Origin of the sequence: Arthrobacter sulfonylureivorans, from assembly GCF_047607445.1 — a bacterium.
Classification (GTDB): domain Bacteria; phylum Actinomycetota; class Actinomycetes; order Actinomycetales; family Micrococcaceae; genus Crystallibacter; species Crystallibacter sulfonylureivorans_A.
On sequence record NZ_JBLKRT010000003.1, the window covers coordinates 114,689 to 164,390 of the forward strand.

Sequence of the window (49,702 nt, forward strand, 5' to 3'; positions counted from 1 at the left end):
ACCGGCGACGTCTCCAACGCCACCGGCCACATGCGCCAGATCCGGTCCGAGATCAAGCGCCTGTCCGCGATGCCCGAAGACGAGCTGTACGTGGCGGCCAAGGAACTGCAGGCCCCGTACGAACTGGTCAAGGAAATTGCCCAGACCGGCAAGCTGCCGGTGGTGCTGTTCACCGCGGGCGGCATCGCGACTCCGGCCGACGCCGCCATGATGATGCAGCTGGGTGCCGACGGCGTCTTCGTTGGCTCCGGCATCTTCAAGTCCGGCAACCCGGCCGAGCGTGCCGCCGCGATCGTGAAGGCGACCACCTTCCACGACGATCCGGACGTCATCGCCAAGGTCTCGCGCGGCCTGGGCGAAGCAATGGTCGGCATCAACGTGGACGAAATCCCGCAGCCGCACCGCCTCGCCGAGCGCGGCTGGTAAGAACTAACGACGGCGAACGCCCGGTCCCGCACGAAGGTGCGGCGCCGGGCGTTTTGCTTTGTGCGGCTTCACGATTTCATCCTTGCCAGATGATGAACACGCAGGCATCCCGGCGGGAGACTGAAGTCAACGGATGAATCCTGTGGCAACAGTGCCCGCCGGAACGACAGTGCGCCTGAACGGAGCCAGCGATGACGGATCCAGGAATGACCGATGCCGCGGAGCTGCAACGGCTGCGGGCGCGGGTCGCCGAACTCGAAGCTGAACGTGCCGCTGCGCTGGAGGGCGGGCACAGACCGGTCGCCGAAAGGCATCGTTGGCGTTCGGTCGGCTCAGCGGTGCTGCTGACGCTGGCGTGCGTGCTCGCGCCGATCTCGGTGGTGGGCGTGTGGGCAGGCAGCGTGGTGTCTGACACCGACCGCTATGTAGAAACGGTCAGCCCGTTGATCAACGACCCTTCCGTCCAGGCGGACCTGACCGACGCCGTCACTAACGCCATCTTCACCCATGTGGATCTGAAGGCGGTCACCGACGAAGCGTTCAACGCCATTTCCAACCTCGGGTTGCCGCCACGTGCAGAAGCCGCGCTGACTGCCTTGCAACAGCCGATGATTTCGGGCGTCGAAAACTTCGTTCACAGCCGGGTGCAGCAAACGATCAGCAGCCCACAGTTCGACACCGTGTGGGACCGCTCAAACGAGATCGCCCACCAGCAGCTGGTGAATCTGCTGGAGGGCAACCAGGGCGGAGCCATCAGCGCCCAGAACGACACGATCTCGGTCAACCTCGGGCCGATCGTCGCGCAGGTGAAGGAGCGCCTCATAGCCGAAGGGTTCAGCCTGGCGCAGAACATCCCGAACGTTGATGTCTCCTACGACCTGGTGCAGTCGGACGCCGTCACGCAAGCCCAGAGCGCCTACCGGATACTGAACGCGTTCAGCATCTGGCTGCCGATCATCACCGGCATCCTGTTCGTCGCCGGCGTGCTGACTGCGCGTCACCGTGCTCGTGCCGTGATGCTGGGGGCCCTCGGCATCGTGGCGGCGATGCTGGCGCTGGGGATTGCCCTCGCAGTGGGTCGCATTGCCTACCTCCAAGCGCTGCCTGGAGTGGTGCTCTCGCGCGATTCGGCGGGAATGGTGTTCGACACCCTGGTGCGCTTCCTTCGTGACTCGCTGCGCCTGACCGCCGTGATCGCGCTGGTGGTGGCGATAGCCGCGTACTTCACCGGCACCTCTGCATCGGCCGTGAAGGCGCGTGCCTCCGCCTCGAGGGGAATCGCTCGGTTGCGCGGGTCGGCGGAGCATGCCGGCATGCACACTGGTGGGGTCGGGAACTGGATTTATCGGTACAAGCGACTGCTCTGGGTGGCCACGGTGATCGTCGGCGGCCTGGTGCTCGTGTTCTGGTCCGAGCCGACCATTGGCGTCGTCGTCACCATCACCATCATCGTGGTGGTCATCGTTGCTCTCATCGAGTTCATCGGAACTCCGCCCGCGCAGCAGTTGGCCGACGCCGAGCCCTCCAGCGGTGCCCCCGTCGAGCCCTCGGGCGGGGTAGCTGTTCCGCCGAACCCCTGACGGGCGCCGATGGTGCGTCGGGGCGCAGATGGGCCGCGGTGCCGCTTCCGTGCCCCCAGACGGACGACGTGGTGCTGCCTACGGTGCCCCAGACGGACGACGTGCCGCTCTACTCCTAACGGCCGCGCCGGCGTCGTGCCCTGACGGCCGTGGTGACCGCCCCTGGCCGTGTTGCTGCCGTGACCCTGACAGCGGTGTGCCTGGCTGTCGCTGGGCCCCTGACAGCCGTGTGCACGGGCGCCGTCGTCGTGTCGCAACCGCAGATGGACGCCGTCGTGCCCTGCAAACCGGAGTTTGCAGGGCACGATGTGGGTGGTGGCCGGGTCAGCCGGCTAGATTCAGCCGGCCAGGATCTTCGCCTTTTGTGCCTCGAATTCTGCCTCGGACAGAAGTCCCTGCGCTTTGAGATCGCCCAAAGTCTTGAGCCGTTCCAGTGGATCACCGGCCGGCGCCGCCGCTTGGGCGGACGCTGTCTCATACTGCGGCTGCACGTACGCCTGCTGAGGCTGGGCGTACTGCTGCTGCTGTTGGGCGTACTGCTGCTGTTGCTCATACTGTTGGTGCTCATACTGCTGCTGCTCTTGGGCATCCCAACGCGCCTGTTGGCGGCGCTGCACACGTCCGCTCACAGCCGTCGCTGTCCCGGCAACGACTGCCGTGCGAGCTACTCCTCGTAACAGTCCCATGTCTGCGTCCTCCTCAGACCGTCGAATCCGACTCAAGCATGTCCAGCGCGGCCATGACGTCCTCAGCGGGAATACGCGCACTCGCGATGACGTCTCCGCCGGCCTCGCGGGCTGCTGAAATGAAGGGAATCGCCCACAAATTCTCATAAACGATGAGCGCAGCGGCGGTATTCGGTTCCATGGCAGAGGCTGCTTCGGCGATTTCCTCGTCGCCCAGTAGCCCCGAACGAACCGACGCGAGCGATGCGAAGCCGTCCAGGCCTTCGGTTGAGTCTTCGGTCAACTCGACGCTGCCGGTGGAACCGTCGGCGTCTTTCTTAATGATGATGAGGTCATAGACCCAAACCACCTTCCGCTGAATCAGGTCCATCAAGGCTGCAACGGTGGCGCCGCTGCCAGTCTTCTCCAATGGAAACTCGATCAACACAAAGTCGATTGGGCCGTGTACATCTCTTGTTGCCACGAACATCACCCTTGCAATCTGATTGGCTGTCCAGAACCCGCCCAGAGTAGTTTTCCGTGTACGCCCGGGGCATCACCCCGGCCGAATGATCTTGGTCTCCCGTCAGTTGAGTAGGTCACCCGTCTGTCCTGCTTGAGCGGCACAGGACGCGGTCGGCGTTGAGGAACCAGAGGTGTCAGGCCTGCGTGGCGTATCGGAGGTCGCGGGCGTGGGCCAGCACGGCCCAAATGATGAGCACGTCGAGGACGATGATGATGATGCCCCAAAGGGGGTAATACGGCAGCCACATAAAGTTCAAAATCGCACTCAAGGACGCCAGTACAACCGCCAGGATGCGGGCCCACATTGCTCCCCGAAACAGGAAAATCCCGCCGAGCACCAAGATGATGCCTCCGAGCAGATGGATCCAGCCCCACGAGGTCAGATCGAAGTGGAAGATGTACTCCTCACCAGCCACATAGAACTGATCATTGAACAGTGCCACAAGTGCCTGGATGATGTGGAAGGCGCCGGCCACGATCATGATGATCCCGCCGAAGAGGATTGTCCCTGCGGCCGCAACGTTGTAGTCCGGATCGATGGGCCGGCCCGGATCGGCGGTCCGCCCAGCTGAAGCGTTTGCCATGGTGGTCCTCCCTCGTGCGGTGCGCCGGTGGTGACTGGTGTCACCGAAGACGCGGCCCACCCTCAGCAAAGTCTTCTCCGCGCCCGATGGACTTTCCTCATCCTTTCCGGGTGATCCTGATGGCTCTCGTGCGCCGTATTTTGGGCCGTGGTGACCGTATTTCTGTGAGCGAGGACGGGACAGGGACATGACTGAGCCGGAAGCCCGGATCCAGACGAGGGGGGTGCTGCTCCCACTCGCACTCGCACAATTCATCTGCAGCTTCGCTGGTTCGAACATGAACGTGATGATCAACGACATGAGCGAGGACCTCGACACCACCGTGCAGGGGATCCAGGTCGCGATCACCATCTTCCTGCTGGTGATGGCCGCGTTGATGATTCCGGGTGGCAAGCTCACCGACCGCTACGGCCGCAAGCGCCTGTTCCTCCTCGGCCTCATTGTCTATGGCATCGGCGCACTGATCAGTGCAGTCTCACCTGGTCTCCTCGTACTGATCCTGGGTAACTCGATCCTTGAGGGGATCGGCACTGCGTTGCTCATCCCGCCGGTCTACATCCTCACGACCATGATCTTCCGCGACCTTGGCTCCCGCGCGAAGGCGTTCGGTGCGATCAGCGCGATGGGCGGCATCGGATCTGCGGCCGGTCCTCTGATCGGCGGCCTGATCACATCGGCGATCAGTTGGCGTGCAGCGTTCGTCTTCCAGGCCTTGATTATTGCGGTCATCGCGCTGCTCAGCCGCAGCCTGAAAGACCCTGTTCCGCCGGATCCGACCCGTGAATTCGATGTGCGGGGAGCGGTCCTCTCAGCCGGAGGTCTCATTCTGATCGTGATGGGCATCCTGGCCGCCGACAACAGCCTCTGGCTGATGCTGATCCTGCTCGCCTCCGGGGCGCTGGTGCTGGTGGGCTTCTTTGTGTCGGTGCGGGCGAAGGAGCGCTCAGGGCATGAACCCCTGCTCTCGCTCAGCCTGTTCCGCAACCGCACGTCCAACCTCGGCCTGATCACGCAAAATGCGCAGTGGCTGATGCTGCTGGGATTCTCCTTCGTGGTCGCCAGCTTCCTGCAGGTGGTGCGCGGCTATAACGCCATCGAAACCGGCATAATCTTCACAGCAGCAACGGTCGGTTTGCTGGTGTCGTCGCTGGCCGCCGGGCCGCTGTCGAAGAAGTTCGCGCAGCGCGATCTCATTATCACCGGCTTTGCGCTCACTGTTGCCGGCATGTTGCTGGGGCTGTGGATTGTGCAGGGCACGCAGGTCGCCTGGGCCTTCGCACCCGGGTTGCTGCTCACCGGCCTGGGCGTTGGCTTGATGCTCACGCCCTCGGTGAACGTGGTGCAGTCCAGTTTTCCGGAGTCCAAGCAGGGCGAGATCTCGGGGCTGTCCCGAAGCGTTTCCAACTTGGGTTCCTCTTTCGGCACGGCGATCGCCGGCACCATCCTTGTCGCCGGTATCGCATCCACACCTGGCAACAACTACGCGATTTCGACCATAGTGCTGGCAGCTGTGGGCATCATCGGCATTGCCGCAGCGGTGTTCATCCCGCGAAAGATTCCGACGCCGGTCGAAGAAACGGCGATCTGACGTCCTTTGGCGCCGCAACGCGGCTGGGACCTGGGTGTTCTAGCGTGGCCGGGCGGCCGCGTCGGTCCGGGCTGGACCTGGGCGTTCTAGCGCGGCCGGGCGGCGGCGTCGGTTCGGGCTTCCGCTTCGTGGGGGATGTCCAGCGCCACATCGTTGAAGCTGCCGTAGCGCCGTTCTGCTGCATGCCGGATCAAATAGTCCGCCACGGCCGGGTTCTTGGGCAGCAGGGACCCATGCAGGTAGGTCGCAATGACGTTGCGGTAGCGGGCGCCTTCGGTGCCGTCCGTGCCGTTGTTGCCGTCGCCCTTGGTGACCCATCCGAAGGGTTGGACCTCGGCGCCCAGCGTGGTCAGGCCGCTATGGTTCTCATATCCGATGACGGTACCGAACTCGTCGCTGTCCAGCACGGTATTGCCGATCAGGCGGGTGGGTCCGCCGACGGTTTCGGCATCCAGCAGCCCGATGCCGGTGATTACTTCGCCGGTGTGGGTGGTGAACCGGTGGCCGAACAGTTGATAGAGGCCGCACACGGCGAGCATGGGCAGGCCGTCGTCTGCCAGTTCGCGGAGCCGGCCGCCCTGGGCCAGCAGGTCTGCCTGGATCTTGTTCTGGCCGGAGTCTTGGCCGCCGCCGCCCACCACCAGATCCACCTGTTCGGGGAACGTGTCTCCGGGGTTGTACTCATGCAGCCGGACGTCATAACCGCGCAGGGCCAGCCGCTTGCGCAGGACCAGGACGTTGCCCCAGTCGCCGTAAATATTCATGTCCCGCGGGTACAGCTGGAGCAGGTCGATAACGGGTGCGTCCATCAGGAGACCACTTCCACTTCGGTCAGTTTGCCCAGCTCGCGGCGCAGCGCCAGCATGGCGGTGTAGGTGCAGTAGATGCGCTTGGGCGAATCAGGATCGTCGGCGATGAACCGGTGCAGTGAAGCATTGAGGTCCGTGTCGACGCGGCCTACGGGGACATCCTCGTAGAACAGTCGCAGCCCCATGTCTTGCGCCCGGACACCGCTGACCTCGGCAACTCCGGTCTCGCGCAGTGAATCGAAGTCCACGTCCCAGAGCCAGGACATGTCCCGGCCATCGGCGTAATTGTCATTGATCGCAATCATGGTACGGGAACCCGCGGCAGGGAATGACTTCAGCGCCAGCCGGAAGCCGGCCGGGTTCTTCACCAGCACCAGATCCAGCGGTTGGCCGTTGACGGTGAGCGATTCACCGCGCCCGAAGGCCGGGGTGACATTCTGCAGCGACGCCAGCAGCGCGGGTTCGTCGACGGCGGGCCCCAGCACGGTGCGTGCCAGCACCAGCGCAGCCGCGGCGTTGAACACGTTGTAGACGCCGGTCAGCTTCAGTTCCACCTCGATCGGGTGTCCGTCGGCTTGGAAGGTGGCGGCGGAACCTTCGCACGCGGTCAGTACGACGTCGGCGCGCGGCCCCTCGGGTTGGCCTCCCTCGGGTCCGGGCGTGGCGCCGGGGACCTCCGCGGCAACGGCGTTCCGCATCTCGTCGTCGTGCGGGAACATGTGGCGAAGCTGCGGGGCCAGGCCGAAGTATTCGATCCGGGGCGCCGTCACGGCGTTGGCCAAGGCCAGGATGCGCGGGTCCTCACGGTTGAGCACCACAGCGTCGGTGGTGGCTGCGGCGATCTGCCGGAGGAATCCCGCCGTCGTCTCAATCTCGCCAAAGCGGTCCAACTGGTCACGCATGACGTTGAGCAGCAGGCTGTAGCGCGGGCGTACCAGTTTGACGAAGTGCACGGCGTGGGCTTCATCCAGTTCCAGCACGGCGATGTCTGCATCCAGCCGTCCGCGGACGTCCGAATCTCCCAACACGGCAGCCACCACGCCGCGGGTGAAGTTGCTGCCGGTGCGGTTGGTGAACACCTTCAGGCCCTGGCCCTGCAGCAGTTCCACCACCATCTTGGTGGTGGTGGTCTTGCCGTTCGTCCCGCTGATCACGACGACGCCGCGCGGCAGTTTCCCGAGGGTGCGGGGCAGGAACTGCGGGTCGATTCTCTCGGCCACGAGGCCCGGCAGCGCGGAGCCGCCGCCGCGGAGCCTGGCCACCGCCTTCACGGCCTTTCCGGCAACGGTCGCAAGGAGGTGTCGCATGACTAGAGACTATACAAGCCGCCGGCACCGGCGCGCGGCCGGACCCCGCTGGTCGGTGGCGAGCCCTGGGCTGGCGGCAGGCGTGGTTTAACGCCGCAGGGCCGGTTGGTATTACTGTTTTTCGGTACGGCCGCCACGCGCGCGGCCCGATTCTGAATCCGAGGAAACGTCACCGTGGTCACGATTGGTGTGCTCGCCCTGCAGGGCGATGTCCGCGAACACATATCCGCCCTGGAACACAGCGGCGCCGCAGCCATGCCGGTGCGGAGGCCGGGTGAACTGGACGCCGTCGACGGACTGGTCATCCCCGGCGGCGAATCGACAACGATCGACAAGCTGACACGGATCTTCGAACTGGCTGATCCGCTTAAGAAGCGGATCGCGGCCGGGATGCCGGTGTACGGTTCCTGTGCGGGCATGATCATGCTGGCAGAGGAGATCGCGGATCCGGCCACCGACCTGAAGGGCGAACCCCAGCAAACACTGGGCGGCCTGGATATCACCGTGCGGCGCAACGCCTTTGGCCGACAGCGTGAGTCCTTTGAGACCGATCTGGACTTCCGCGGACTGGAGTTCAGTGCGCCGTCCCCGGAGCAGGGCCCGGCGCCCGTGCACGCCGTCTTCATCCGGGCTCCCTGGGTGGAACGGGTAGGTGAGGGCGTGGAGGTCCTCGCCACGGTGGAACCCTCGGAGGCGTCCCACACGGAGACTTTGCACGGGACAGCTAGAATTGTGGCAGTGCGTTCGCGGCATTTGCTGGCGACCTCTTTCCACCCGGAAGTGACGGGGGAGCGCCGGATCCACGAACTATTCATCCGCATCGTCAGAGGAGAGGCCTAAGCATGTCCGGACACTCTAAGTGGGCGACCACCAAGCACAAGAAGGCCGTGATCGACGCCCGGCGGGCCAAGTCGTTCGCGAAACTGATCAAGAACATCGAAGTGGCGGCCCGCGCCGGCGGCGCTGACCTCTCCGGCAACCCCGGGCTGGAACTGGCCGTCCAGAAGGCCAAGAAGACGTCGGTGCCCAACGACAACATCGACCGCGCCATCAAGCGCGGCGCCGGCCTGACCGGTGAAACCATCGACTACACCGAAATCATCTACGAAGCCCGCGGACCGCAGGGCTCCGCCGTGCTGATTGAGTGCCTGACCGACAACAAAAACCGCGCCGCCTCCGAGGTGCGCCTGGCCATCACCCGCAACGGCGGCACCGTGGCCGACCCCGGCTCGGTCTCCTACATGTTCGCTCGCAAGGGCGTGGTGTCCCTGCCCAAGAACGAGCTCACCGAAGACGATCTGCTGATGGCCGTGCTGGATGCCGGCGCAGAAGAGGTCAAGGACCAGGGCGAAAACTTCGAGGTCCACTCCGACCCCACCGATCTGCGCGCCGTGGTGGCAGGTCTGGAAGAAGCCGGCATCGAGTACGAAACCGATGAAATCGAGTTCGTTTCCTCGATGGCCGTGGAGCTCGACTCCGACGCCGCGCGGAAGTTCCTGAAGCTGGTCGACGCCCTGGAGGACCTGGACGACGTGCAGAACGTTTACTCCAACGCCGATATCAGCCCGGACGTCCTCGCCGAACTCGAGAACGACTGACGCCCGACAGCCGGCAGGCAACAGCCTTGCGTGTCCTGGGTGTGGATCCCGGCCTGACCCGGTGCGGGCTGGGCGTGGTCGACGTCGAGCCGAACCGCCGCTCCACGCTGGTGCAAGTGGGCGTCGTCGGGACCACCCCCGACATGCCGCTGGAACTGCGTCTGCTGAAGATCGCCGAGACCATCGACGAATGGCTTGATGCCCACGCACCGGACGTGCTCGCCGTCGAACGCGTCTTCAGCCAGACCAATGTCAGCACCGTGATGGGCACGGCGCAGGCCTCCGGTGTGGTGATGACCGCTGCAGCGCGGCGGGGGATTGTCGTCGCGCTGCATACTCCTACCGAGGTGAAGGCGGCGGTGACTGGCAACGGCCAGGCGGACAAAGCGGCGGTGACCAAGATGGTGACGCGGATCCTGCGTCTGGACACACCGCCGCGTCCGGCCGATGCCGCCGATGCTTTGGCGTTGGCGATCACCCACGCATGGCGCGGCGGGGCCACCAAGCCGACGGCGGGCGGCGGCATGACCGCCGCCCAGAAGCTCTGGGCGGAAGCCGAGGCAAAGACCAAGCGCACCTACCGTTGAAACCTCCGCTTCGACTGGACCGGCCCGGAACGCGCCCGAACGGGCCTGGACCGGCCCGGCCGGAGGGCGTCACGGGTGTGGCGGTTGCCGGTAATGTCGGCGGCGGCCCGTAAGCTATTCGTAAGTATGTTCGGACAATCCCTCGCGTGCTCCGCTCCGGGGATGGGGTCCGGGCCACCGCCAGTGCCGGATTTGGGAGTTGGATCATGATTAGCTCGTTGCGCGGCGTCGTCGCTCATGTGGGGTTGAATTCGGCAGTGATCGACGTCAACGGTTTCGGCATGCTCGTTCAGGCAACGCCACAGACCCTTGGCACGCTGTTCGTCGGGCGGGAAGCCCAGCTGGCCACCACCATGATTGTGCGCGAAGACTCCATGACCCTTTACGGGTTTGAGGACGCGGCACAGCGGGAAGTCTTCGAGACCCTCATCTCGGTCAGCGGTGTGGGTCCGAGGCTGGGCTTGGCGGCGCTGTCGGTGCACTCGCCCGAAGCGCTGCGGATTGCCGCCGCGGACGGCGACAACAAGGCGTTCAGCAAGGTTCCCGGCATCGGCCCCAAGCTCGCCGGCAGGATTGTGCTGGAGCTCGCTGGCAAGCTGGTCCCCACCGGCGAGGTGGCCCCGCAGCAGGCGGCTGGTTGGAAGGGCCAGGTTCAGCAGGCCCTCTCCGGTCTGGGCTGGTCGGACAAGGACGCCGCGGCGGCCGTGGACACCACCGCCGAGGAGAATCCGGAGGCGGCTGCTGCCGGCCATGTGGGCGACCTGCTGAGGCTGACCCTGCGGCGACTGGGCCAGGACGGCGCCCGGACCGGTTCGGCCCGACGCACCGCGGGAGTGAAGTAGCGTGGCGGAGGACGCCGGGGAGGGCCGGCTGGTCTCCACCGCGTCGGAGGCCGAGGAACGGGCCATCGAATCTGCGCTGCGGCCTAAGAACCTGGACGATTTCGTGGGCCAGGCCAGAGTCCGGCAGCAGCTGTCGCTGGTGCTGGAAGCGTCCCGGATCCGCGAGCGGACCGCCGACCACGTTCTGCTGTCCGGTCCGCCCGGGCTGGGCAAGACCACGCTGGCGATGATCATCGCGGCGGAAATGAACGCGCCGCTGCGGATCAGTTCCGGTCCGGCGATCCAGCATGCGGGCGATTTGGCGGCGATTCTGTCCTCGTTGACCGAAGGGGAGATCCTCTTCCTCGATGAGATCCACCGGATGTCGCGTCCGGCAGAGGAAATGCTGTACATGGCCATGGAAGACTTCCGGGTGGACATCGTGGTGGGCAAGGGAGCCGGCGCCACAGCGATTCCGCTTGATCTGCCGCCCTTCACGCTGGTGGGAGCCACCACCCGGGCCGGCCTGCTCCCGGGCCCGCTGCGCGACCGGTTCGGCTTCACCGGGCACCTGGAGTTCTACGCCGTCGAAGAACTGGAACTGGTGCTTCGCCGCTCGGCGATGCTGCTGGATTTGAAGGTGAGTTCCGCAGGGTTTGCCGAGATCGCCGGCCGCTCCCGCGGCACACCCCGGATCGCCAACCGTCTGCTCCGCCGGGTCCGGGACTGGGCGTTGGTGCACAAGATCGACGAAATCGATTCCCGCGCCGCAGCCGCTGCACTGGACATGTACGAAGTTGACGAGCGCGGTCTGGACCGGCTGGACCGGTCGGTGCTGACCGCGCTGATTACCAAGTTCGGCGGCGGGCCGGTCGGGCTGTCCACGCTGGCCATTGCCGTCGGCGAGGAAACGGAAACGGTGGAGACCGTGGCCGAGCCGTATTTGGTCCGGGAAGGCCTGCTGGGGCGGACGCCGCGCGGGCGGATCGCCACAGCCGCCGCGTGGCAACATCTGGGGCTGGCGGTGCCCGATCATCTGGCCGCGGGCCAGACCGGCGACCTGCTTGCCGAGCTTTTGGAGCCGGACACGGATTTCGCCGACAACTGAAGTGGCCGTGTAAGCGCGGTCACCGCGTAGAATGGTAGGAACGTGCGGAGTGCGCCGTTCCGTCAGGAACCCGGCAGGCTGCGTACACGGTCCGGCATTTCCTGCCGGTCCGCCCCAGACATCTAGGACGGAATTTCCTGTGTTCGTAAATCTCTTCGCTGCTACCAATACCCAGCAGCAGTCCGGTGGCATCGACGTGATGACCATCGGGTTGTTCGCGGTTTTCGCGCTGCTGATCTTCTTCATGTTCCGCAAGCAGAAGAAGGTCCAGGCCCAGATGCGCGAAAAGACCGAGCGCCTTAAGGAACAGATGGTTCCCGGCACCGAGGTCATGACGCAGTTCGGTCTCTTCGGCACCGTCGTTTCCGTTGACGCCGACAACAACAAGGTGGTCCTCGAACTGTCTCCGGGCAACACCGCCACGGTGCACACGCAGGCAGTCAACGAAGTGGTGACGCCGGAGACCCCCGAGGTTCCGGACGATGCGTCTTCGCTGACCGCCGAGACGGCCGACCGCCCGGAGGAAACCGCCGAGGAGACCTTGAAGCGCCTCAACGAAGAGCAGAACAAAGACACCAAGTAGGCCAGCGACGGCTTAGCCGCATCGGCGTGCAGTGGCGGGGCATGCCCCCGCCACTTCGCCGTGTACCGGCCGTTTTGGCCGGCCGCCTGAGTCAATGAGAGAAAGATCTTCCATGGCACGATCCGGTTCCACCAGCATTGCTCGGCGGACACTTATATGGCTCGGTGTGCTGCTTGCCGCCGGTACCGTCATTCTCGGCAGCGGTGTTTTCACCAACCAAGCGAGCTGGGCTCCGAAGCTGGCGCTCGACCTTGAGGGTGGCACGCAGATGATCCTGGCGCCGAAGGTGCAGGGCGCCGGAGGCCAGATCACCGGTGAGCAACTGAACCAGGCCGTGGAGATCATCCGCCAGCGCGTTGATGGCTCCGGCGTGGCAGAAGCGGAGATCACCACGCAGTCCGGCCGCAATGTGGTGGTCAGCCTGCCCGGCATTCCGGACCAGCGCACCCGCGAACTGATCCAGGCGTCAGCCGACATGGAATTCCGCCCGGTCCTGACCTCTTCGACGGGCGCGGCTGTCCCTGAAGCGGAGCGGACACCGGTGAAGGATATTCCGAAGCCGACGGCCAAGCCGGAGAACTTCAGCGACCCGAACTGGATCACACCCGAACTCTTCCAGGAATTCGAAGCGCTCGACTGCCTTGACCCCGCCGCTGCGGCGAACGAGGCCGAGGCTGCCGACCCGGCGAAGCCGATGGTTGCCTGCGAACCGGACACCGGAATGAAGTACATCCTGGGCCCGGTGGAAGTACCTGGCACCGACATCGCCGACTCCAGCTTCGGGCAGACCCGCGGCCAGCAGGGACAGACCCTGAACCAGTGGGCCGTCAACATTGAGTTCAACGGCGAAGGTACCCGGACCTTCAAGGCGGTCACGGAACGTCTGTTCGGGCTTTCCGGAGCACGGAACCAGTTCGCGATTGTGCTGGACGGCCAGGTGATCTCCGCACCGACCACGAACGCCGTCATTCCGGACGGCAAGCCGCAGATCACCGGCAACTTCACCGAAGAGTCCGCGCGCGGCCTTTCCGAACAGCTGAAGTACGGCGCCCTGCCGATCAGCTTCGAGATCCAAAGCGAGCAGCAGATTTCCGCAACGCTCGGCGCCGACCAGTTGCGGATGGGCCTGATCGCCGGGCTCATCGGCCTGGTGCTGGTCGCCGGCTACTCACTCTTCCAGTACCGGGCGCTCGGCTTCGTCACGATTGCGTCGCTGGTGGTGGCGGGCCTGATCACGTATCTGGCCATTGCGATTTTGGGCTGGACCGAGAACTACCGGCTTTCGCTGGCTGGCGTCGCCGGCCTGATTGTGGCCATCGGCCAGACTGCCGACTCGTTCATCGTCTACTTCGAACGCATCCGCGATGAACTGCGCGAGGGCCGGGGTCTGGTCTCCGCGGTGGATAACGGTTGGAAGCGTGCACGGCAGACCGTGTTGGCCTCCAAGGCAGTCAACCTGCTGGCCGCCGTCGTGCTGTACTTCGTGGCCGTGGGCAACGTGCGAGGGTTCGCCTTCACGCTGGGCTTGACCGCGGTGGCCGACCTTCTGGTGGTCTTCCTGTTCACCCACCCGACCATGGTGCTGCTGGCCAAGACCAAATTCTTCGGCGAGGGCCACCGGTTCTCCGGCCTTGACCCGCGGTTGCTGGGCGCGGTGCCGCTCTACCGAGGTGCGGGGCGCGTCCGCCAGCCGGGCGAACGCACGACCCCGGTCCGGGCCAAGAACACCGCGGCTGCCGCCGAAGCGGGCCGCCGCCAGACCATTGCCGAACGCCGAGCGGCCGAGAAGCAGCAGGCGACCAGCGGCGCAGGCCGCGGCGCCAACAAGGAGAGCAACTAATGGCCAACTTTGCTAAGTGGGGCAACGATCTCTACACCGGCAAGCGCTCCTATGACTTTGTCGGCAAGTACAAGGTCTGGTTCGCCATCGCCATCGTCGGCATCCTGCTCTCCATCGTGGTGCCGTTCGTCAAGGGCGGCTTTAACCTAGGCATCGATTTCCGCGGTGGTTCCGAGTTCACGGTGTCCAACGTTCAGAACACCGACGCCGGACCGGGCGAAGCCGCCGTGGCCAAGGTCGCTTCGGAGTCCGATCCTCGGGTGACCAACATCGCGCCCGGCACCATGCGGATCCAGACCGAACGGCTGGACGATGATCAGACCCTGCAACTGCGCGATGAGTTGGTTGGTGCCTACGGTGTTCAGGCCAACGAAGTGACCTCCTCGTACGTCGGTCCCACCTGGGGCGCAGACGTGACCCGGCAGGCGCTCTGGGGCCTGGTGGTGTTCGTTGTGCTGGCGGCGTTCATGATGGCGCTGTACTTCCGGACGTGGAAGATGTCCATCTCCGCGCTCAGCGGGCTGGTGGTGGTGCTGGTCCTGACCGCTGGCATCTACTCGCTCAGCGACTTCGAGGTCACGCCCTCGGCGATCATCGGCTTCCTGACCATTCTGGGCTATTCGCTGTATGACACCGTGGTGGTCTTCGACAAGATCCGTGAGAACACCAAGGACTTGGACAAGTCCACCAGGAGGACGTTCGCGGAAGAGGTCAACCTGGCTGTGAATCAGACGCTGGTCAGGTCGATCAACACCTCCGTTGTCGCCGTCCTGCCGGTGGCCGCCATTCTATTCATCGGCGCGTTCGTCTTGGGTGCTGGCACGCTGAAGGACCTGTCGCTGGCCCTCTTCATCGGCATCATCATTGGCGCGGCGACCACCATCTTCATTGCGGCACCGATGTACGCACGGATCCGTGTGAAGGAACCGGCGCTGGTCAAGCAGGCCCAGCGTGTGGAAGAACGACGCCGGAACGAGGCTGTCACCGTCTGACGCCGCTCCGCGTTCTGGCGAAGTGTGACGGTCAATGGCGCTGTCCCGGGCCCCGGCTTGTGTGCTGTTGGGGCCCCGGGGCTGTGAGGCGTCCCTGCCGGGCCGGGGGAGTGTGACGCGGCTCCGGGTGCCGGGGCAGCAGGGGCGGGCATAGACTGGACGTTGCGGAGCAACATTCAGGTGGTGCTTCGGCTGGCGGGTGGACTACCAAAGCCAGCGTCAGCTTCAGGACAAGTCGGAAAGGCGGGCAGGATTGGCCGAGAACCTCAGGTCGACCGAGCAGGCCAGTGATAGCGGCGTGAAGCCGGATCCTGGTTCTTCTGTAGTGCCTGCGGTCAAGGACACTCCGGCTACCGCACCGGTCCGCCACGCCTTCCCGGGCCGCCGGGAACGCACTATGTCCCGGCTGGCCCGGTTGGCAGGCAGGGGTGGTTCCGGCTATTCGCCCATCCTCGAGCCACTGCTCCGCACCGTGCGGGCGAACAATCCGCGCGAGGACTTCGACCTGATCCAGCGCGCCTTTGTTGTGGCCGAACGCAGCCACCGCGGACAAAAGCGCAAGAGCGGCGATCCCTACATCACGCACCCGGTGGCGGTCGCCACCATCCTGGCTGAACTGGGCATGACCGGGACCACCCTGGCTGCCGCGCTGCTTCACGACACCGTCGAGGACACGGAGTACACCCTCGACAACCTCAAGAAAGAGTTCGGTCCGGAAGTCGCCATGCTGGTCGACGGCGTCACCAAGCTGGACAAAGTGCAGTTCGGCGACGCGGCGCAGTCGGAGACCGTGCGCAAGATGGTTGTGGCGATGGCCAAGGACATCCGTGTCCTGGTGATCAAACTCGCCGACCGGCTGCACAACGCCCGCACCTGGCGCTTCGTGTCCCCGGAGTCTTCCGCAAAAAAGGCCCGCGAGACCCTGGAGATCTTCGCTCCGCTGGCCCACCGGCTGGGCATGAACACCATCAAGTGGGAGCTGGAAGACCTCTCGTTCGCGGCCCTGCATCCCAAGGTCTACGAGGAGATCGTGCGGATGGTGGGGGAGCGCACCCCCGAGCGCGAGAAGTACCTGACCACGCTGCGCACCAAGATCGGCGATGATCTGCGTGCAGTGAAGATCAAGGCCACGATCACCGGCAGGCCGAAGCACTACTACTCCATCTACCAGAAGATGATTGTGCGAGGTAAGGACTTCGACGACATCCACGACCTGATGGGCATCCGGGTGCTGGTGGACACGGTCCGCGACTGCTATGCCGCGCTGGGAGCCCTGCATTCGCGCTGGAACCCGCTGCCCGGCCGGTTCAAAGACTACATCGCCATGCCCAAGTTCAATATGTACCAGTCGCTGCACACCACAGTGATCGGGCCGGGCGGCAAGCCGGTGGAGATCCAGATTCGCACCCACGAGATGCACCGTCGCGCCGAGTACGGCGTTGCGGCGCATTGGAAGTACAAGGACATCGCGCGCGGCGGAACTGCCGACGGCGGAGACATGGGATGGCTCCGGAGCCTGGTCGACTGGCAGCAGGAAACCAGCGATCCGGCCGAGTTCCTCGACTCCCTGCGGTTTGAAATCAACGCCAAGGAAGTCTTCGTCTTCACGCCCAAGGGCGAAGTCATGGCGCTGCCGGCCGGTTCCACGCCGGTGGACTTCGCCTACGCAGTGCATACCGAAGTGGGTCACCGCACCATCGGTGCCCGGGTCAACGGCAAACTGGTCCCGCTCAACAGCGAGCTCAACCACGGCGACTGGGTGGAAATTTTCACCTCCAAGGCGGAGGGTGCGGGCCCGAGCCAGGACTGGCAGGGCTTCGTCAAGAGCCCGCGGGCACGGAACAAGATCCGGCAATGGTTCACCAAGGAACGCCGCGAAGAGGCGATCGAAAAGGGCAAGGAACACCTCACCCGCGCCATGCGGAAGCAGAACCTGCCGCTGCAGAAGATGATGACGCACGATGCGTTAATGTCGGTGGCGCAGGAACTGCACCACGCCGACGTGTCCGCGCTGTATGCCGCGGTGGGCGACGGCCATACCTCCGCGCAAAACGTCATCGAGCACTTGGTCGGCCTGCTCGGCGGGCAGGAAGCCGTCGAGGAAACCGAGCCGTCCATTTCGACCGTGGTCAGGCGGCCCAAGCATCCGGACTCCGGTGTCACGGTGGTCGGCGTGGGCGACGTCTGGGTCAAGCTGGCCCGGTGCTGCACCCCGGTTCCGCCGGATCCGATCGTCGGGTTCGTCACGCGGGGGTCGGGCGTCTCCGTTCACCGGTCCGACTGCCGGAACGTGGCGGAGCTGCGGGAAAGTCCCGACCGGATCGTCAACGTCGCGTGGGCACCCACCCAGTCCAGCGTCTTCTTGGTGGAGATCCAGGTAGAGGCCCTGGACCGCAAGAGCTTGCTCTCCGACGTCACCCGTGTGCTGGCCGAGAACCACGTCAACATCCTTTCCGCGACCGTGCATACCTCCAGCGACCGGCTAGCCATCTCGCGGTTCTCCTTCGAGATGGGCGATCCAAAGTACCTGAGCCACGTCCTCAGTGCTGTCCGGCGCATCGATGGCGTGTACGACGTCTACCGCACCTCGGGCTCGCAGCGCCGCTGATCCAATCCCGGGCCGTCAGCGCGCCGGAGCAGGGCAGCGTCCGCTGGCGTGAGCTTGGGCTATGGCTTCGCGTCCATCGCCGCGTCGATGCGCTGCAGCGCGCGCGCCTTGCCAGGCAACCTGGGCTTGGCCTCGATCGCCTGCCGAATCACGTCCAACCGGCAGCCGAGTGTCTTGGCTTGCGCCAGCGCGCACAAGACGCGGACCGCGTCGGGTTCCGGTGCATGCAGCGCCACGTCCAGCGCCGTCCGCAGCGGTGTGCTGACCGGGACGCCGCCGATGGTCACCGTATCCAATGGTCCCAGCGTCACCTCATGGATGAGGGCCAGGCGATAGCGGCCCTGCGAGGTTGCCCTGTGCCGGTGATCCAGCAGGACCGAGAGTTTTTGGGGCTCCGGGGCGCAGCCGTAAACCCACGCCGCCGTCAACCGCCCCAGCACCACCTTCCGGCGGACCTGCTCCGGCAGGCTAAAGAAGGCGGCAGCAGCGCGGTGTCGGGGCGTCACCTGGTCCCAGGGCAACGCAAATCCCGGGCCGTACACGTTGACCAGGAGGCCGTCCAACCTCATGCACTCGAGCTCACTGCGACTGAATGGGTGGCCGGGCCGCAGAACCATCGGCGGCACCTGCGCCGTGGAGACAGCAGCCGGCGAGGCAGGGGAAGGGTGAAGGGCCATGCCAGCCAGCATGCCAAACGGCATCCAGCAGCCGAAGGGCCGGGACTGCTTTGTGGAAAGCGGTCCCGGCCCCTCCGGTTGTGTAGGTCTTGGCTGCTAGGAGAAGTCCTCTGCGGAGCGCTGGAGAGTGTCCAGCCACTGGCGGCGCGCCTCCAAGGCCTCGCGTGCCGCGGTGATCCGCCGCTGGTCTCCGGCCTGTTCGGCCTGAGCCAAATCATCCTCAAGCCCGGCAATGGCGGACTCGAGCTGGGAGAGCGCGCTGTTGGTGCGGGCCTTGGTCTCCGGGTTGGTCCGGCGCCAGTGATCGTCCTCGGCAGTCTTGACGGCATCCTCGACCTTGCGCAGGCCGGCGTCGATCCGCTGCATGTCGCCGCGGGGAACCTTGCCTGCTTCCTCCCAACGATCGCGGATCGACTGCAGGGCCTTCTTGGCCGCGGCCAGATCGGTCACCGGCAGCAGCGCCTGCGCCTCGGCTACCAGCGCCTCCTTGACCGCCAAGTTGGCGGAGAATTCCTGATCGATCGCCTCATTGGCTGACTGCCGAGCAGCGAAGAACTTGTCCTGGGCCGCACGGAACCGCGTCCACAGGGCGTCATCGTCCTTGCGGCTGGCGCGCTTCGAGGCCTTCCACTCGTCCATCAGCTTCCGGTACTCGGCGGCGGTGTGTCCCCAGTCGGTCGAGCTGGAAAGCTCTTCGGCACGCGCAATCAAGGCTTCCTTGGCGGCCTTGGCCGCGGCGTTGTCGCTGTCGAGCTGGCTGAAGAAGGCCCGGCGGTGCCGGTCGAAGACCGTGCGCGCGGAGCGGAACCGCTTCCACAGCGCGTCCTCGGTGCTGCGGCCCAGCCGGACGCCGCTCTTCTGAGCGGACTTCCAGGCATCGAAAAGCTCGTTCATCCGTGCGCTGCTGGTCTTCCACTGAACCGTCGACGGTTCCTTGCCCGCGATCTCCTCGGCCTCGGCGACGATGGCCTCCCGGGCAGCCAGTTCAGCGGCCCGCTGGGCCTCCTGCCCGGCCTTCTCGGCCTTCTGCAGATCGCTGATAGCAGTGCCCAGTGATTCCAGCCTCGCCTCAAGCGCGGGGATGTCGCCCACCATGTGGCGTTCTGCCGTCTGGGCCTTCAGGTGTTCCAGTGTCTTGTGCATGTCGGTGGACGGCGCCTTGGCTTCCACACGCTGCTCCAGCAGTGCTGCCTGGGCTGCGACGTCGTCGTACTTACGCACAAAGTAGGCCAGCGCTTCGTCCTTGCTGGTATCCGGGTACTGCCCAACCGGGTGTTCTTGACCGTCGATCAGCAGGAACACATGCCCGTCGTCGGTCACCCGGGCCCACTTGGACGCCTCGGACAACGGCGTGGAAGTGACCGTCGGGGCCGGGATGACTTGCTGTGCCGAAGCGGCAGTGGCGCTCTTCCCGAACATGGCGGCGGGCGTGGGCTTCGGGCCGGGCATGGGCTTCGGCGTCGGCTTGGCAGCCTGGCTCGGGGCCGAGGGGGCAGCCGCCGCAGCATCAGGTGCCTGCTCAGTCTTGGCTTGCTCAGCCGGTGCCTGATCAGCTTGGGCCTCCGCGGCCGGCTCAGTCTGGGCCTGCGCGGCCGGTTCAGACTGCTCAGTCTGGGTCTGTTCGGCCTGCTCCGCCGCGGCCGGCTCGGCCGTAGCCTGCTCGGCGTGCTCCTCGGGCGACTGCCCGGTCTGCTCGGCTTGTGCCGGATCAACCGTTGCCGGAGCGGCCGGGGCCTGCTCGGTCTCGGTGGTCTGAGCTGTTTCGTCGGATTGTTGACTAGGTGTCACCGCTAGAACTCTTTCGCTTGTGTCCGGGACCGTCTTTTGAGACGGCACCGTCGTGGTGTTGGGCTCACTGGATGGTGAACGACTTTATTGTTACCGGTATTTTAGGCGGTCCGTCCTGGCTGGCAGCATCCTCGACACCGCCGGCCGCAATCTGCTCGATGACGTCCAGCCCTTCGGTTACCTTACCCATAATCGTGTAGCCGCCGGTATCCTGCGGGATCGTCGAATCTTTCCACGCAATGAAGAACTGCGTCCCGTTGCTGTAGGTGCTCGCGCCGCGGGCCACGGCGATCGTGCCGGCGGGGTAGACGCCGTCCTCGGGGGTGTTCTCTACCGGCCCCCACTGGTACTCCGGGTCGCCGCTGCCCGCGCCGTCCACCGAGCCGCACTGGAGCACTCCCATGCTGGTGGCAGTGGTGAGCCGGTGGCAGGTCTTACCCTCAAAGAATCCGTCCTTCGCCAACGTGGTGAAGACCGCGGCTGCCTGGGGAGCGGCCTTGCCGTCCAATTCCACGCCGATATCGCCTTCATTGGTCGCGATGGTGCCGTTGAAGACTTTGCCGGCGGCAAGCTCAGGAGACGGGATGTGTGCCGCATTGCCGGAGGACGACGGCGAGGGGACGGCTGCCGGGTCCTCGAGGCCTTGGCGGACCTGATCCATTTGGGACGGGGTGGGGTTCGAGGCGAAGACAGTGAGCTGCACGGTTACGGCACCGGCCACCAAGACTGCGATTGCCGCACCGGCCGCAATATTGTCCCTTTTGCGCCGCGCCGATTGCTGCCGGCGCAGGTCGCGCTTGGCTTCCATTAGGGCAATCCGCCGCCGGGCTTCGCGGTCCGGACTTTTCCGTGCCAAAGCTCCTCCTGGTCTCCGCTGACGTCTACGCTGACTCGGTCCGCCGCGCCGGCGGCGGCCGCACCGGCAGCGCGGTTTGGTTCCGCTGCCGTGGCAGGCCTTAAAATGGTCCAGCAGCCAGTTTAGCGATTCAGTGCCGCTGCGCGGTCGCCGGCTTCAGAACGATCAGCCCTTCTTCACCCTCATGTACTAGGAGATACGTCCGTATGGCACGCAAGGCCTCGCTGTCAGGCTTCCCGGAATGGCTTCCGCAGGAGAGGCTTGTGGAACTTCACGTGCTGGATTCGCTGCGCCGGACTTTTGAGCTGCACGGCTTCTCTTCCATTGAGACCCGCGCCGTCGAGACCGTAGCCCAGCTGCTGCGCAAGGGCGAGATCGATAAAGAGGTCTACGGCCTGCACCGGCTGCAGGCCGATGAAGCCGAAGGCAAGGGCGACGACAAACTGGCCCTGCACTTCGACCTCACCGTGCCGTTCGCGCGCTATGTAGTAGAGAACGCCGGCCACCTGGCCTTCCCGTTCCGCCGCTACCAAATCCAGAAAGTCTGGCGCGGGGAGCGCCCGCAGGAGGGCCGCGCCCGGGAGTTCACCCAGGCGGACATCGACGTGGTGGGCGACGGCGAGCTGCCGTTCCGCTACGACGTGGAACTGGCACTGGTGATCGTCGAGGCCCTCGGCGCCCTGCCCATCCCGGATTTCAAGCTGCGGGTGAACAACCGCAAGCTCGCCGAGGGCTTCTACCGCGGCATCGGCCTGACCGATACGGCCGGCGTGCTGCGCAGCATCGACAAGCTGGAGAAGATCGGCCCGGAAAAGGTTGCCGCGCTGCTGCAGGAAGAACTCGGGGCCACCGACGAACAGGCGCAGGCCGCGCTCAAGCTGGCCTCCATCCGCACTGAGGACACATCCTTCGTGGACCAGGTCCGCGCCCTGGGCGTCCAGCACGAACTGCTGGAAACCGGCTTGGCCGAACTGGAGGAAGTCATCGGCGAGGCGCACCGGCGCGCACCGGGCAAGGTCATGGCCGACCTCAGCATCGCCCGCGGCCTGGACTACTACACCGGCACCGTCTACGAAACCGTGCTGGTGGGCCACGAGCAGCTCGGATCCATCTGCTCGGGCGGCCGGTATGACGCGCTGGCAACCAAGGGTAACCGGACCTTCCCCGGCGTCGGGCTGTCCATCGGCGTCACCCGACTGGTCATGCGGATATTGGGCCAGGAGTTCGCCACCGCATCACGGCATGTCCCGACGGCGGTGCTGGTCACCTTGGCGAACGAGGACAGCTGGTCGCAGGCCCAGGACGTGGCGGGTCAGCTGCGCGAACGCGGCATCAGCGTCGAAGTGGCAGCGAAGGCTGACAAGTTCGGCAAACAGATCAAGTACGCCGACCGCCGCGGCATCCCCTTCGTCTGGTTCACCTCGGTGGCCGAAGACGGCAGCCTGAGCCACGAGGTGAAGGACATCCGTTCCGGCGACCAGACCGCCGCCGATCCGGCCAGTTGGACGCCGCCGGCCGAGGACTTGGTTCCGCAGGTCACCGCCGCCGCCCACTAGCCCTGGCGGTTTAGACCGATCCGCACTCGCCCAGCGGGTTCTCCGGTGGGCGAGTGCGGTTGAGCTGCCGGGCCGCCGCTTAGGCTTCGGGCCGGCGCCGCACCGGGGCCAGAACGGCCCGGCCGATGACGCCGACGGCGAGGACCGCGACCATCAGCACCACCGAGGTAATCGGCAGCGTGAACGCCAGCAGCAGGCAGCCGACCAGCCCGGCCACATTCAGCAGCTTCGGCGCGTGCCAGGGCCGTTCGTCCAGAGTCAGGGCAGCGGCATTGGCAACGCTGTAATAAATCAGCACGCCGAAGCTGGAGAAGCCGACTACGGCCAGCACGTCCTGGGTCAGGAGCAGGAAGATCACGACGACGGCGACCACCAGTTCCGCTGCCCACGGGACCTTGAAGCGCGTGCCCACCCTGGTGAAAATCCGGGGCAGGTCCCCTTCCCGGGCCATGGCGAAGGTGGTTCGGCCCACGCCGGCGATCAACGCCAGCAGCGCGCCCAGGCTCGCCAGGGCAGCGGCCAGGGCAATGGCCGTGGTGCCCACTCCGCCGCCGACCTCCTCCATCACCGCGTGCAGCGGGGCTTCGGTCATGGCCAGCAATTCGGGTCCCAGATAGCGCAGCAGGCCCAGGCCGATCAGCACGTAGAGCACGAACGTGATCAACAGTGCGGAGAAGATGGCCAGCGGGATTAGCTTCTTTGGTTCGCGGATCTCTTCGCCCATGGTCGCAATCCGTGCGTAGCCGGCGAACGCGAAGAAGAACAGCCCGGCGGCTTGCAGGACTCCGTAGGCGGATACCTCGGTCTGGGTTGCCGGTCCGCCGATGGGGTCGGCGTCGAACGCCACCACCACCACGAACACCAGAACGGCGGCCACAAAAGCTACGATCCAGCGGGTCACCCAAGCGGTCCTGGTGATGCCCAGCAGGTTGACCGTGGTCAGTACCACCACGGCGGCCACAGCGGCGGCGGTGGCATAGTCGGGGAAGACGTAAATGCCGAAGGTCAGCGCCATCGCCGCGCAGGACGCAATCTTGCCGGTGACGAAGCTCCAGCCGGCTAGGAAACCGGGCCATTCGCCCAGCCGCTTCCGGCCGTAGATGTAGGCCCCGCCGCTGGTGGGGTAGAGGGTGGCCAATTGTGCCGTGGCGCTGGCGTTGCAGTACGCCACGATGCCGGCGATGGCCAGTGCCAGCGGCAGCCAGGGCCCGGCCGCGGCGGCAGCCGGCGTGAAGACGACGAAAACGCCCGCACCGATCATGGAGCCGACGCCCACCGTGGTGGCGTCCACCCCGCCCAACCGGCGTTCCAGCGATGATTCACTACTCACAGATGCCACAGCTCCTAGCTGCGGGCCCGCAGGGTCTTCGGCCTCTCGGGCCGCTGGTGCCGCATGGTGCGGAGACAAGGGTCCGGGGCGCCGCGTGATCAACGGTAAACTCGTGTACGTCTCCACTAACCATAGCCGTACGCCGCAGCCGCACAGGTAAACAACAGCGGACGGACAGCTGAGCAATTCGTTCTACCGGAAGGACTGTTGTGCTGCGCACACACGACCTCGGCACCCTCAGGGCCGAGCACATCGGACAAACCGTTACCCTCGCCGGCTGGGTGGCCCGCCGCCGCGACCACGGTGGTGTGGCCTTCCTGGATCTGCGCGATGCCTCCGGCGTGGCCCAGGTGGTGGTCCGCGAAGAGGACGTCTTCCATGCGCTGCGCAACGAGTATGTGCTGCAGATTAAAGGCACGGTGGAGAAGCGGCCCGAGGGCAACGAAAACCCGGGCCTTGCCAGCGGCGAGGTAGAGGTCATCGCGGAGGACGTCGTCGTTCTCAATACTGCCGAACCGCTGCCGTTCCAGGTGGATGAGCACGTGGAGGTGGGCGAGGAAGCCCGCCTCAAGCACCGTTACCTGGACCTGCGCCGGCCCGGTCCGTCGAAGGCGCTGCGGCTGCGTTCGGAGGTCAACCGGGTGGCGCGTGAACTGCTGCACGCCGACGGATTCGTGGAGATCGAAACCCCGACGTTGACCCGCTCGACGCCGGAAGGCGCCCGCGACTTCCTGGTGCCGGCACGCCTGGCCCCCGGATCCTGGTACGCGCTGCCGCAGTCCCCGCAGCTGTTCAAGCAGCTGCTGCAGGTGGGCGGCTTCGAGAAGTACTACCAGATTGCCCGCTGCTACCGCGATGAGGACTTCCGCGCCGATCGGCAGCCGGAATTCACCCAGCTGGACATCGAAGCCAGCTTCGTGGACCAGGACGACATCATCGCGCTGGGTGAGCGGATTGTGCAGGCACTGTGGCGGCTGATCGGCGTCGAGATCAGCACCCCGATCGCCCGGATGACCTACGCCGAGGCGATGGACAAGTACGGTTCGGACAAGCCCGACCTGCGGTTCGGCCAGGAACTGACCGAGCTCACCGAGTTCTTCAAGGACACCACCTTCCGCGTCTTCCAGGCCCCCTATGTGGGCGCCGTGGTGATGCCCGGCGGTGCCTCTCAGGCCCGTCGCACGCTGGACGCCTGGCAGGAATGGGCCAAGCAGCGCGGCGCCAAGGGCCTGGCCTACGTGCTGGTCCAGGAGGACGGCGAGCTCACCGGCCCGGTGGCCAAGAACCTCACCGACTTCGAACGCGAGAACCTCGCCGGCACCGTCGGCGCCAAGCCCGGTGACTGCATCTTCTTCGCCGCCGGCGACCGGTCCTCGTCTCGGGCGCTGCTCGGCGCGGCCCGGGTGGAAATCGGCCACCGCACCGGATTGATCAACGACGGCGACTGGGCGTTCGTCTGGATCGTGGACGCGCCGATGTTCGAACCGGCCGAAGCCGCCGTGGCCTCCGGCGACGTGGCCGTCGGATCCGGTAAATGGACGGCCGTGCACCACGCCTTCACCTCGCCCAAGCCGGAGTTCATGGACACCTTCGACACCGACCCGGAGTCGGCGCTGTCCTACGCCTACGACATTGTCTGCAACGGCAACGAGATCGGCGGCGGTTCCATCCGTATTCACCAGCGCGACATGCAGGAGCGTGTGTTCAAGGTGATGGGCCTGGACAAGGAATCGGCACAGACCAAGTTCGGCTTCCTGCTGGAAGGCTTCAAGTACGGCGCCCCGCCGCACGGCGGCATCGCGTTCGGCTGGGACCGCGTGGTGGCGCTGCTGGCCGGCGAGGATTCGATCCGCGAAGTCATCGCCTTCCCGAAGACCGGCGGCGGTTACGACCCGCTGACCGCCGCGCCCGCCGCGATCACGCCGCAGCAGCGCAAGGAGGCTGGCGTGGACGCCAAGCCGCAGCCCAAGGAACCGGCAGCCAAGGAACCGGCAGCTAAGGAAGCCGGGGCCAAGTAAGCCGGCACAGCCGGCATCCCTTTCGGCATTGACGGACGACGGCGGGCGCGTACCTCTTGTGGTGCGCGCCCGCCGTGTTGTCTGCTGGGGGCATGACTACGGAGACCGGCGCCGACGTGGCGATTGTGCCCGCGAACGAGGCGTCCTGGGACGAACTGCAGTTAGTGCTGGGCGTCCGCGGCGAGGCTGCCAGCTGCCAGTGCCAGTGGTTCCAGTCGGCTCCGGCCCAATGGCGCGAGGAGCACGTCGAGGAACGGGCCCTCCGGCTCCGGGCCGGGACCTCCTGTGGCGACCCGGCGGCCGGGGCCACCAGCGGCCTGGTCGCCTACCTGGACGGTGAGCCGGCCGGTTGGTGCGCGGTGGAGCCGCGGACGGCCTACCGTCGCTTGCGGACCAGCCGGGTGGTGTGGGCCGGCCGTGATGAGGATCCGGACGACGGCAGTGTCTGGGCAGCCGTCTGCTTTGTGACCCGGAAGGGTTTTCGGCGCCGGGGCATCAGTCGTGCGTTGGCCGCTGCCGTGCCGGACTGGGCGGAGGAGAACGGGGCCCGCGCCGTCGAAGGGTACCCGCTGGTCTTGAAGCCGGGGCAGGAGATGACGTGGGGCGAACTCTATGTGGGCAGCCACAGCATCTTCGCTGCGGCCGGTTTCCGCGAAGTCAGCCGCCCCACCGCCCGCCGGGCCGTGATGCGGATCGACTTCGAGCCTTAGCCGGTCCGTGGTGCGGATCGACTTCGAACCCCAGTCCGGGTAGCTGCGCTGTCTGCAGGGTGCCCCGTCTTGCCCGGGGACCGGAACAGGGCGCGGCAGGGCAGAGCGCGGGTGATGCCCGAACTTCCGCGCGGGCGATGCCGCCAGCACAGCGCCGCGAACGGATAGCCTTGACGGTGTGAGTGATTTGTTCAGTGCAGCCGCGGGCGACGACGAAGACTACGACGCCGAGGCCGGCAGCCACGATGCAGTATCCGGCGGCTCCTCGCGGCCGCGCAGCCCGCTGGCGGTCCGGATGCGGCCGCGCACGCTCGATGACGTGGTGGGCCAGCAGCACCTGCTGGAGCCCGGGTCTCCGCTGCGGCTGCTGGCGGCCGGCGGGGCCGCCACCGGGCCTGCCGGGCCGTCGTCGGTGATCCTCTGGGGCCCGCCCGGTACCGGCAAGACCACGCTGGCGCATGTGATCGCCCGCGGTCCCGGCCGCAAGTTCGTGGAGCTCTCCGCGATCACCGCCGGCGTCAAGGACGTGCGCCGCGTAATGGACGAGGCACTGACCGCCCGCGACCTGCACCGCACCACCACGGTGCTGTTCCTGGACGAGATCCACCGGTTCAACAAGGCGCAGCAGGACGCGCTGCTGCCCGGCGTCGAAAACCGCTGGGTAGTGCTGGTTGCCGCCACCACGGAAAACCCGTCGTTCTCGGTTGTCTCGCCGCTGCTGTCCCGTTCGCTGCTGCTGACCCTGAAACCGCTGACCGCCGATGACATTGAGCAACTGCTGGTGCGCGCGGTCCAGGACGAGCGCGGGCTGGCCGGCCGCGTGGAACTGAGCGACGAGGCGCTGGAACACCTGGTCCGGCTGGCCGCCGGCGACGCGCGCCGCGGCCTGACCGCGCTGGAAGCCGCGGCGGGTGTGGCCTGGGGGGAGTCCGGCGGAGAAGGCGCCGACGGCAGCCCGGTCCGGGTGGAGCTCAGCCACGCCGAGCGCGCGATGGACCGTGCCGCCTTGCGCTATGACAAGGCCGGGGACCAGCACTACGACATCACCAGTGCCTTCATCAAGTCCATGCGCGGTTCCGACGTGGACGCCGCGCTGCACTACATGGCACGGATGCTGGAGGCGGGGGAGGACCCGCGCTTCGTGGCCCGCCGGATCATGGTGCACGCCTCCGAAGACGTCGGGATGGCCGATCCCACCGCGTTGCAGACCGCGGTCGCCGCCGCGCAGGCGGTCCAGTTGATCGGCATGCCGGAGGCCCGGCTGGTCCTGGCCCAGGCCGTGGTCCACATTGCCACCGCGCCGAAGTCGCCGGCCTGCCACGACGCGATCAACGCCGCGGTGGCCGATGTCCGGGCAGGGCGCGGCCAAGGGGTTCCCCTCCACCTGCGCGACTCCCACTATGCGGGGGCGAAGGGGATGGGCCACGGCAAGGGCTATGTCTACTCGCACAACGCGCCGCACGGGATCGCCACCCAGCAGTACGCGCCGGACGACCTGGTGGGCCGGAACTACTACGAACCCACCACGAACGGCGCCGAGCGGGAGATCTCGGCGCGGGTGGACCGGCTGCGCAAGATCATCCGCGGATCATAACGACGGCGGGGTCCGGCGGCAGCGGCCAGCTTTCCAACAGCAGGCGGCCCGGGCTATTCCGACGGCGGGGCCTGGCTGCAGCGGCCCGTTCCAACGGCGGGCGTCCGGTCATCCGACGGCGGGGCCTGGCTTTTCCAACGTCAGCACGCGTCAGCTGCGGCGCGGCTTGGTGAAGTCCTCGGTGTCCAGGCTGATGGTGAACGGGCCGGAATTGACCAGTTCCACCTCCATCATGGCGCCGAAGACGCCGGTTTCCACCTGGGCGCCCAGCCCGCGCAGGGCCGAGACAAAGTGATCCAGCAGCGGTTCACTGACCTCACCGGGGGCGGCCGCGGACCAGGACGGCCGTCGGCCACGCCGGGTGTCGGCGTACAGGGTGAACTGGCTGACCACCAGCAGCGGGGCTCCGGCATCGGCGCAGGAGAGTTCGCCGTCCAGGATGCGCAGCCGCCAGATCTTCTCCGCCAGCGCCGCGGCGTCCTCGGTGCTGTCGGAATGCGTGGCGCCGACCAGGACCACCAATCCGGGGCCGGGCAGGGCGCCCACCACCGTGCCGTCGACGCTGACGCTGGCGCGGCTCGCGCGCTGGAGAATGGCTCGCATCCAGCCAGCCTAGACGTGGCGAGGCACCCGACCGGCTGATGCTAGAATGGTTGGCTGACTGGCAAGCCGTTCTTGCGCCGTCGATCCCACGAGTAGTCCAGCCGACTGAGGCAGTTCAGCGAAGGGGAGAGTCGTGTGCTCGGAACGGACTGTAGCTGAAGGTAGCGGTTGACCAACGCTCTCCGGGACTTGGAGGCCAGCAAACCATTACACCGCACATAACTGGAAGGACATCGTGGCTAACAACACACGAGCCCGCCGCAAGGTCCGCATTTCGCGTGCCCTTGGCATTGCCCTGACGCCCAAGGCTGAGAAGTACATGGAGCGTCGTCCGTACGGCCCCGGCCAGCACGGACGCGCCCGCCGCAAGCAGGACAGTGACTACGCCGTTCGTCTGCGCGAGAAGCAGCGTCTGCGCGCCCAGTACGGCATCCGCGAAGCACAGATGACCCGTGTCTTCGAGGAAGCCCGCAACACCGCCGGTCTGACCGGTGAAAACCTGATCGAGCTGCTGGAAATGCGTCTTGACGCCCTGGTGCTGCGTGCCGGCTTCGCCCGCACCATCGCCCAGGCCCGCCAGCTCGTGGTGCACCGCCACATCATGGTCAACGGCAAGCGCGTGGACCGTCCGTCCTTCCGCGTTTCCGAAGGCCAGCTGATCCACGTGCACGAGCGCTCCGAGAAGATGCCCCCGTTCCAGGTGGCAGCTGCCGGCGCTCACCGCGACGTGCTCCCCAACGTTCCGGCGTACCTCGACGTTGCTTTGGAGAAGCTGCAGGCCCGCCTGGTCCGCCGCCCCAAGCGCTCCGAGGTTCCCGTGACCTGCGAAGAGCAGCTGGTGGTCGAATACTACGCTCGCTAATAAGTAGTTCCGGGGCCTGAACATCCCGGAAGTACCTTGGCGAGATGCTGCCTCCGGCATGGAGGCGGCGCTGAACAGCCCGCGGCATCGGCCGCGGGCTGTTCAGTAGGTAAGGTGTTGTTCAGTGGCGGGAAGGTTCCTGCAGAAGGTGCGCCCCGCCGTCGTTAGCCGGACCCCCGCAGCACACGGCATGCTTGCGCTGTGCGCGGACCGGAGGTACGCCGTCAACCAAACAAGAGGAGCGTTTGAACCTATGTCAGGTGGAGATATCGCCGGTCTGATCGCCGCGGGCGTGTTCGCGGTGCTGGTGGCCTTGCTGGCCATCCCGGTGTGGAAGCTCGGCAAAGTGTTTGATGAACTGCGCCAGGCCATCCGCGAGCTCAGCGACGGCACCACCCCGTTGATTGGCGAAGTCACGACCACCGTCAGCACCACCAACGAACAGTTGAAGAAGGTCGACGGCATCTCCAACAACGTCTCCGACGCTTCGGCCAACGTTTCCGCCCTGACCTCGCTGCTCTCCGCGACCCTGGGCTCGCCGCTGATCAAGGTGGCAGCCTTCTCCTACGGCGTGCGCAGCGCCTTCAACTCCGCCGGCAAGGGCGCGCCCGAGGGCAAGCGCCGCCGCGGCCGCTAATCCGCGAGAGGAACCGACATGAAGCGAATAATCTGGATGGCCGCCGGAGTGGCGATCGGCGTGCTGGCGGTCCGCAAGGTCTCCCAAACGCGCGAAGCGCTGGGACCGGTTGGACTGAACCGCGCACTGGCACAGGTGGCCGATTCGGTAGCCAACTTTGCCGACGCGGTCCGGGACGGCATGCAGGAACGCGAAAGCGACCTCCGCCTGGCCCTGGGCATCGATTCCGCAGACGACGTCCGCACGCGCTAAGTTTTTTCTCGGCATCCACGCCAAGCCCCGGCCTGCACGGGCCGTTTGTACCCTGGAAGGTAAGACACAGGCACCATGAAATCCCACGAGATTGTCCGCCGCTGGCTCGACTTCTTCGAGAAAAAGGGCCATGCCGTGGTCCCCTCGGCGTCCCTGGTGTCGCCGGATCCTTCGCTGCTGTTCACCGTGGCCGGCATGGTGCCGTTCATCCCGTACCTGACCGCCCGCGAGACGCCACCGTACCCGCGTGCCACCAGCGTGCAGAAGTGCATCCGCACCGCGGACATCGAAGAGGTCGGCAAGACGGTCCGGCACGGCACGTTCTTCCAGATGTGCGGCAACTTCTCGTTTGGCGACTACTTCAAGGAACAGGCCATCGCGATGGCCTGGGAACTGCTGACCAGCCCGGTGGAGCAGGGCGGCTACGGGCTGCCGCCGGAGAAGCTCTGGATCACCGTCTACGAAGAGGACGAGGAAGCCCTCGCCATCTGGCGTGACCAGGTCGGCGTGCCGGCCGACCGGATCCAGAAGTCCGGCAAGAAGGACAACTACTGGTCCACCGGCCAGCCCGGCCCCGCCGGTCCGTGCTCGGAAATCTTCTACGACCGCGGCCCCGAGTACGGGATCGAAGGCGGCCCGATCGCCGACGAGACCCGGTACATCGAAATCTGGAACCTGGTCTTCATGCAGTACCAGCGTGGCGCCGGCATCGGCAAGGAAGACTTCGAAATCCTGGGCGAGCTGCCGCAGAAGAACATCGACACCGGCCTGGGCATGGAACGCCTCGCGATGATCCTGCAGGGCGTGGAGAACATGTACGAGACCGACCAGGTCCGTCCCGTGCTGGACAAGGCCGCGGAGATCTCCGGCAAGGAATACACCAGCGCCGAGTCCGACGACGACCCGCACCACGCGGACGACGTGCGGCTGCGGGTGGTCGCCGACCACATCCGTTCCGCGCTGATGCTGATTTCCGACGGCGTGACCCCCTCCAACGAGGGCCGCGGCTACGTGCTGCGCCGCCTGATCCGCCGTGCCGTGCGCGCCATGCGCCTGCTTGGTGTGGAAAACGCCTGCCTGCCCGAGCTGCTGCCGGTCTCCCGCGACGCCATGAAGGGCACGTACCCGGTGGTGGCTGACGACTTCGAGCGGATCAGCCGGATTGCCTACGCCGAAGAAAAGGCCTTCCTGCGCACCATCGCCTCCGGCACCGCCCGGTTGGAAGAGGCCGTGAAGGAATCGAAGGCTGCTTCGAAGCCGATTTCCGGCGAGGACGCCTTCACGCTGCACGACACCTACGGCTTCCCGATCGATCTGACGCTTGAAATGGCCGAAGAAGCGGGTCTGAAAGTGGACGAGGCCGGCTTCCGCACGCTGATGGCCGAACAGCGCCAGCGTGCGCAGGCGGATGCCCGCGGCAAGAAGATGGGCCACGCCGACGTGACCGTCTTCCGGGAGATGCTGTCCGAGGGCGAAACCGTTTTCACCGGCTATGACGAGCTGAACACCGAGTCCACCGTGCGCGGCATCGTCCGCGGCGGCGAAGTGCGCGGTTTCGCCGGCCAGGGCGAGGAAATCGAGCTGGTGCTTGACGCCACCCCGTTCTACGCCGAGGCCGGCGGCCAGGCGGCCGACGTCGGACTGATCACCGGCGACGGGTTCGTGGTCGAGGTGCTGGACGTGCAGAAGCCGGTCAAGGGCCTGAGCGTGCACAAGGCCGTGGTCCGCGAAGGCGAACTGCCCGCCGGCGCCACCGTCCAGGCCGCCGTGGACGCGCAGCGCCGGCACGCCGGCGAGCAGGCACACTCCGGAACGCACATCATCCACGCCGCCCTGCACCAGATCCTCGGTCCGGAGGCGCTGCAGCGCGGTTCGTTCAACAAGGCCGGCTACCTCCGCTTCGACTTCTCCTGGGGCGAAGGCCTTTCCGACGCCGCCAAGTCGGAGGTCGAAGAGGTCTCCAACCTGGCCATCCGCAACAACTTCGAGGTTCAGACCCGCGTGATGCCGCTGGCCCAGGCCCGCGAGCTGGGCGCCATGGCGCTCTTCGGCGAGGCCTACGGGGACACCGTTCGCGTGGTGGAGATCGACGGCGCCTGGTCCCGCGAGCTCTGCGGCGGCACCCACGTGGAGGCCACCTCGCAGATCGGTTCGCTGACCCTGCTGGGCGAGGCCTCAGTGGGCTCGGGCAATCGCCGCGTGGAAGCCTTCGTGGGCATGGAAGCCTTCCGCCACATGGCCGCTGAGCGCGCGCTGGTGACCGAGCTGTCGGAGATGCTCAAGGTCCCCGGCGCCCAGCTGCCCGAGCGGATTGCCGCCACCCTGGCCAAGCTGAAGTCCGTGGAAAAGGAGCTGGACAAGCTGCGCAAGGAACAGCTGGCAGCCTCCGCCGGCTCGCTGGTCGCCCAGGCGCAGGACGTGGCCGGCATCCGCTTGCTGGCGCACAACGTCGGTGACCTCAACGGTGCCGACGACCTGCGCAACCTGGCCCTGGACCTGCGCACCCGGCTGGGCTCCGAGCCGGTCACCGTGGCGATGACCGGCGTAGCCAACGGCCGCCCGCTGATCCTGGTGGCAACCAACGAGGCCGCCCGCGCCGCCGGAGTGAAGGCCGGCGCGCTGGTCAAGACCGCTGCCGGCGTGCTCGGTGGTGGCGGCGGCGGCAAGGACGACGTGGCCCAGGGCGGCGGATCCGACCCGGCCAAGATCGACGAAGCACTGGCCGCCGTGACTGCCGCGGTCGCGAACCGCTAGGGGCCCGGCAGCGTGTCTTCTACCGGTTATCCGCGCGGCACCAAACTCGGTGTCGACGTCGGAGCGGTGCGCGTCGGCGTGGCCAGCTGCGACCCGGACGGGATCCTGGCCACGCCGGTCCGCACCCTGAAGCGAGACGCCAAGAAGGACAGCGACATCAGGGTGCTGGTGCGCGAGGCCGCCGAACGGGGCACCGTGCAGGTTTTCGTCGGGCTGCCGCGCACGCTGTCCGGCGGCGACTCAGCGTCCACCGAGATGGCCCGCAGCTACGCCCGCAAGCTTGCCGCAGCGCTGGCCGCTGCGGGTTCCGAGGCCAGCGTCAGCCTGATCGATGAACGGTTGACCACCGTGGCGGCGCACCGGGGATTGCGCGATGCTGGCATGGATACGCGTCAACATCGTAAAGTGGTTGATCAGGTAGCTGCCGTAGGTATCCTGCAGCAGGCTATCGACATGCAACGGGCCCAAGGACAGGACGTGGGGACACCTGTCGCACCACCCGCCGGCCGACCAGTGCCGGACGCCAGCCATGAGGAGCCGACGATTACGCACGGACATGACCGAAGCGGGGACCCGGGAACGTGAGCAAGCACCCCGACGACTGGACCAATCTCCCTTCCCGGCGGGCCGCACGCGGACGCCAGGCCGCTGATCCGCGCTTTGACGACACCGTTCCGCCGTACTGGGACGACGACGCGGTGCCCGAGTGGGAGGAACCGGCGGAGGAGGCCTGGCCCGATCCGGCCAGCCAGCCGGCCGCCCCGCAATCAGCAGACGCAGCCGCAGCTCACGCAGCTGCAGCGGACGAACCGGCCACCGGCTGGAACGACCCGGAGCCAGCCACCGTCGTCCAGCACCACGTACCCGCCGCCGGTGAGCACCGCCGTCGTCCTCAGCCGGAAGCAGGACCCGAGGCGGAGCCGCAGGCCGACTACGCCGCCGGTGCTGCGGCAGAGGACACACACTACGCCGCCGGCGCCACTGACCGCGGCTGGGAAGCGGCCGACGACGCCCACAGCTATGCCGACAACCGGGGCTACGCCGCGGTGGATCACGGCTACGCGGCCAACCAGGGCTACGCGGACGCGAACCAGGGCTACGCCGACGACGGCCAGATCTACCATGATGGCCGGCTGGACTTTTTCGAGGACGAGCCTGCGGCTGGCCGGAAGCGTCCGGTCCGCACGAAGAAACGCGCCCGCCGCCGGCGCAATACCATCATGCTGGTGGTTTTCGCGGTCTTCGCCGCAGGCCTGGTCGGCGTGGTGCTGTTCCTGCAGAACCTGCTGGGCATGGGCGGCGGCCCCGAAGACTACGCCGGCCCCGGCGAAGGACAGGTGACCTTCACCGTTGAAGAGGGCGCCGGCCCGCTGGTGATTGCCGGTGCGTTGGTGGAGCAGGACATCATCTCCAACAGCGAAATTTTCCTGGGCGAACTGGCCAGCCAGGCGGACGGCCGCGAGGTGCAGCCTGGCGAGTACCAGATGCAGTACAAGCTGCCGGCCGCGGACGCCGCCGCCATCCTGCTGGAAGATGTGGGGGAGAAGGTCTCCTACGCCGCGATCAACCGCACCTGGCGCGAAGAAGAGGTCTTCGCGGCCCTGAGCGAAGGCACCAACATTCCGGCGTCCGAGTTCGCTGAACTCGCCAAGGACCCGCAGCAGTTCGGGTTGCCGAAGCAAGCCCGCAACCTGGAAGGCTACCTCTTCCCGGGCGAATACCGCTGGCCGCTGGAGACCAGCGCCAAGGACATCCTCTCCGAACTGGTGGGCAACACCGTTGACCGGCTGACCAAGGACGGTATCTCTGACCCGCAAGAGCAGTTCCGGGTGCTGACCATCGCCAGCATCATTGAAGCCGAGGCGGGCGAAGCCGACTACGCCACGGTGGCCGGCGCGATCCAGAACCGGCTGAAGCCGGACAACACCGAGACCAATGGCCTGATCCAGTCGGACGCCACGGTGACTTACGGGTTGGGCCGCAAGGGCTACGACATCACGCCCGAGGAAAAAGCGGACAAGTCGAACCCGTACAACACCTACGCGCACACCGGGCTGCCTGCGGGACCGATTAATTCACCCGGCGGACCGGCCATCGACGCGGCCGCCAGCCCGGCCGACGTGCCCTACTACTACTGGGTGACCGTCAACCTGGACACCGGCGAGACCAAGTTCGCGGAGACGCTGGAACAGCACAACGCGTACACCAAGGAATACCAGCAGTGGTGCAGCACGCAGAAAGAAGGCCGGTGCAGTTGATCGCCGGTCCTGCCGACGGCGTGGCTGACGGCACGCTGCCGGCTGCCCAGCAGTACCAGGCCGCAGTGCTCGGGCACCCGATCGGCCATTCCCGGTCGCCCGCGCTGCACCGTGCCGCGTATCAGCTGATCGGCTTCGACTGCCGCTACCGGGCCATCGACGTCACCGTGGACCAGCTGCCGCAGTTCGTCCGGACCCTGCGCAGCGAGCGGGGCTGGGCGGGGCTGTCGGTGACCATGCCGCTGAAGTCCGCGATGGTCGCCGAGATGGACCGCACCAGCCCGCTGGTGGATCTGCTCGGCGTACTCAACACCGTGGTTCCCGAGTACGACGACGAGGGACGGGTAACGCTGACCGGCCACAACACGGACGTGGCGGGGATCGTCGGCGCGCTGCGCCACGGCGGAGCGCAGGAGGGCCAGCCGGCAGTCATCCTGGGTGGCGGCGGAACGGCCGCCGCTGCTGCTGCCGCGCTGGCGGAGCTGAAACCCTCCGGCGTCACCCTGTGCCTGCGGGATCCGGCGAAGTCGGGCAACGTGCAGGAGATCGCCCGGCAGCTTGGGGTTCCACTGCAGGTAGCCGGCTGGGATCAGGCGTCGGCCGCAGTGCGAACGGCCGGAACGGTGGTCTGCACCCTGCCGCCGAACGCCGCAGACTCCCTGGCTGCCGAACTGGCGGCGCAGGCAGGACCGGACCGCGCCGGCGGCGTGCTGCTGGACGTGGCCTATGATCCTTGGCCCAGCCAACTGGCCGCCGCCTGGCAGGCCCAGGGCGGTTCGGTGGTGCATGGCTTGGAAATGCTCATCTACCAGGCGGTCGAGCAGGTGCGGCTGTTCGCCGGCGGCCGCTTCACCAACAGCGCCGATGTCACAAATGTGATGTGTGACGCGGTGGGTGCACCGCGGCGCTAATCCGCTCACAGATGCATGGCAGTATTGAATCCATGTTGCGTTGGTTAACCGCCGGTGAATCCCATGGTCCGGCCCTGGTAGGAATTATCGAAGGCGTCCCCGCCGGCGTCGAGCTGACCGCAGCCGAGGTGCAGGATGCGCTGGCGCGGCGGCGTCTGGGCTACGGCCGCGGTGCCCGAATGAAATTCGAACAGGACAAGGTCACCCTGGTGGGCGGTGTCCGCCACGGCCTGACCCAGGGCGGCCCGGTTGCCATCGAAGTGGCCAACACCGAATGGCCCAAGTGGGAAACCGTCATGTCCGCGGATCCGGTCGACCCTGCAGAGCTGGAGGACCTGGCCCGCAACGCCCCGCTGACCAGGCCGCGGCCGGGCCACGCAGACTTCACCGGCATGCAGAAGTACGGCTTCGACGAAGCCCGTCCGGTGCTGGAACGCGCCAGCGCCCGCGAGACAGCTGCGCGCGTAGCCCTGGGAACAGTGGCCGCGAAGTTCCTCTCCGCGCTGGGCATCCGGCTGGTCAGCCACACCACCGCCGTCGGCCGCGTCTCGGTTCCCGAAGGCAGCCGGCTTCCAATGCCGGACGACGTTCTGGCCCTGGACGAGGATCCGCTGCGCTGCTTCGACGCCGAGACCTCGTTGGCCATGGTGCAGGAAGTGGACCAGGCGCACAAGGAAGGCGAAACCCTGGGCGGCGTGGTTGAGGTGCTGGCCTACGGACTGCCGCCGGGCCTGGGCAGCTACGTGCACTGGGACCGCCGGCTGGACGCTCGCCTGGCCGCCGCCCTGATGGGCATCCAGGCGATCAAGGGCGTGGAGGTCGGGGACGGCTTCCTCACCGCCGCCCGCCGCGGATCCGCCGCCCATGACGAAATCGTCCGCGATGAGCACGGCACCATTGTGCGCGCCACCAATCGCGCCGGCGGCATCGAAGGCGGCATGAGCATCGGCGAGACCTTGCGCGTCCGCGCGGCCATGAAGCCGATTGCCACGGTGCCTCGCGCGCTGGCCACCATCGATGTGAGCACCGGCGAGCCGGCCAAAGCCCACCATCAGCGGTCCGATGTCTGCGCCGTGCCGGCGTCCGGCGTCGTCGCCGAGGCCATGGTGGCCTTGGTACTGGCCCAGGCCGTCACCGAGAAGTTCGGCGGCGACTCCGTGGCCGAGACGGCACGCAACCTGCGGTCCTATCTGGCGGCCATTCCGGAGTCGCTGGATTCGATCGGCCAGTAGTGGCATCCGCTGAACCGATGCGGCTGAAGCGCCACCTGGTGCTGATTGGACCGATGGCGTCCGGCAAATCGACGCTGGGCAGCCAGTTTGCCAATCGGCACGGCCTCGCCTTCGCCGACAGCGACAAGCGGCTGGTCGAACGGCACGGTCCGATTCCCGCGATCTTTACCTCATTGGGCGAACACGCCTTCCGCGAACTCGAAGCCCGCGAAGTGGCGGCGCTGCTCGCCGAAGGCAAACCGCCTGCCGTGGTCTCGCTGGGCGGCGGCGCCATCTTGGATACCGGCACGCAACAGTTGCTGGCCAACTGCACCGTGGTCTTCCTGGACATTGACGTGAACACGGTGCGTCCGCGCATCATCAAGGACACCGGGCGGCCGCTGCTCGCCGGCGACCCCGTGGGCCGCTGGACCGAAACTTTCCGGCAGCGCCGGCCGGTGTACGAGCGACTGGCCGATCTGGTGCTGGACACCCGCGGCAAAAGCCAGCAGCAGCTGCTGGCCGAACTGAGACAACTGCTTGAGGAAAGGCACGAACCGTGAGCAACACCCCCGAGGCCACCGTCATCCCCGTCACGGGGAACACCCCCCAGGAGGCGTACGACGTCGTTGTTGGCCATGCGCTGCTGGGCCGGCTGCCGCAGGTGCTGGGGGAGCGGGTCCGCAAGGTGCTGGTGATCCACCCGCGGGCGCTGCGGGCCACCGGCGATGCCGTGCGCGAGGACCTCGCCGCGAACGGAATGGAGGCGCTGACTGCCGAGATCCCGGATGCCGAGGAGGGCAAGCACATCCAGGTGGCCTCGTTCTGCTGGGAAGTGCTGGGCAAGAACGACTTCACCCGCTCCGACGCCATCGTAGCGGTGGGCGGCGGGGCGGTCACCGACGTGGCCGGCTTCGTGGCCGCAACCTGGCTGCGCGGCGTGAAGGTGGTGCACATCCCTACCAGCCTGCTGGGCATGGTGGACGCTGCCGTCGGCGGCAAGACCGGCATCAACACCGCAGAGGGCAAGAACCTGGTGGGCGCGTTCCATCCGCCGGCCGCCGTGCTGGCCGACCTGGATGCGCTGCAGACGCTGCCGCCGAACGAACTGATCACCGGCATGGCCGAAGCGGTCAAGTGCGGCTTCATCGCCGATCCGGTCATCCTGGATGTGATCGAGGCCGATCCCACAGCTGCCACCACCGCCGGATCTGACCAGCTGCGGGAGATCATCGAGCGCGCCATCCGGGTCAAGGCGGAGGTGGTGTCCGCAGACCTGCGCGAGTCCGGACGCCGCGAGTTCCTCAATTACGGCCACACCCTGGGCCACGCGATCGAACTGGCCGAGCGCTACCAGATGCGCCACGGCGCCGCTGTGTCGATCGGCCTGGCCTTCGCCGCCGAGCTGTCCCGGATGGTCGGCCGGCTGGACGACGCCACCGCGGACCGGCACCAGGCCATCCTGAAGTCCCTGGGCCTTCCCGTGAGCTACCGGCGCGACCGCTGGGCCGCACTGCTGGACGGAATGAAGCGGGACAAGAAGGCCCGCGGCGACCTGCTGCGCTTCGTGGTGCTGGACGGACTGGCCAAGCCCGGCATCCTCGACGTCCCGGACACCTCGCTGCTGTTCGCCGCGTACCAGGAAATCGCCGAATAGGACGGCGGCTGCAGTACTGCCCTCAAGGACATTCTGCTGCTGGCACCCGCACCCACCGTTCCCGGGGGCTCCATCAGGCCTCGCGAACCCACCGGTTCCGCCGGCATCGATCCGGGGGACGCCGAGCGCTTGGGGCGGGCAGGCCGTCAGCAGGTAGAATGTCTGCTGGACTTCGCTCCGGGCCGGGCGGACCTACCGCTGGCGGCCCGCCATCATCGACGAAAGTGAAACTGTGGCCACAACCAACGACATCAAGAACGGCACCGTGCTGAAACTGGACGGCCAGCTGTGGAACGTCATTGAGTTCCAGCATGTGAAGCCGGGCAAGGGCGGCGCGTTCGTGCGCACCAAAATCAAGAATGTCGTCAGCGGCAAGATTCAGGACAAGACCTTCAACGCCGGCCTGAAGATCGAAACCGCCACGGTGGACCGCCGCGATTACACCTACCTGTACAAGGACGGCGACGACTTCGTCTTCATGGACGTGCAGGACTACGACCAGGTCACCGTTCCCGGCGCCGTGGTCGGCGACGACGAGAACTTCCTGCTGGAAAACATCAAGGTCAACATCGCCATGCACGACGGCACCCCGCTCTACATCGAGCTGCCGGCCTCCGTGGTCATGGAGATCACCTACACCGAGCCCGGCCTGCAGGGCGACCGCTCCACCGGCGGCACCAAGCCCGCCACCGTGGAGACCGGCTACCAGATCCAGGTCCCGCTCTTCCTGGAGACCGGCACCAAGGTCAAGGTCGACACCCGCTCCGGCGACTACCTGGGACGAGTCAACGACTAGTGAGTGCCCCTACTTCAGCCCGCGGCAAGGCCCGCCGCAGGGCCGTCGACGTCCTTTTTGAAGCCGAGCAGCGCGGCGTGAGTGCCGCCGAGGCGCTGGCCGGACGGGACAAGACGGACCAGGTGATCAATCCCTACACGGCACAGATCGTGGAGGGGGTCGCCGCCCTGCAGCCCACCATCGACGAGTTCCTGGCCACCTACGCCCAGGGTTGGACCCTGGACCGGATGCCCGCCGTGGACCGCATTATCCTGCGCGTCGGCTCGTGGGAGCTGCTCTACAACGACGACGTGCCCGACGGCGTTGCGGTGAGCGAAGCCGTGGAGCTGGCCAAGACTCTGTCGACGGACGAGTCGCCGTCCTTCGTCAACGGCCTGCTGGGCCGGTTGCAGCAGCTCAAGCCCACGCTGCTGGCCTGAGGTACTTGTTCAGCCACCATCCCCACGTACGACGGCGGGTGCCCACTTTGCGGGGCACCCGCCGTCGTCGCGTTCCGGGCTTGAGCGAAGGGCTTCCGGCGTCGTTGCGATCCGGCGCAGGCAGGGCCATCGGCCGATCCGGGGCGCCGGCTCACGCAAGATCATCCGCCGATCCGGAGCTCCGGCTCACGCAAGATCAACCGCCGACCCTGAGTCCCAGTCCCGCAGATCGATGCGCTGGGGGCGGATGCAGCATCCGGCGCCCGGTGAGCTTGCCCACATCGGCCCCGGATCGCCGTCGTGCTGCCGTCATGAAGCGGGCGGGCCACGCCGACCGTGGTAATTTTGAGGGCGCAAGCAACCTTTAAATTCCGTCCAGTGAGGCGGGGAAGGAGGCGGCAAAAGATGAACACCGACTCACCGGCGCAACAGCCGGCATCGTCGCGAGTTGTACTTGCCGAAGCGGACATTAACCGCGCATTGACCCGCATCGCCCACGAGATCCTCGAGGCGAACAAGGGGTCCCAAGATTTGGTCCTGCTGGGCATTCCGCGCCGCGGTTACCCGCTGGCCCGCCGGCTGGCCGACAAGATCGCCGCCGCCGATCCTTCCGTCGCTGCCGAAGACATCATCGGCCAGCTGGACGTGACCATGTTCCGCGACGACCTCCGCCGCCACCCCACGCGTACGCCGCTGCCCACCCAGCTGCCGGCAGCCGGCATCGATGACAAGGTCGTGGTGCTGGTGGACGACGTGCTCTACTCCGGCCGCACCATCCGCGCGGCCCTGGACGCCCTGGTGGACCTGGGCCGGCCGCGGATTGTCCGGCTGGCCGTCCTGGTGGACCGCGGGCACCGCGAGCTGCCGATCCGGGCGGACCACGTGGGCAAGAACCTGCCCACCTCCTCGGTGGAGAAGGTCCGGGTTCGGCTCGCCGAAATCGATACCAACAACGGCAGTCCGGCCGCCGACGAGGTAGTCATCGAGGATTTCAGCGCATGAAACATCTGCTGTCCACTGCCGACCTGGCCAAGCCGGACGCGGTGCAGATCCTGGATACTGCCGAGGAAATGTCCGCCGTGTCGCTGCGCGAGGTCAAGAAGCTCCCGGTGCTGCGCGGCCGCACCGTGGTCAACCTCTTCTTCGAGGACTCCACCCGCACCCGGATCTCCTTCGAGGCTGCCGCCAAGCGGCTCTCGGCCGACGTGATCAACTTCGCCGCCAAAGGATCCTCGGTGTCCAAGGGCGAATCGCTCAAGGACACCGCCCAGACCCTGGAGGCGATGGGCGCCGACGCCGTCGTGATCAGGCACTGGGCCTCCGGGGCGCCGGCGCGGCTGGCCGGCTCCGGCTGGATCGACGCCGCCGTGGTCAATGCCGGCGATGGAACGCACGAACACCCCACCCAGGCGCTGCTGGACGCGTTCACGCTGCGGCGCACCTGGGCCAAGCTCAACGGCACCGCCTCCACCGGGACAGACCTGACCGGCATGAAGGTGGCCATTGTCGGGGACATCCTGCACTCCCGGGTGGCCCGCTCCAACCTGTGGCTGCTGCGTACGCTGGGCGCCGACGTGACCATGGTGGCGCCGCCGACGCTGCTTCCGGTGGGCAGCCGCGACTGGCCGTGCACCATCAGCTACGACCTGGATGCCACGCTGGCCGCGGGCACGGACGCGGTGATGATGCTGCGGGTGCAGGGCGAGCGGATGAACGCCGCTTACTTCCCGTCCACGCAGGAGTACTCCAGCCGCTGGGGCTTCAACGACCTGCGGCTGGCAGCGTTGGACGCTTCCGGCCGCGACGGCACCATCATCATGCACCCCGGCCCGATGAACCGCGGGCTGGAGATCTCCTCGGCGGCAGCCGACTCGCCGCGCTCCACCGTGCTGGACCAGGTCCGGAACGGCGTGGCCGTCCGGATGGCCGCCCTCTACCTTCTGCTTTCCGGCGGCACCGCGTCCGCCGCTCCCGCACCGACCGCCGCCCAGGAGGCCAAGTGACCGAGTCCAGCACCCAGACCAGCTACCTGATCCGGGGAGCCTCGCTGACCGGCGGGGAACGTGCCGATCTGCTGGTCCGTGACGGCAAGATCGCCGAGGTCGGCAGCGCGCTCAGCGCGGCAGGCGCCGGCGTGGTGGACGCCGACGGGCTGATTGCGCTGCCCGGCATGGTGGACCTGCACACCCATCTGCGCGAGCCGGGGCGCGAAGACGCGGAGACGGTGGAGACCGGCACCCGCGCCGCAGCCCTGGGCGGCTTCACCGCGGTGCACGCGATGGCGAACTCGTCGCCGGTTGCGGACACCGCCGGTGTGGTCGAGCAGGTGTACACGCTGGGCCGCACCGCGGGCTGGGCCGACGTCCGCCCGGTGGGTGCAGTGACCGTGGGGCTGGCCGGCGAACGGCTGGCCGAGCTGGGCGCGATGGCCGATTCCCGCGCCCGGGTCCGGGTGTTCTCCGACGACGGCATCTGCGTCTCCGATCCGGTGCTGATGCGCCGCGCGCTGGAATACGTCAAGGCGTTCGACGGCGTGATCGCCCAGCACGCCCAGGAGCCGCGGCTGACCGACGGGGCCCAGATGAACGAGGGCACCGTTTCGGCGGTGCTGGGGATGACCGGCTGGCCGGCCGTGGCCGAGGAGAGCATCATCGCCCGCGACGTGCTGCTGGCCCAGCACGTGGACTCCCGGCTGCACGTCTGCCACGTCTCGACGGCCGGATCGGTGGAGATCATCCGCTGGGCCAAGGCCCGCGGCATCAAGGTCACCGCCGAGGTCACGCCGCACCACCTGTGGCTGACCGACGAGTTGGTGCGCAGCTACGATCCGGTCTACAAGGTCAACCCGCCGCTGCGCACCGACGAGGACGTGCAGGCGCTGCGTGCCGGTCTGGCCGACGGCACCATCGACGTGATCGGCACCGACCACGCGCCGCACCCGTCCGAGGCCAAGGAATGCGAGTGGGCGCAGGCGGCGATGGGCATGACCGGCCTGGAAACCGCGCTGTCCGTGGTACAGCACACCATGATCGAATCCGGGCTGATCGGCTGGGCCGACTATGCCCGGATCACATCAGCGATGCCGGCCCGGATTGGCCGGTTGACCGGCCAGGGCCAGCCGCTGGCAGCGGGCTCGGCCGCCAACATCACCCTGGTGGACCCTGCGGCCCGCTGGACAGTGGACCCGTCGGCCATGGCCACCAAGGGCAGGAACTCTCCGTTCGCCGGCCGGCAGTTGCCCGGCCGCGTGGTGGCCACGTTCCTCAACGGACACCCCACCGTGCTGGACGGCACGCTGAACACGCCTGCACGGCCGGCAGAGGAGGGATGAGATGACCCAGCTCCAAGCCGGCATGGTGATGCTCGCCGTCGCCGTCGTGCTGATTGTGCTGGTGGCGGTGGGCTGGCGGAACCGGCTCAAACGCCAGCAGGACATCGCGCCGCTGCCGCAGATCCCGGCGGACACCGCCAACCCCACGGGCTACTACGAAGGCATGTACGTGGTCACCACCACGGCGGGGGACTGGCTGGACCGTGTGGCCGTCCACGGCCTGGGCATCCGGACCAAGGCCACGCTGCGGACCTATCCGCACGGCGTGCTGATCGAACGTCCCGGCTCCACCGACGTCTACATCCCGGCCGAATCCATCTCCGCCGTGCGGACCGAGAGCGGCATGGTGGGCAAGTTCGTGGAATCCGAAGGGCTCGCCGTGATCTCGTGGAAACTGGGGGAGCGCGACGTCGACACCGCCTTCCGCACCCGGCAGGCCGCCGAAAAACAACCGCTGCTGGCGCAGCTGCAGACATACCTACCCGCCGTACAGGAAGACTAGGAAACATCGTGAGCGCAGAAACAACCTCCGCAACCGCACCGGCGCTGCTGGTGCTCGAAGACGGCCGGACCTTCCGCGGCCGCAGCTACGGCGCCCGCGGGACCGCACTGGGCGAGGCGGTCTTCGCCACCGGCATGACCGGCTACCAGGAGACCATCACCGACCCGTCCTACGCCCGCCAGCTGGTAGTGCAGACCGCACCGCACATCGGCAACACCGGCGTGAACGACGACGACGCAGAGTCGCGCAAGATCTGGGTGGCAGGTTACGTGGTCCGCGATCCTGCCCGGCAGCCGTCCAACTGGCGCTCCGAGCGCAGCCTGGACGATGAACTGGTCAACCAGGGCATCGTGGGCATCCAGGGCGTGGATACCCGCGCGCTGACCCGCCACCTGCGCGAGCGCGGCGCGATGAAGGCCGGCATCTTCTCCGGTGACGCCGCGGCCCGCCCCGCCGCTGAGCTGGTGGCCGAGGTCACCGCACAGCCGTCGATGGAAGGCTCCCGGCTGGCCGAAGAGGTCAGCGTCACCGAAGCCTACGTCGTCGAACCGGCAGACCATGGCTGGGAGGGCGAGCCGCGGTTCACCGTCGCCGCGCTCGACCTGGGCATCAAGGCGATGACCCCGGTCCGCTTCGCCGAGCGCGGGATCCGGGTGCACGTGCTGCCCGCCACCGCCACCTTCGAGGACGTCCAGGCTGTCTCGCCCGACGGCATGTTCATGTCCAATGGGCCCGGCGACCCCGCCACCGCGGACCGCCAGGTGCTGCTGCTGCGGAAGGTGCTCGACGCCGGCCTGCCGTTCTTCGGCATCTGCTTCGGCAACCAGATCCTGGGCCGCGCGCTGGGCTTTGGCACCTACAAACTGCGCTACGGCCACCGCGGCATCAACGTGCCGGTGATGGACCGCCGCACCGGCAAGGTGGAGATCACTTCGCAGAACCACGGATTCGCCGTCGACGCACCTTTGGACGGGCCCACGCTGGCCCCGGAGGAGCGCTTCGGCCGGGTCGAAGTCAGCCACGTCTGCCTGAACGACGACGTTGTCGAGGGCCTCGCATGCCTGGACATCCCCGCCTTTTCCGTTCAGTTCCATCCAGAGGCGGCCGCCGGGCCGCACGACGCGGCGACCCTGTTCGACCGTTTTTCCGAGCTGATGGCTGCCCGCGGCACCAAATCCGGGGCCGCTGCCGAGAGCCCCGCTGAGACCGCCACCGAGACCGCTTCCGAGACCACGAAGGAAAGCAAGTAATGCCCAAGAGAGAAGATCTGAAGTCCGTCCTGGTCATCGGTTCCGGCCCAATCGTGATCGGCCAGGCGGCCGAGTTCGACTACTCCGGCACCCAGGCGCTGCGCGTGCTGAAGGAGGAAGGCCTGCGGGTCATCCTGGTCAACTCCAACCCGGCGACCATCATGACCGACCCGGAGTTCGCCGATGCGACCTACGTTGAACCGATCACGCCGGAGGTGGTCGAAAAGATCATCGCCAAGGAGCGTCCGGACGCCCTGCTGCCCACGCTGGGCGGCCAGACCGCGTTGAACACCGCCATCGCGCTGGACAAGAACGGCGTGCTGGAGAAGTACAACGTGGAGCTGATCGGCGCGAACATCGACGCCATCGAGCTCGGCGAAGACCGGGAGAAGTTCAAGGGCGTCGTCGAGCGCTGCGGCGCCGAATCCGCCAAATCGGTGATAGTGCACTCGATGGACGAAGCCTTCGCCGCCGCCGAGGAACTGGGCTACCCGATGGTGGTCCGCCCGTCCTTCACCATGGGCGGTCTGGGCTCGGGCATGGCCTACAACCCGGACGACCTGCGCCGGATCGCCGGTGCGGGCATCCAGTACAGCCCCACCAGCGAGGTGCTGCTCGAAGAGAGCATCCTGGGCTGGAAGGAATACGAGCTCGAGATGATGCGCGACAAGAACGACAACGTCGTCGTCGTGTGCTCGATCGAAAACTTCGATCCGGTAGGTGTGCACACCGGTGACTCGATCACGGTGGCGCCGGCCATGACGCTGACCGACCGCGAGTTCCAGAAACTGCGGGACATCTCCATCGCGGTGATCCGCGAGGTGGGCGTGGACACCGGCGGCTGCAACATCCAGTTCGCCATCGAACCGGACACCGGCCGGGTTGTAGTGATCGAAATGAACCCGCGTGTCTCGCGCTCCTCGGCGCTGGCGTCCAAGGCCACCGGCTTCGCCATCGCCAAGATCGCCACCAAGCTCTCGCTGGGCTACACCCTGGACGAGATCCCCAACGACATCACGCAGCAGACCCCTGCTGCGTTCGAACCGACGCTGGACTACGTCGTCGTCAAGGTCCCGCGGTTTGCGTTCGAGAAGTTCCCGGCCGCGGACCCGACGTTGACCACCACCATGAAGTCGGTGGGCGAGGCAATGGCCATCGGCCGAAACTTCACCGAAGCGCTGCAGAAGGCGCTGCGGTCGCTGGAGCAGAAGGGCGCCCAGCTGGAGTTCGACCCGGTCAACGACTTCGACGTGCCGGAACTGCTGGCCAAGGCCAAGTTCGGGTCCACCGAGCGGCTCTCGCTGGTGCAGCGCGCGCTGCTGGGCGGCGCGACCATCGAGCAGGTCTTCGAAGCCACCGGGATCGACCCGTGGTTCCTGGACCAGCTGCAGCTGATCAACGAAGTGGCCACCGAGATCCGCAAGGCTCCGGCGCTGACCGAGGACATCCTGCGGCTGGCCAAGCGGCACGGCTTCTCCGACCAACAGATCGGCAAGCTGACCAACACCACCGAGGCAGTGGTCCGGGGCGTCCGGCACGCGCTGGGCATCCGCCCGGTGTTCAAGACCGTGGACACCTGCGCCGCGGAATTCGCCGCCTACACCCCGTACCACTACTCGTCCTACGACGAGGAGGACGAGGTTGAGCTGCACGCCAAGCCGTCCGTGATCATCCTCGGCTCCGGCCCCAACCGGATTGGCCAGGGCATCGAGTTCGACTACTCCTGCGTGCACGCCACCATGGCGCTGCGCAAGGCCGGACACGAGACGGTGATGATCAACTGCAACCCGGAGACCGTCTCCACCGACTACGACATCTCCAACCGCCTGTACTTCGAGCCGCTCACGCTCGAGGACGTGCTGGAGGTCATCGCAGCCGAAGAGCGCACCGGCGGCGTGCTGGGCGTGTTTGTGCAGCTGGGCGGCCAGACGCCGCTGAAGCTGGCCCAGGCGCTGGCCGACGCCGGCATCCCCATCCTGGGCACCTCGCCCGAGGCGATCGACCTGGCCGAGCACCGCGGCGCGTTCCAACGCGTGCTGGATTCGGCCGGGCTGATCGCACCGAAGAACGGCACGGCCGTCTCCTTCGACGAGGCCAAGAAGATCGCCGACGAGATCGGCTACCCGGTGCTGGTCCGCCCCTCCTACGTGCTCGGCGGCCGCGGCATGGAAATCGTCTACGACGAAGCCAACCTGTCCCGCTACATCGCCAACGCCACCGAGATCACCCCCGACCATCCGGTACTGGTGGACCGCTTCCTGGAAGACGCCATCGAGATCGACGTCGACGCGCTCTTCGACGGCAAGGACCTCTACGTCGGCGGCATCATGGAACACATCGAGGAAGCCGGCATCCACTCCGGCGACTCGGCCTGCGTGCTGCCGCCGATCACCCTGGGCGCCGAGGTACTGGAACGGGTGCGCAACGCCACCGCCGCCATCGCCGAGGGCGTGGGGGTCCGCGGGCTGATCAACATCCAGTTCGCGCTGGCCGCCGACGTGCTCTACGTGATCGAAGCCAACCCGCGCGCTTCCCGCACCGTTCCGTTCGTCTCCAAGGCCACCGGCGTGCAGCTGGCCAAGGCCGCGGCGCTGATCGGCACCGGCGTGTCCATCGACATGCTGCGCAGCGTCTACAAGCTGCTGCCGGAAAGCGGCGACGGTTCCCGGCTGCCGCTGGAAGCCCCGGTGGCGGTCAAGGAGGCCGTGCTGCCGTTCAGCCGGTTCCGCACCCCGGAAGGCACCGTGGTGGACTCGCTGCTCGGCCCCGAGATGCGCTCCACCGGCGAGGTGATGGGCATCGACAAGTACTTCGACACCGCCTTCGCCAAGAGCCAGGCCGCGGCCGGCAGCGCGCTGCCCACGTCCGGCAAGGTCTTTGTCTCGGTGGCCAACCGGGACAAGCGCTCCATCATCATGCCGGTGAAGCTGCTGGTGGACCTGGGCTTCGAAATCCTCTCCACCGGCGGCACCGCGGACGTGTTGCGCCGCAACGGCATCCAGTCCACCACGGTACGGAAGATCGCCGAGGGGCGTTCCGACGACGGTGAAGGCACCATCGTTGACCTGATCACCGAGGGCCACGTCGGTCTGATCCTGAACACCCCGTCCGGCGGCCAGGCCCGCGGCGACGGCTACGAGATCCGCGCCGCCGCGACCTCGGTCGGCACGCCGATCATCACCACGGTGTCCGAGTTCAGCGCCGCCATCCAGGCCATCGAAGCCATGCGCCAGTACGAGTGGGACGTGACCAGCCTGCAGGAACACGCCGAAAACCTGAAGGCCGCCATCCATGCCTGAGGCTGACGCCCGGCCGCTGCCCAGCTTCGGGCAGCGGCTGCGGACGGCGATGGCGGCCCGTGGGCCGCTGTGCGTGGGGATCGACCCGCACCCGTCGCTGCTCTCCGCGTGGGGCCTGAACGACGACGCCGGGGGACTGGAACGCTTCTCCCTCACCGTGCTGGACGCGGTGGGAGAGCAGGCCGCGGCCTTGAAGCCGCAGGTGGCGCTCTACGAGCGGCACGGTTCCGCCGGAATGGCGGTACTGGAGAAGCTGCTGGCGGCCTCGGCCGAGGCTGGAGTGCTGAGTATCGCGGACGCCAAGCGCGGCGACATCGGCTCCACCATGGCCGCGTACGCCGACGCCTGGCTGCGCGACGGTTCGCCGCTGGCAGCCGACGCGGTGACCCTCAGCCCCTACCTGGGCTATGAATCGCTGCGGCCGGCACTGGACCTGGCGGCGGCGACGGGCCGCGGCGTGTTCGTGCTGGCCCTGACCTCCAACCCGGAAGGTGCCAGCGTGCAGCACGTGGGCGGAGCCGAGTCGGTGGCCCAGCGGATCGCGGAAGCGGCCGCTGCCGACAACACGGATGCCGGCCGGGCCGGCGAGCTGGGCTCGGTCGGCCTGGTGGTCGGCGCCACGGTCCAGGCCGAGGTGATGGAACGCTTGGGACTAAACCTGGCCGCCGTCAACGGGCCGCTGCTGGCTCCCGGCCTGGGCGCCCAGGGAGCCACCGGGGCCGACATAGCGGCAGCCTTCGGCACCGCCGTCGGGAATGTCTTGGCGACCTCCAGCAGGGACATCCTCAAAGCCGGACCGGACACCGCCGC

General features: G+C 67.0%; 45 protein-coding genes (1 of these 45 only partly in view). 35 read left to right on the forward strand and 10 right to left on the reverse strand.

Translation table 11 applies throughout. From position 1 onward, the window contains the following. Positions 1-426 carry the final stretch of a pyridoxal 5'-phosphate synthase lyase subunit PdxS gene (gene pdxS / locus ACMX2H_RS02550; RefSeq protein ID WP_136785389.1) on the forward strand. It extends 489 nt beyond the left edge of the window, so only the last 426 of its 915 coding nucleotides appear in the window; its start codon lies off the left edge, out of view; the stop codon is at positions 424-426. Positions 427-617: 191 nt separating this feature from the next. Continuing rightward, positions 618-2,006: a hypothetical protein gene (locus tag ACMX2H_RS02555; RefSeq protein ID WP_414958824.1), complete on the forward strand. Its 1,389-nt coding sequence runs from the start codon at positions 618-620 to the stop codon at positions 2,004-2,006. Between the two features lie 338 nt (positions 2,007-2,344). Here the strand turns inward: ACMX2H_RS02555 and ACMX2H_RS02560 are convergent, their stop codons facing one another. The 3 genes from ACMX2H_RS02560 to ACMX2H_RS02570 all read right to left on the reverse strand — a co-directional run bounded on the left by ACMX2H_RS02560 (position 2,345) and on the right by ACMX2H_RS02570 (position 3,780). Further along, positions 2,345-2,692 carry an SHOCT domain-containing protein gene (locus ACMX2H_RS02560; RefSeq protein ID WP_414958825.1) on the reverse strand — a complete coding sequence of 116 codons (348 nt, stop codon included), beginning with the start codon at positions 2,690-2,692 and terminating at the stop codon, positions 2,345-2,347. A 13-nt stretch (positions 2,693-2,705) separates the two neighbouring features. Beyond that, positions 2,706-3,161: a DUF6325 family protein gene (locus ACMX2H_RS02565; protein ID WP_414958860.1), complete on the reverse strand. Its 456-nt coding sequence runs from the start codon at positions 3,159-3,161 to the stop codon at positions 2,706-2,708. 169 nt (positions 3,162-3,330) lie between these two features. After that, the gene (locus tag ACMX2H_RS02570) at positions 3,331-3,780 is read right to left on the reverse strand and encodes a DUF7144 family membrane protein (protein ID WP_205754431.1); all 450 of its coding nucleotides are present in this window, start codon (positions 3,778-3,780) and stop codon (positions 3,331-3,333) included. A gap of 187 nt (positions 3,781-3,967) precedes the next feature. On the opposite strand from ACMX2H_RS02570, the gene ACMX2H_RS02575 reads away from it, so the two are divergent. Continuing rightward, positions 3,968-5,368: an MFS transporter gene (locus ACMX2H_RS02575; protein WP_414958826.1), complete on the forward strand. Its 1,401-nt coding sequence runs from the start codon at positions 3,968-3,970 to the stop codon at positions 5,366-5,368. A gap of 86 nt (positions 5,369-5,454) precedes the next feature. On the opposite strand, the gene ACMX2H_RS02580 is transcribed toward ACMX2H_RS02575, so the two are convergent. Beyond that, positions 5,455-6,177 (reverse strand): type 1 glutamine amidotransferase, encoded by a 723-nt coding sequence (locus ACMX2H_RS02580; protein ID WP_414958827.1) that lies wholly within the window; start codon positions 6,175-6,177, stop codon positions 5,455-5,457. Then, a complete protein-coding gene (locus tag ACMX2H_RS02585) occupies positions 6,177-7,484 on the reverse strand; it encodes a MurT ligase domain-containing protein (RefSeq protein WP_414958828.1) in 1,308 nt (435 codons plus the stop codon). The genes ACMX2H_RS02580 and ACMX2H_RS02585 overlap by 1 nt, the downstream gene beginning before the upstream one ends. 156 nt (positions 7,485-7,640) lie before the next feature. On the opposite strand from ACMX2H_RS02585, the gene pdxT reads away from it, so the two are divergent. The 9 genes from pdxT to ACMX2H_RS02630 all read left to right on the forward strand — a co-directional run bounded on the left by pdxT (position 7,641) and on the right by ACMX2H_RS02630 (position 17,621). After that, positions 7,641-8,324 carry a pyridoxal 5'-phosphate synthase glutaminase subunit PdxT gene (gene pdxT, locus ACMX2H_RS02590; protein ID WP_414958861.1) on the forward strand — a complete coding sequence of 228 codons (684 nt, stop codon included), beginning with the start codon at positions 7,641-7,643 and terminating at the stop codon, positions 8,322-8,324. Positions 8,325-8,326: 2 nt separating this feature from the next. Further along, positions 8,327-9,082, forward strand: coding sequence for a YebC/PmpR family DNA-binding transcriptional regulator (locus ACMX2H_RS02595; protein ID WP_136785382.1), 756 nt, complete (start codon positions 8,327-8,329; stop codon positions 9,080-9,082). Positions 9,083-9,108: 26 nt separating this feature from the next. Further along, positions 9,109-9,669, forward strand: a complete 561-nt coding sequence (gene ruvC, locus ACMX2H_RS02600) for a crossover junction endodeoxyribonuclease RuvC (RefSeq protein ID WP_414958829.1) — start codon at positions 9,109-9,111, stop codon at positions 9,667-9,669. 206 nt (positions 9,670-9,875) lie between these two features. Further along, positions 9,876-10,511, forward strand: a complete 636-nt coding sequence (gene ruvA, locus ACMX2H_RS02605) for a Holliday junction branch migration protein RuvA (protein WP_414958830.1) — start codon at positions 9,876-9,878, stop codon at positions 10,509-10,511. Positions 10,512-10,539: 28 nt separating this feature from the next. Further along, complete coding sequence (gene ruvB / locus ACMX2H_RS02610) at positions 10,540-11,598, forward strand: Holliday junction branch migration DNA helicase RuvB (protein ID WP_136785490.1); 1,059 nt, start codon at positions 10,540-10,542, stop codon at positions 11,596-11,598. 199 nt (positions 11,599-11,797) lie between these two features. After that, entirely contained in the window at positions 11,798-12,181 is a 384-nt protein-coding gene (yajC, locus tag ACMX2H_RS02615; protein WP_414958862.1) for a preprotein translocase subunit YajC, read from the forward strand. 112 nt (positions 12,182-12,293) lie between these two features. Beyond that, entirely contained in the window at positions 12,294-14,021 is a 1,728-nt protein-coding gene (gene secD / locus ACMX2H_RS02620; protein ID WP_414958831.1) for a protein translocase subunit SecD, read from the forward strand. Then, positions 14,021-15,013, forward strand: coding sequence for a protein translocase subunit SecF (gene secF, locus ACMX2H_RS02625; RefSeq protein ID WP_414958832.1), 993 nt, complete (start codon positions 14,021-14,023; stop codon positions 15,011-15,013). The genes secD and secF overlap by 1 nt, the downstream gene beginning before the upstream one ends. 397 nt (positions 15,014-15,410) lie before the next feature. Further along, positions 15,411-17,621, forward strand: coding sequence for a RelA/SpoT family protein (locus ACMX2H_RS02630; protein WP_136785488.1), 2,211 nt, complete (start codon positions 15,411-15,413; stop codon positions 17,619-17,621). A 59-nt stretch (positions 17,622-17,680) separates the two neighbouring features. On the opposite strand, the gene ACMX2H_RS02635 is transcribed toward ACMX2H_RS02630, so the two are convergent. The 3 genes from ACMX2H_RS02635 to ACMX2H_RS02645 all read right to left on the reverse strand — a co-directional run bounded on the left by ACMX2H_RS02635 (position 17,681) and on the right by ACMX2H_RS02645 (position 20,942). After that, the gene (locus ACMX2H_RS02635; RefSeq protein WP_414958833.1) at positions 17,681-18,190 is read right to left on the reverse strand and encodes a type IV toxin-antitoxin system AbiEi family antitoxin; all 510 of its coding nucleotides are present in this window, start codon (positions 18,188-18,190) and stop codon (positions 17,681-17,683) included. Positions 18,191-18,394: 204 nt separating this feature from the next. Continuing rightward, a complete protein-coding gene (locus ACMX2H_RS02640; protein ID WP_414958834.1) occupies positions 18,395-20,086 on the reverse strand; it encodes a DUF349 domain-containing protein in 1,692 nt (563 codons plus the stop codon). Between the two features lie 64 nt (positions 20,087-20,150). Further along, a complete protein-coding gene (locus ACMX2H_RS02645) occupies positions 20,151-20,942 on the reverse strand; it encodes a peptidylprolyl isomerase (RefSeq protein ID WP_414958835.1) in 792 nt (263 codons plus the stop codon). Positions 20,943-21,148: 206 nt separating this feature from the next. Here ACMX2H_RS02645 and hisS point away from each other — a divergent pair, with 206 nt between their 5' ends. After that, entirely contained in the window at positions 21,149-22,498 is a 1,350-nt protein-coding gene (hisS, locus tag ACMX2H_RS02650; RefSeq protein WP_414958836.1) for a histidine--tRNA ligase, read from the forward strand. Between the two features lie 79 nt (positions 22,499-22,577). Here the strand turns inward: hisS and ACMX2H_RS02655 are convergent, their stop codons facing one another. Beyond that, positions 22,578-23,828, reverse strand: coding sequence for an APC family permease (locus tag ACMX2H_RS02655; protein ID WP_414958837.1), 1,251 nt, complete (start codon positions 23,826-23,828; stop codon positions 22,578-22,580). A 209-nt stretch (positions 23,829-24,037) separates the two neighbouring features. On the opposite strand from ACMX2H_RS02655, the gene aspS reads away from it, so the two are divergent. The 3 genes from aspS to ACMX2H_RS02670 all read left to right on the forward strand — a co-directional run bounded on the left by aspS (position 24,038) and on the right by ACMX2H_RS02670 (position 28,150). Continuing rightward, complete coding sequence (aspS, locus tag ACMX2H_RS02660) at positions 24,038-25,846, forward strand: aspartate--tRNA ligase (RefSeq protein ID WP_414958838.1); 1,809 nt, start codon at positions 24,038-24,040, stop codon at positions 25,844-25,846. A 92-nt stretch (positions 25,847-25,938) separates the two neighbouring features. Then, positions 25,939-26,556, forward strand: coding sequence for a GNAT family N-acetyltransferase (locus tag ACMX2H_RS02665; RefSeq protein WP_414958839.1), 618 nt, complete (start codon positions 25,939-25,941; stop codon positions 26,554-26,556). Between the two features lie 178 nt (positions 26,557-26,734). Further along, positions 26,735-28,150, forward strand: a complete 1,416-nt coding sequence (locus ACMX2H_RS02670; RefSeq protein WP_414958840.1) for a replication-associated recombination protein A — start codon at positions 26,735-26,737, stop codon at positions 28,148-28,150. Between the two features lie 150 nt (positions 28,151-28,300). On the opposite strand, the gene dtd is transcribed toward ACMX2H_RS02670, so the two are convergent. After that, positions 28,301-28,753, reverse strand: coding sequence for a D-aminoacyl-tRNA deacylase (gene dtd / locus ACMX2H_RS02675; protein WP_414958841.1), 453 nt, complete (start codon positions 28,751-28,753; stop codon positions 28,301-28,303). A gap of 235 nt (positions 28,754-28,988) precedes the next feature. Here dtd and rpsD point away from each other — a divergent pair, with 235 nt between their 5' ends. The 19 genes from rpsD to pyrF all read left to right on the forward strand — a co-directional run. Further along, entirely contained in the window at positions 28,989-29,615 is a 627-nt protein-coding gene (gene rpsD, locus ACMX2H_RS02680) for a 30S ribosomal protein S4 (RefSeq protein ID WP_136785369.1), read from the forward strand. A 253-nt stretch (positions 29,616-29,868) separates the two neighbouring features. Next, positions 29,869-30,252, forward strand: coding sequence for a DUF948 domain-containing protein (locus ACMX2H_RS02685; protein WP_136785368.1), 384 nt, complete (start codon positions 29,869-29,871; stop codon positions 30,250-30,252). Positions 30,253-30,270: 18 nt separating this feature from the next. Beyond that, positions 30,271-30,504 (forward strand): DUF6167 family protein, encoded by a 234-nt coding sequence (locus ACMX2H_RS02690; protein WP_414958842.1) that lies wholly within the window; start codon positions 30,271-30,273, stop codon positions 30,502-30,504. Between the two features lie 75 nt (positions 30,505-30,579). After that, on the forward strand, positions 30,580-33,258 hold the full coding sequence (gene alaS, locus ACMX2H_RS02695) for an alanine--tRNA ligase (RefSeq protein ID WP_414958843.1): 2,679 nt from the start codon (positions 30,580-30,582) through the stop codon (positions 33,256-33,258). Positions 33,259-33,270: 12 nt separating this feature from the next. Then, positions 33,271-33,843, forward strand: coding sequence for a Holliday junction resolvase RuvX (ruvX, locus tag ACMX2H_RS02700; RefSeq protein WP_414958844.1), 573 nt, complete (start codon positions 33,271-33,273; stop codon positions 33,841-33,843). After that, complete coding sequence (mltG, locus tag ACMX2H_RS02705) at positions 33,840-35,516, forward strand: endolytic transglycosylase MltG (protein WP_414958845.1); 1,677 nt, start codon at positions 33,840-33,842, stop codon at positions 35,514-35,516. The genes ruvX and mltG overlap by 4 nt, the downstream gene beginning before the upstream one ends. A gap of 35 nt (positions 35,517-35,551) precedes the next feature. Beyond that, complete coding sequence (locus tag ACMX2H_RS02710) at positions 35,552-36,427, forward strand: shikimate dehydrogenase (protein ID WP_414958863.1); 876 nt, start codon at positions 35,552-35,554, stop codon at positions 36,425-36,427. 32 nt (positions 36,428-36,459) lie between these two features. Beyond that, positions 36,460-37,659: a chorismate synthase gene (aroC, locus tag ACMX2H_RS02715; protein WP_414958846.1), complete on the forward strand. Its 1,200-nt coding sequence runs from the start codon at positions 36,460-36,462 to the stop codon at positions 37,657-37,659. Next, positions 37,659-38,201 carry a shikimate kinase gene (locus ACMX2H_RS02720; RefSeq protein ID WP_414958847.1) on the forward strand — a complete coding sequence of 181 codons (543 nt, stop codon included), beginning with the start codon at positions 37,659-37,661 and terminating at the stop codon, positions 38,199-38,201. Before aroC ends, ACMX2H_RS02720 begins: the two co-directional genes overlap by 1 nt. Further along, positions 38,198-39,295 carry a 3-dehydroquinate synthase gene (gene aroB / locus ACMX2H_RS02725; RefSeq protein ID WP_414958848.1) on the forward strand — a complete coding sequence of 366 codons (1,098 nt, stop codon included), beginning with the start codon at positions 38,198-38,200 and terminating at the stop codon, positions 39,293-39,295. Before ACMX2H_RS02720 ends, aroB begins: the two co-directional genes overlap by 4 nt. A gap of 232 nt (positions 39,296-39,527) precedes the next feature. Continuing rightward, on the forward strand, positions 39,528-40,091 hold the full coding sequence (gene efp / locus ACMX2H_RS02730; protein WP_136785364.1) for an elongation factor P: 564 nt from the start codon (positions 39,528-39,530) through the stop codon (positions 40,089-40,091). After that, positions 40,091-40,510: a transcription antitermination factor NusB gene (gene nusB / locus ACMX2H_RS02735; protein ID WP_127512662.1), complete on the forward strand. Its 420-nt coding sequence runs from the start codon at positions 40,091-40,093 to the stop codon at positions 40,508-40,510. The genes efp and nusB overlap by 1 nt, the downstream gene beginning before the upstream one ends. A 405-nt stretch (positions 40,511-40,915) precedes the next feature. Continuing rightward, on the forward strand, positions 40,916-41,512 hold the full coding sequence (gene pyrR, locus ACMX2H_RS02740; RefSeq protein WP_136785363.1) for a bifunctional pyr operon transcriptional regulator/uracil phosphoribosyltransferase PyrR: 597 nt from the start codon (positions 40,916-40,918) through the stop codon (positions 41,510-41,512). Continuing rightward, positions 41,509-42,513: an aspartate carbamoyltransferase catalytic subunit gene (locus tag ACMX2H_RS02745; RefSeq protein ID WP_414958849.1), complete on the forward strand. Its 1,005-nt coding sequence runs from the start codon at positions 41,509-41,511 to the stop codon at positions 42,511-42,513. The genes pyrR and ACMX2H_RS02745 overlap by 4 nt, the downstream gene beginning before the upstream one ends. Beyond that, positions 42,510-43,841: a dihydroorotase gene (locus tag ACMX2H_RS02750; protein WP_414958850.1), complete on the forward strand. Its 1,332-nt coding sequence runs from the start codon at positions 42,510-42,512 to the stop codon at positions 43,839-43,841. The genes ACMX2H_RS02745 and ACMX2H_RS02750 overlap by 4 nt, the downstream gene beginning before the upstream one ends. Before the next feature lies 1 nt (position 43,842). Then, the gene (locus ACMX2H_RS02755) at positions 43,843-44,343 is read left to right on the forward strand and encodes a PH-like domain-containing protein (RefSeq protein ID WP_414958851.1); all 501 of its coding nucleotides are present in this window, start codon (positions 43,843-43,845) and stop codon (positions 44,341-44,343) included. Between the two features lie 8 nt (positions 44,344-44,351). Then, on the forward strand, positions 44,352-45,593 hold the full coding sequence (gene carA / locus ACMX2H_RS02760) for a glutamine-hydrolyzing carbamoyl-phosphate synthase small subunit (RefSeq protein ID WP_414958852.1): 1,242 nt from the start codon (positions 44,352-44,354) through the stop codon (positions 45,591-45,593). Further along, complete coding sequence (carB, locus tag ACMX2H_RS02765; RefSeq protein ID WP_414958853.1) at positions 45,593-48,892, forward strand: carbamoyl-phosphate synthase large subunit; 3,300 nt, start codon at positions 45,593-45,595, stop codon at positions 48,890-48,892. The genes carA and carB overlap by 1 nt, the downstream gene beginning before the upstream one ends. Next, a partial coding sequence (gene pyrF, locus ACMX2H_RS02770) for an orotidine-5'-phosphate decarboxylase (RefSeq protein WP_414958854.1) occupies positions 48,885-49,702 on the forward strand: 818 nt, incomplete at its 3' end. The genes carB and pyrF, both read left to right, overlap by 8 nt.

Coding starts and splice junctions, on each gene's coding strand:
- dtd (WP_414958841.1), bottom strand. CDS start 28,753: ATGCGAGCCATTCTCCAGCGCGCGAGCCGCGCCAGCGTCAGCGTCGAC.
- ACMX2H_RS02585 (WP_414958828.1), bottom strand. CDS start 7,484: ATGCGACACCTCCTTGCGACCGTTGCCGGAAAGGCCGTGAAGGCGGTG.
- ACMX2H_RS02690 (WP_414958842.1), top strand. CDS start 30,271: ATGAAGCGAATAATCTGGATGGCCGCCGGAGTGGCGATCGGCGTGCTG.
- ACMX2H_RS02685 (WP_136785368.1), top strand. CDS start 29,869: ATGTCAGGTGGAGATATCGCCGGTCTGATCGCCGCGGGCGTGTTCGCG.
- ACMX2H_RS02665 (WP_414958839.1), top strand. CDS start 25,939: ATGACTACGGAGACCGGCGCCGACGTGGCGATTGTGCCCGCGAACGAG.
- ruvA (WP_414958830.1), top strand. CDS start 9,876: ATGATTAGCTCGTTGCGCGGCGTCGTCGCTCATGTGGGGTTGAATTCG.
- alaS (WP_414958843.1), top strand. CDS start 30,580: ATGAAATCCCACGAGATTGTCCGCCGCTGGCTCGACTTCTTCGAGAAA.
- ACMX2H_RS02580 (WP_414958827.1), bottom strand. CDS start 6,177: ATGGACGCACCCGTTATCGACCTGCTCCAGCTGTACCCGCGGGACATG.
- carB (WP_414958853.1), top strand. CDS start 45,593: ATGCCCAAGAGAGAAGATCTGAAGTCCGTCCTGGTCATCGGTTCCGGC.
- ACMX2H_RS02635 (WP_414958833.1), bottom strand. CDS start 18,190: ATGAGGTTGGACGGCCTCCTGGTCAACGTGTACGGCCCGGGATTTGCG.
- ACMX2H_RS02575 (WP_414958826.1), top strand. CDS start 3,968: ATGACTGAGCCGGAAGCCCGGATCCAGACGAGGGGGGTGCTGCTCCCA.
- ACMX2H_RS02745 (WP_414958849.1), top strand. CDS start 41,509: ATGAAACATCTGCTGTCCACTGCCGACCTGGCCAAGCCGGACGCGGTG.
- yajC (WP_414958862.1), top strand. CDS start 11,798: ATGACCATCGGGTTGTTCGCGGTTTTCGCGCTGCTGATCTTCTTCATG.
- ACMX2H_RS02755 (WP_414958851.1), top strand. CDS start 43,843: ATGACCCAGCTCCAAGCCGGCATGGTGATGCTCGCCGTCGCCGTCGTG.
- ACMX2H_RS02595 (WP_136785382.1), top strand. CDS start 8,327: ATGTCCGGACACTCTAAGTGGGCGACCACCAAGCACAAGAAGGCCGTG.
- aroC (WP_414958846.1), top strand. CDS start 36,460: ATGTTGCGTTGGTTAACCGCCGGTGAATCCCATGGTCCGGCCCTGGTA.
- secD (WP_414958831.1), top strand. CDS start 12,294: ATGGCACGATCCGGTTCCACCAGCATTGCTCGGCGGACACTTATATGG.
- ACMX2H_RS02560 (WP_414958825.1), bottom strand. CDS start 2,692: ATGGGACTGTTACGAGGAGTAGCTCGCACGGCAGTCGTTGCCGGGACA.
- secF (WP_414958832.1), top strand. CDS start 14,021: ATGGCCAACTTTGCTAAGTGGGGCAACGATCTCTACACCGGCAAGCGC.
- pyrR (WP_136785363.1), top strand. CDS start 40,916: ATGAACACCGACTCACCGGCGCAACAGCCGGCATCGTCGCGAGTTGTA.
- ACMX2H_RS02555 (WP_414958824.1), top strand. CDS start 618: ATGACGGATCCAGGAATGACCGATGCCGCGGAGCTGCAACGGCTGCGG.
- hisS (WP_414958836.1), top strand. CDS start 21,149: ATGGCACGCAAGGCCTCGCTGTCAGGCTTCCCGGAATGGCTTCCGCAG.
- ACMX2H_RS02570 (WP_205754431.1), bottom strand. CDS start 3,780: ATGGCAAACGCTTCAGCTGGGCGGACCGCCGATCCGGGCCGGCCCATC.
- ACMX2H_RS02630 (WP_136785488.1), top strand. CDS start 15,411: ATGTCCCGGCTGGCCCGGTTGGCAGGCAGGGGTGGTTCCGGCTATTCG.
- ACMX2H_RS02565 (WP_414958860.1), bottom strand. CDS start 3,161: ATGTTCGTGGCAACAAGAGATGTACACGGCCCAATCGACTTTGTGTTG.